The organism is Mycobacterium sp. 050128 (genome assembly GCF_036409155.1).
Classification (GTDB): domain Bacteria; phylum Actinomycetota; class Actinomycetes; order Mycobacteriales; family Mycobacteriaceae; genus Mycobacterium.
The window spans coordinates 1,428,695-1,484,237 of the sequence record NZ_JAZGLW010000001.1 but is presented as its reverse complement, the minus strand read 5'-3'; the positions used below and the strand labels follow the sequence as shown (position 1 = coordinate 1,484,237).

Sequence of the window (55,543 nt, the reverse complement as noted above, 5' to 3'; positions counted from 1 at the left end):
TCGATACCTCGATGAAGCACCCTCGGCCCGTCTCGTCGCGTTGCCGAAGCCCTGTGAGCATGGCGAACGCGGCGTGCATGCCCGCCAGCGGGTCACACGGACCGCGGGGGATCCGCGGTTGGTCGTACTCGTGGCCGGTCACCCACGCCATTCCCGTCATCTGCTCCATCGTTTGCGCGAAACCCACGTTGTTGCGCCACGGCCCGTCGAGCCCGAACGCTGGCATGCGGACCATGACTATTCGAGGATTCCGCTCGCTGACGGCCTCCCACGTGATCGCGAAGTTATCGAAGACGCGCGGCGAGAAATTCTCGACCAGGATGTCCGACCGCTCGACGAGTTCGAACAGCAGCTCCCGCCCCGCCGATGAGGACAGGTCAAGGGTGAGGCCTTGCTTGTTGGTGTTCGTTGCCAGGTACATGCCCGACCGCTCCCACCACTGCGGTTGATGGGCGAACGCGGCGGCCACCATTCGCGCTCCGTCAGGGCGCTGCGTCGACTCGAGGTGAATGACCTCGGCGCCCAGTGCGGCGAGAACGTGGGTCGAGGAGGGACCCGCCCACCACGCCGTCGCGTCGAGAATTCGTAGGCCCTCCAGCGGCAGGCGCGGTGCCAGGTCGGTGCCGGTGGCAATCCTGTTGTGCGCGAGCACTTTTGTCATTTCGCCGAGCGAGGGCGCAACGTCGGTCGGGGCGGGTCGTCGGCCATCGATCCGGTAGGGCGCCAACGGGTGGGTGAAGCTGCCGTCGGCATACGTGCCCCATACGCCGCGCGCCGCGAACTGAGGGTGGTTCAGCACCGTCCGGCCGTTGTTGACCGGCGAGACGGGGATCCGCAGATCGGAGGCCAACGCTACGATCTCGTCCGTGGAACGTCCCGTCGTCCATTCCCGCACGATCTGATTCCACTCCTCTCGGCGTTCCCAGCGCGTCGTGGCGAGTGCCCACGCTGGGTCGTCGTCGAGCAGGTCCAGCCGGCCGATCATCGCGAGGAACGACTCGAATTGCTGGCGGGTATTCGTGTTGAAGCCGACCCAGCCGTCCGCGGTCGGTTCGATGGAAGGGATTTCGACCTGGCGGGCAGGCACGCTCAACGGGGGGCGCCCGGCCAGCTCGTGGTAGAGGTCGGCGAATCCGCCGGCGCTGAGGTGGCAGGCCTCCAACAACGAGCAGTCAATGATCTCCCCTGGCCCGCGGAGTTGAGCCCGACGCAACGCGCTAAGCGCCCCGACGGCGGCATAACTGGCCAACACCCATTCGAAGACTCGACCGCCCGCTTGAATGGGCGGTTGGTCCGGGCGACCTCGCAACGCCAGCGTCCCACTCTCCGCCTGGATGGTGAACTCCGTTGCGGGCCGGTCGCGGTACGGTCCCGTCATTCCGTACGCAGACAGCGCCACGATCACCAGGTGTGGTGCACGCCGCAGGAGGGCCTCTCGGTCGAGCGCCCCGGGGCCAAGAGAATCGACGAACACATCGGCGGAAACGATTAGGTCCTCCACGTCGGGCCGCAAAGTGCCGACGACCGAACGCTTACCGGCGTTCAAAAATCTGAACAATGCCTCGGTGCCGCTTCGCTCGCCAAAACTTCTGTGGCGGAACGGATCACCTGCTGGGGCCTCTATTTTGATGACCTCTGCTCCGAGGTCGGCGAACATCTTGGTGCAGTACGGGCCGGCGATTTCGGTCGCCCACTCGACAACTCGCACCCCCCGAAGCGGGTTCATTGACTCGCAATTTCTCGCGTCAAGGTCGGTGCAAGTGCGTTACTCGCACCGATGAGCACACACGCCAATGTGAAGTCCTCACGCTCGTGCCGATCGAGCAGGGCGCTCTGCGTCCGCATGGCTGCGGCCTGGCTGGCAACGACGCTAGTGACGAAAAAGCAGGCGTGTCAAGTGCGACTCGATAACTGTGGCGTTGGGTTGCGTCCGGCGGACACCGCTAGTCGGCCGCGCGCACCCTGGTGGCCCGCTGGGCCCGCCCGGTCCGCTTGGCGGGCGACGGCGCGGTCGATGTGCTGACGCCTTTGGCGAAGATCTTCGAACCCAGTTCGATCTGCGCCCGGATATCCGACTCCTCCGTACCAAACCAGCGCGGTCCCAGGCTCGTTGTGAAGATGATGAAGTTGGCCAGCAGCTCGGCCAACAGGTCGGCGTCGACGTCGGTCTTGATCTGCCCGGCGGCTTGATAGTGGCGAACACCCTCTGCAATAACAGCCGTACGGCGCGCGTGATTGGGTTGCAGTACCCGTACCGAGAAGTCCGGATCCGACAACGCCCGACTGGAAATGTCCCAGCCGGGAACACCGCTGTTGCGGTCGTCGATCCTCAGCCGCGCAAAGAACAGCTGCTCCACGTACTGCTCGAAACGCGCCGGCAGGGCCGCCACGACTTGCTCCTCGGCCTCACCGACGAGGTCCGCGATCTGTCGGGCGACAACCTGCTCGAAGATGCCGCGCTTGTCTGCGAAGTAGTGGAACAGCATCGCCTCGGAGCAGTCGGCGCGACGAGCGATCTCCTTCGTCGCCGCGGCCGCGTATCCCGCCTCGGCAAAGACCTCCGCAGCAGCCTCAAGGAGAGCTCGTTGCTTGCCGTCCTTGTCGCGAACTCGTCGCCGCGCGCCTGTAGTCATCACTCATAGCTTAGGAGCACGCGCCTTCCGAGCGGAAGCGTGCAAGCGTGCCGGTTATCGAGTGCGACTTGACTCCGTGCAGGCGACGACTTACTGTGCTGCCAAAGCAAATTTCGGCGTGTGCGAGATGACCGCCGGCGTTGTCCCGATCTCGGCCGGTTCGCGCGCGGGCGCGGGAAGGACTACCCATGGTGAGTAAATCGCCGGAGGAGCACGCCCGGAACCTCGACCTTCGCCACGACGATTTCAACGACCAAGAATTCCTCTACGAGGTCTACGCGGTGATGCGGGAGAACGGACCGTTCAGCCACCAGGACGTGCCTTTCCTGGGCCCTACGCCCGGGGGCGCGTGGGTGGCCACCCGCTACGACGACTGTTACGAGATCTTGCGCGACTGGCGCAGCTTTTCCAGTAAACCCGTTGGCCTGGAAGGCAATCCGATGTCGTTTGGCGACATCGTCATCACCCTGGACCCGCCGCGGCAGCAGCAACTGCGCAAAGTTCTCAACCCGTATTTTTCTCCGGGACGGATGAAAGATCTGGAGCCCCAGGTACGCGCGGTCACCGACGGGTTGATCGACAACTTCATCGAGTTGGGACGCGGCGACCTCGCCGATGTCGCTTGGCAACAACCCGGGATTGTGTTCTTCCGGTACCTACTCGGTATGCCCGTGGAGGACGTGCCGCTTTACATCGAGACGGCTGACCTCGCGATCAACGGTGAGAGCGAAGAGGTCAGAAACGGCTCGATGACAAATCTCTACCTGCGCGTGCGCGATGAGATCGACAAGCGTCGTGCCGAACCGCCGCGCGACGACCTGATCGACGTCCTGCTCGCCGCCGAGATCGACGGCGAAAAATTGAGTTTCGACGACGTTGTCGCGAACGTGATGCTACTGGTGCAGGCGGGTCTCGAAACAACCTCTAGTGCAATGTCGTTCGCATTCTTCCACCTGGGTACCCATGCATCCGAGCGGGACCGACTGGTCCGTGATGCCGAGCTGATGCCGACGGCGATCGAGGAATTCATCCGGTTCGCCGGGTCGGTCCACGGACTGCATCGTTCCGTCGCCGAAGACGTCGAGCTGAGCGGACAGAAGTTCTGTCCCGGTGAGACGGTCGTGGTGAATTATGCGGCCGCCAACCGCGACGCGCGCGAGTTCGACGAACCGAACAAGTGCATCCTCGACCGGCAGACCAACAGGCACCTCGGATTCGGCGCCGGCGTCCACCGCTGTCTGGGCTCCAATCTCGCCCGACTCGAGTTCCGGGTGGGCGTCGAGCAGACGCTCCATCGGATACCCGACTACGCCATTCCGCCCGGGGCAAAAGTCGATTTTCACGGGAACTCGGTCACTCGGGGCTACCGCGCGCTGCCCGTCGTGTTCACCCCCGGCACCCGCGTTGGCCAATAACGGTGGCGAAGGACCGCCCATATCGGCTGCGGGACAGCACAATACCGCGATCCGACCAGACCGCGGCAAGTTATCAAGTGACACTTGACAGCGCACCGGAGGCGCTCTTAGCATCAGGTCATCCGGTAATCGGTGTCCGTCGTGGGTGAAGCCGGCCGCTGCTCGCGCCCCGCGCCCGACACGAACCGGTCCTCGAAACCAAGGAGCAACCCGTGGACAAGCAAGATCTTCAATGGATGATCTCCGTCGACGACCACATCATCGAGCCCCCGAACCTGTGGGTGGACCGCGCGTCGGCCGCCGACCGCGACCGAGTGCCACACGTCGAACGTATCGACGGCATCGATACCTGGATCTACGACCAGGCGCGCGCTTCGGTGTTAGGCATCCTGGTAGCGGCCCACCAAAAGCCGGCCGAGTACTCCCCGCTACCAGTGAATTACGACGAGATGCCCCGCGCCTACTTCGACCCGGTGGCCCGCATCCCCGACATGGACCAGGACCATGTGATCGCGGGATTGAACTTCCCGTTCTTCCCCCGTTTCTGCGGTCAGATGTTCGCCCACCTCGGTGACCGCGACCTCGGTCTCAAGTGCGTGCGGGCGTACAACGACTTCGTCATCGACGAGTGGTGCGCGGCAGCGCCCGGCCGCTACATCCCGATGATCATCATCCCGTTGTGGGATACCCGGCTCGCCGTGGAGGAGACGCTGCGGTGTGCCGGCAAGGGCGCCAAAGCCATTGCCTTCTCGGAGAATCTGCATCCGTTGGGGTTTCCGTCCATCCACTCGGGCGCGTGGGACGACTTCTTCGCGGTGGTCAATGAGACGAAGATGCCGCTGTGCACGCATATCGGATCGTCGTCGGTGAGTCCCACCACGGCGCCCGACGCACCGTTCGGGGTCCAGGCAGTCAACATCAACCTCAATCTGGCGAACTCGACCACGGATTGGCTGTTCTCGGGCAAGCTGCAGAAGTTTCCCGACCTGAAGATTGTGTTGGCCGAGGGCGGCATCGGCTGGATCCCCTACCTCATCGAGCGTGCCGAACACGTCGCCGCCGACTACCAATACCTACGCGCCAACAACTGGGCGGTTGATCCGGCAACGATGCGCTTGAACCCGGTGCCCACCAACCCCGAGATTTTCCCGGAGTCCCCGCGCCAACTCTTCCGCGACCACATGTACGGCTGCTTCATCGAGGACGACTTCGGGGCGGCGAATCTCGACGCCATCGGCATCGACAATGTGATGATCGAGACGGATTATCCGCACACCGACAGCCTCTGGCCCAGCTCCCTACAGGCCGCTCATAAGGCGCTCGACGGGCGATCCGACCTCGACAAGTACAAAGTGCTGCAGGGTAATGCGCGCCGTGTCTTCGACTTCGAGCCCGCCCCATACCCGGCGCTGACGTAGCCAACGGCACACCGATTCACGTGATGCGGGAGTACCAGAGCTTCATTGGCGGCCAATGGTTGAGTGACAACGCCCTTGGCACAATCGATGTCATCGATCCGGCCACCGAGGAGCTGATCGGACGAGTTGTCGATGGTGGACCAAAGCAGGCCGCTATGGCGATCGAGGCCGCCAGGCGAGCTTTCGACGACGGGCCATGGCCCTGGATGTCCGTTCGGGAACGAGCACGAATCATCAAACGGTTCGCTGAAATACTCGACGAGCGCAAAGCGGAACTTCGAGAACTCATCGTCGCCGAGATCGGCTCGACCTGCTTCATCACCGACCTGATTCAGGTCGGCGGTGCTATCGAGGCGGCCCATTACTACGGCGAATTCGTCGAACACGATGTGACGTGGGTGGAGACACCCGGCGGGCCGGTAGTCTCGCCGACCGGTCTGGGCGGCGTCACGGTGGTCCGCGAACCGGTCGGCGTGGTCGGAGTCATCACGCCGTTCAACTTCCCTTTCTCGATCAACATTCAAAAGTGCCTGGCCGCCTTGGCCGTTGGCTGCACCGTAGTACTCAAGCCCCACCCGTGGACGCCCATGAACGCCTTGGAGCTGGCCAAGGTTGGCGAGGAGGCGGGCCTGCCACCCGGGGTGTTCAACGTGGTCGTGGGAGGCGCGGGCGTCGGCGAGGAGCTGTGTACTCACCCCGGCGTCGACATGATCGGGTTCACCGGTTCGACGGCGACAGGTCGACGCATCCGCGAAGTATCGGCGGCAACGATGAAGCGCGCACAACTCGAACTAGGAGGCAAGAGCGCGCACATCGTCCTCGACGACGTCACCGAAAGCGACGTTGCGGGAATAGGATTCGGACAGGTGCTGATGCACGCTGGGCAAGCATGCACCGTAACGTCGCGACTTCTATTGCCTGAGCATCTGCTCGACGCGTATGTCGAGGGACTCAAAAACATGGCTCCGATGATCACCGTCGGGGACCCGCGCGATCCCGCCACTGTCGTCGGCCCGCTGATCAGGGAGCAACAACGTCAACGAGTGGAGTCCTTCGTCGAGGCCGGGCTGCAGGAAGGCGCGCGGCTGGTGGTCGGCGGCAAACGTCCCGAGCATCTCGCACGCGGCTTCTACTACGAACCGACGGCATTCGTCGACTGCCGCAACGACATGCGGCTGTGCCAGGACGAGGTGTTCGGGCCCGTACTGGCGGTGATCACCTATCGCTCCGAAGACGAAGCCATCCGCATCGCGAACGACTCCGTCTACGGTCTGGCGGGTCTGGTGATGACCCGCAACGCCGCAAAGGGTTTCAACGTCGCGAGGCGGGTCAGAACGGGCACCATCATGGTGCAGACCGTGGCACCCGGTGTCGACCTGGGAACCAACCCCGGTGGCGGGCAGGGACCCGGCTGGTCGCTGCCGGCACGCGGCATGTTCAACGGCGGCGGCCCATTCGGCGGCTTCAAACAAAGCGGACTCGGCCGGGAGCAAGGGCGTTGGGGCTTCGAGGAATACACCGAGCTGAAATCAATCACGATGATGTAGCGCACCCGGTTGCGTGCGGTGTTCCGGCTGGAAAGGTCGCATAGTGGAACTTCTCAGGGATGTCCGAGTCCTCGAGGTGTCACTGTTCTCCACCGATGCACTGGGCGGCCATCTGGCCGACCTGGGCGCAGAGGTGATCAAGGTCGAGCCGCCCGGCGGCGGTGGTTTCCGCGGCTCGGCGGTGTCCGGCGGCGAGCTGCAGGATTCGCACTGGAATCGCGGCAAGAAGAGCGTGGCAATAAACCTCAAAACGTCGGAGGGCCAAGAGGCCTTTCGCCGCCTGGCCGCATCGTCGTCGGTCGTAATCGACGGTCTCCGTTATGGAACCGCGCATCGCCTCGGTTTCAGCTACGACGACGTCGTCGCAGTCAACTCCAGGGTGGTCTACTGCGTGCTCAATGGTATGGGCAGCTACGGGCCCTACACCCGCCTTGCCACTCACGGGCTGTCCTTTGACTGTTTTGCCGGCTTGAGCCCGCCGATCATCGACGCGGATGGCACGCCACGGCTTTCGGGGTCGGCCACCGGGACGACGGGTGTTCTGGCAGGGCCGCTGTACGCAGCCATGGGCGTCCTCGCCGCGCTGCACGCCGCCGGGCGCGACGGCAAGCCGCAGTACATCGAGGTGGCGCAAGTTGACGCGGCGATCAATTGGAATTTTCAGCAACTTGGGGCTTTAGCGAACGGCCAACCCACCTACGGTGAAGGAATCCGCGCATCACTCCGCTACCAGTACTACCGAACTCGCGATCGTAACTACGTGGTGTTCAACGCCCTGGAGGACAAGTTCTGGCTGAGATTCTGCGAGTCACTCGACAGGATGGATCTTTACGAACCGGGGCGCCAGCAGCCGGGGAAAGACCACGAGGCAGAAGCGTTGCTGCGCAACGAGTTAACGTTGATTTTCCAGAGTCGCACACGCAAGGAGTGGACGGACTTCTTCATTGCGACCGATATCGCAGGCGCCCCCGCGTTTTTAGGAGCAGACCTGTTCGACGACGACCACGCGAAGGATCGCCGACTCCTCTACGAGCAGGTGCAGGCGGACGGAACGCGACAACGATTGATCGCACCGTGCATCAAGACCAAACCCGACGAACGATTTACCCCACCGGCAGCGCCGCACGTGGGGCAGCACACGGAGGAGTTACTCGGCTCCCTGGCGGGCTACGACGCGGCCGGAATCAAGCGACTTCGTTCGACGGGTGCAATCTGATTATGGGTGCGCGTCCATCCGCGCCTGGCGGACAAGGGTTACCTTCGACACTGCGATAGGCCAGTTGGAGGGGGAAGCGAATCAGGCGCGATGGTCGGACACGGGGCGCGCAAGCGAGTCGGTCCCGACGATGTTGCCGAACTGCTGGCATTCTGTGCCGGCGACAAAACGAGTTACCTTACCGGCGTCGAAATCCGCTGCGACGGTGCGGTTCTGGCAGTCATCCGACTCCAGGACATGATGGCGGTGGCATGTGGCGCCTGACCGCAGGAAGCCGTACCTACCGCTGGCTGTGATCGCGGTCGGCCTCGCGCATCCGTGTTTCCCGGAGCCTCGACCCGATCAACCGACTGGCCTTTCCCGAGCGGCCACGCACATTCACCTACATCAACGGCGCGATCGAAACCCCGATTTCGGTCGCGGCTGCCGTTCGCCAGTTCCGCAGGGCTGCGATCGTCCTGACCACCGGTTACGGAATTCATTTCTCCAGCAACATCATTCGAACCCAGGTCCGAACGCATCGCCGTGCGGGCGGGTAAGGCCCGTTACGTAGGGGTGTCGCACTTCCTGGCCTACCGGCTGGCCCGCACCATCGGTCGGGCGGAAACGCTCGGACTCACCCGCGTGGCGTCCGTGCAACCCCGCTACAACCTGCTGTTCCGCCAAATCGAACGTGAACTCTTGCCGCTGGCCGAGGAGGAGGGCATCACGGTCATTCCGTTCAACCCGCTCGCCGGTGGGTTGCTCACCGGGAAGTACCGCGCCGCCGGTCAGCCGGAGAAGGGCAGATTCTCCGCCGAAGTCGGGAGCCTAGGCGGTTCCCGTCGTGGCGAAGGAGGCGATGTGATCGATGGTGGTGTTCAGTGCGGTTCGTAGGGGCTCGCCGTCGCGCATGGTCTTGGCCATCAGCAGGCCGCCCTGCAGGGCAGTCAGCAGTGCCAGGGCTAGTTGGTCAACGTCGGCGCTGTCGACGAGTGCGCCGCGGGCCCTCATCGCTCCCAGTCCGTCACGGATGGCGCCCTGCCATCGCCGGTAGCCGGCCACGACGTCGTCTCGTGCGACGTCGTCTGTGTCGGCGAGCTCGCTAGCCAACGAACCCAACGGGCATCCTCCCCGAAAGTCGTTGGCCCGCGCGCTGTCCACGACCGCCTGGGCCCAGTCACGCAATCCGTCGATGTCGTCGAGGTGGGCGAGCAGGGGTTTGTGAAACCCGAGGTTCGTGTCGCTCCAAAACCCGATAACGGCGCACGTGAGGGAGTGTTTGTCGCCGAAGTAGTGGTAGATCTGTGACGCGCTGACCCCGGCGGCGACCTGGATATCCTCGAAGCTGGTGCCGGCTACTCCTTGCTGGTACATCAGGGCCGCGGCGGCGGCCAGGATGCGGTCGCGGGTGGCTTGGCCCTTGCGCGTGATCATCCCCCCAGGATAGCCGACTTTGGTGTTGGAATTCCAAAGACAGCGCATTTTTATGGAGTGATCAAACCAGCATTTCGGGCCGCGATCGCACGACGACGCACATCCACCATCGCGACGCAGGCGATGGCGACAAGTGTCATCATCCGAGATCATGCCTCCAAGAGCCGCGCTGCAGGCGGCCAGGGTGTGTCGTGGGTGGGTTGACCGTTGCCACGGACGATCGCGGGGACCCATGGTTATTTTGATGTTGACATTCCAAAGACAAGGGCGTTTTGTAGAGTAGCCAATCCAAATATTGAAAGGTGGTCGCTTGACGACACAGACGCCCACGCAACCCGCGGTCGTCACTGGTGACGTCGTGGTGATCCTGGGCCAACTAGCGACACCGTTCGCCCAGCGGGTGGACAACCAGCTCCATCCCTTCAGCAACGACTAGCCCAAGCTCCCTGCAGAGAAGGAACACGAATGAAATTTAGTGGCAAAAACGTGCTCGTCACCGGCGCGACATCCGGTGTCGGGAGAGAAGCCGCGAAACTGTTCGCCCAGCATGGCGCCGCGGTGATCGTCACCGGCCGCGACGAAACGCGCGGCAAAGAGGTCGTCAAGGAGGTCGAGGAGCTGGAGATCGCCAACGCCATCGCCTACCTGTGCAGCGAGGAGTCGAGCTTCATCACCGGTGCCGTCGTCCCGGTCGACGGTGGCCGTGTATCCGTGCTGTGAACAGCTGCCCACACCCATCTGATCCTGGGCGCAACGCCCCCCATCGCACGCAAAAACCTCACACGATTAGGAGACTTCCATGAGCAAGCAGCCTTCCCCAAACGGCAGGATGCGGGGCCAGACCGTCCTGGTCACCGGCACCACTAAAGGTGGCATCGGCTACGAGACCGCCCGCCTTCTTGGTGACGAGGGAGCCACCATCCTGACCCACGGCCGCACTCAAAAAGCAGCGGGCGCCAGCGTCGGCAGCCTCACGGTTGACGGCAACGGGGCGGGCACGTTCATCCCGGTCGCCGCGGATCTGAGCTCGATCGCCGGCGCCTGGCAGCTAGCAGACGCCGTCCGAGCCGCTGCCCCCGAGGGCATCCATGGTCTGGTCAACAACGCCGGTGCCGGGTTCAACGAGCGGCGGCTGTCCTCAGATGGCTTCGAGATGACCATGGCGATCAACCACGTAGCGGTGGCCGCCCTGACCGACGCGCTCCTGGACTCGCTGCATGCGGGTGCGGATTCTCTGGGAAGACCGTCGCGGGTAGTGAGCATGACCGCATTGATCGAGGGGCGCGGGAAAGTCGAGACCGACTGGTCCTTCCCGGGCAAGTACTCCCAGACTCAGGCCTACTTCAACGCCAAGTTGACCAACCTGCTCTGGGTCTATGCGATGGCGCGCCGACTCGACGGGCACGGGGTCACAGTCAACGCGGTCAGCCCCGGCAGCGTGAACTCGGGTTTCGGCGCCAAGGCCGGCGGGGTCTTCGGGCTGATGATGAAGCTGGGTTCGCCCTTCTACGGCCACGCCAGTAAGGGCTCCCAAGGGGTCATTCGGATCATGACCGACCGCGACCTGGCCACCGTCACCGGCGGCTACCACACGCCGTCCAAGCAAAAGAAGTCCTCGAAGAAGTCGCGAACGCCGGAACTGCAGGAGCAGGTCTACCTGCAGACCGAACGCGTCCTGCGCGCCCACCGCGACAACCACACCCAGAAGCGTCGGTGATGACCGCGCTCGCCGCACGCCGCAGCGTTGGAGTAGGGAGTCACGGCGGCGGACGGATCGGGTGCGATACCAGCAGACGGTGATCATGGCGTGGCCCGAAGGACGTCGACCCTGAACTGGCCGCTACGCCTGGGCGCTGGGGCGTAGCGGTCAGCTCTCCATCAGCCGCAGACCGGCCTGGCGAAGGACGCGTACAACGACAAGTTGGTCGCCAGGTCCAGGCGGGATGACGGTTTGGGGGCTGCCAGTGATGGAACCGTCATTGTTTGTCAGCCAGGTTGGCTCTAAGCCAACATCGTTGGTTACCAGAGCGTTTCATGCCGAAGGTGGCGGCCCTCGTGCTGGCCGCTACTCGCTGGTGCGCGTGGCCGCGATTGGAATCAGCATCAGCGTGCAGTTCGATCCCGATCGATTGTGCCAACGGTGGAACGTCCCGTTGTGGGTGAGGAAATCCCCGGCCTTGATCGTGATCTCGTACACGTTGCCGTCCTCGCCGGGGTAGGCGACATTGGTCTCGCCTTCGAGGACCACGACGAAGTCGACGGTATCGGTGCGGTGCATGCCGCCCCGGTCCTTGCCCGGCGTCATCCCTCCACCGGTGCCGAGGTTGAGCCTTCCCACAGTCTCCGAGAGGTCCGGCGGTTCGTCTCCGATGACCGGGGGAATGATCTGAATGTCAACGCGGATTCCGCCACGCGGCCCGAAGAGGCCCAGTTGCTCGTACTCACCGAGCACGTGCTCGGGGCGTAGCGGCAGTTCGGGAACCTGGTCGAATCCCCAGATATCGAAAGCGTAGGTGGCGTCCTTAACGGTCGAGGAGTCAAAGACCTCGTCGGTCTGCGTCACCACGCCCGTGGGGGCCTCGGCCGTGGTCAATCGCCTGATCTTCATTCTGTTTCATCTCCTCGTAGGTGGTGGGCCGCCCCAACGCAGGGCTGCCCGACAGTCGAAGCAGGTTGCCGGCCTCGTCGATAGTGGATTTCTGGATATATTTTGAAAGCGCATAAAATATATCTCTAGATACATAATGTTGCCTGAGTGTGTTAGTGTCAACCGTGAGGTAGTTCAGGCGCCGACGACTGAGGTTCATCCTTATTCGGCTATCTGAGGGCATTTTCGATGTGATCGTCGATCGCGTAGACACACCTCGACGAGGAACTTCCTCGAAGCAAACCCTCCAAGCAGTTCCACACATTTTGTATCGAAAGATTCAAAATATGGCAATAGTAGCGCTACACTGGTTGAAGCGGCGATGACCACTCGGACATCTGGCGAACAGCCGCTGGCGACCCTGCCCACAGGCAGGTGAAGGAGACAAACGGCGATGAACATCCCGACTACCTACGCGGCGACGGTGACAGTGCCGCTGCCCGATGACGACGTCATCAAGGAGGTCGTCGAGGCCTACTTCGGTGGCACCTATCAGCCCGACGCGACGCTGAACGTCGTCAAGATGTTCGCCGGAACGGGAGCGCACTTCCCGGGCGTGATCGATACGGTCCAGGCGATCTTCGGCCCCGAGGGCATCAACCCTAAGCACCGGCAGATGTGCATGATGCGCGTCGCCAAGGCTTTCGACGCACCCTACGAGTGGCAGATCCACTCGGCGATCGGTCGCAACGTGGGACTCGGCGACGACGACATCGCCGCCATCGCCTCCGACGGGCCCGTCACCGGCATCGACTCGGACTACGTTCTGCTGGGCCGGGCGGTCGACGAGTTCGCCAGCGCGAAGACGCTGACCGACGAGACGCTCAGCGAACTCCTGGCCACCTTTGGTGAGGACTCGACACGCAAGTACATTTTCTCGATCTCCTACTTCGTCTTCATGGGCCTGTGGCTCAACGGCTGCCGTGTCCCGCTGGAGACCACCGACAAGATCGGCGGGAGGGACACCAACCCGGCCGGGACATCTGTGGAGACCGTCTCCACTAGCTCCTAACCAAGCCGCCGGCGGCGGGCTTTCCGGCTAGTACACCGGAACAGGATCAGACGAAATCGGAAGGGGGATCAGGACAGCGGGCCCGCAGCGACGGACTCGCCCAACCTGGGCAAAAGTGATGGCAGCGAACGAATCGGTCACCGGCACCCACCGGCTCACCCCCAAGGGACGGGCCACCCGGGACCGGATCGTGGCCACGGCAGCGCAACTGATGTACGACCAGGGTGTCGCCGCCACCAGCCCCGCCGACGTTCAGAAGGCCGCTGGCGTTGGCGCTTCGCAGATGTACCACTACTTCGAGGACAAGGAAGCCTTGATCAGGGCCGTCATCGCCCACCGCGTCCAGGCTCTGCTGGCAACGCTGGGCGGGCTGGACAGCATGGAGGGTCTGCGCGCCTGGCGAGACTTCGTCGTCGACACCCAACGCCAGCGGAACTGCGCAGGCGGCTGCCCGCTCGGGTCGCTGGTCGGTGAGCTGGCCGAACCCTTCCCGGACTGTCGAGGCGACCTGGTCGGGGGATTCGACCAGTGGGAAGCGGCGATCCGCGAGGGCCTGCAAGCCATGTGGGATCGGGGCGAGTTGCGCCGCACGGCCAACCCCGACCGCCTGGCGACCGTGCTGCTGGCCGCGGTCGAAGGCGGGATGCTGCTCGCGCAGGTTCGCCGCGACTCCGCCCCTTTGGAAACCGCGCTCGATGACGTCCTCGACCGCATCGAGGAGCTTAGGCCCCGACGCGCGCCGGCCCGTCGATAAGCCTGCCGCACCCCCTGCCCGCTGGCCAGCTGTGCGTGAAGCTCTACGTCGACGGAGGGGTGGCGGTGTCCTGAACACCGCCTCCACTGCAGCTCTCCAGCAAGTCGAAATTCGTTTCAGCGCAAGAACAGCCAGTTCCTAGGAGGTCGGAAGTGCCTGCAGAGAACGTTCCCATCATGGTCTTCGATGGAGTGGCAAAGCTTCCCCCGGAAGCAAATGGCGCCGTCGCCGTCGGAGGTTCCAATGCTGCCATCCCGGCGGCGTACGTCTCGGCCAAGGCCGGCGTTCGTGCCGCCATTCACCATGACTGCGGAATCGGTCGAGACGAAGCAGGGGTCAGCGGTCTGCTCTGGGCCGAACAACACGGCATGGCCATGGCGGCCGTGGCCACCGACAGTGCCCGCGTCGGCGACGGCGCCGACATGCTCCAACGCGGCATCATCAGCCGCGTCAACGAGCTTGCCGCCCAGTGCGGTGTCGAGCACGGTCACACCGTCGTACAAGCCGTGGTGCTCTTGAAATCCGCGCCGTGGCCCCACGCCGCCGCGGACGCGCCCGAAGAGAGACGCACCGTCATCGACGGCGTCCTCTGCATCGACTCCATCTCCTTCGGCACGCCAGAAGACGAAGGCCTGGTCGTGGCGACCGGTAGCCATGGCGGAGTGACCGCCGCCCCGATGACGCGCTCATTCAGGCCACGCCTGGTGTTCTTCAACGACGCCGGCTTCGGCGCCGACGATGCCGGCGCCGCTAGCCTTCCCCTTCTCGATTTCGACGGTATCGCCGCCGCGACGGTCGCCGCAGATTCGGCGTGTATCGGTGACGGCCAGTCGACGCTGAAACACGGCTTTATCTCAGCCGTCAACGACACGGCACACCGACTCGGCGCCAGGGTCGGAGATACGGCCCTCGAAGTGGCGCGCAACGTCGCGAAGAGCGCTTGACACAGGCCCATGAGCGGGGAGGCCGGTCACGGGGTGTCCTCAAGGGCATGCCGTGACTCCGACGCCAACGCGTCGAGGTAGCGAGTGTTATCGGCAGTCACAAGCGGCCCACAGTGGCGTTGGCGCCATTCTCTCGTCCGAGAAGGTCACAGCGTCGTTGCAGGCGTCAGAGATTACGCCGACGCGTGGCCCGTGGCGGCGTGGGAAACTTCGCCTCCTCCCTGGGTGTCAACCTCGGCTGAGGCTGCCGTCGGGATGGCGTTGTCGATGAGGATGGCGGCGATGTCGGCCGCGGTGGCAAATGTGTCGCTGCCCAGGACACGGTTGCGGGCCGAAGCGCCGTCCAGGAGCAGCGCCAGTTGATCGCCGAGCTGTGCGGGGTTGCGCGCACCCGCTTCGCGCGCGGCCTCGGTGAGTCGCGCAGCGAAGGCCAACTTGTAGTCACGGGCGTGCACGCGTGCCGGGTGGGCCGGGTCGTGGATTTCGACCGCCGCCGCGATGAACGGGCACAGCGGCGCGTGAATGTCGAAGGCGGCCAGCAGCCGTTGGCGGGGCGTGAGGTCGGGGCGGTCGAACACCTCGGGCAGGACGTCGGGATCGAATCGGCGCAAGTGTTCGGCGATGAGCGCATCTTTGCCGGTGAAGTGCTGGTAGAACGTGCGCTTGGACACCTGGGCCACGGAGCAAAGCTGATCGAGGCCAGTGCTGTTGATGCCTTGATCGCGGAATAGTTGTCGGGACGCCCCGAGGATGCGTTCTCGCGCGCCCCTGCCGCGGCGCAGCCCTCGAGGGCCCTTCTCCAACTCCGTCATACGTCCAGCTTAGCCCAGTTGGGTACCGATCGGTGTGCATAGCTTGTGCTCGAGGGAACGGTCCGATAGCCTGAGGGCACCAACTAAGTACGCTAATCGGTGTACATAACTTGAGAGTAAAGGGGTGGAGTGATCGTGGGAAAACTCGATGGCAAGGTTGCCGTGATTACCGGGGCGACCAGCGGTATGGCGCTGGCGGGGGCCAAGTTGTTCGTTGAGGAGGGAGCGCACGTCTTCATTTCGGGCCGGCGGAAGGAGGCGCTGGACCAGGCCGTCGAGCAGATCGGCCGGAACGTGACCGGCGTGCAGGGCGATGCGGCCAACCTCGACGATCTGGACCGGTTATTCGACGCGGTCAAGCAGGAAAAGGGCGTGATCGACGTGTTGTGGGCCAGCGCCGGGGTGGGCGCACAGGCCAAGCTCGGCGAGATCACCGAGGAGGACTTCCACGACGCCTTCTGGCTGAACGCGCGCGGCACGCTGTTCACGGTCCAAAAGGCGTTGCCGCTGTTCAACGATGGCGGCTCAATCTTCATGACCGGATCGAACGCCTCGCTGCGGGGCTATCCCAATTGGAGTGTGTACGCCGGAAGCAAGGCGGTGCTGCCCGCTTACGCGCGGGTGTGGGTGGCCGAGTTACGGGACCGCAAGATCCGGGTGAACGTGCTCACCCCCGGCCAGGTCGCTTCGCCGATGTTGGACGAGGTGATGGACGAGGAGGCGAAGGCGCAGTTCGAGTCGGTGATCCCGCGGCGCGAGATGGGCCGCCCCGAGGAGATCGCGTCGGCCGCGTTGTTCCTGGCCTCCGCCGATTCGAGTTATGTCAATGGCCGGGAGCTGGTCGTCGACGGCGGCACCACCGTGATCTAGTGAGCGTCAACGGCTTTCGTGCCGATGCCATGTCGTCTGGCCGCTTCGTCGGGCGGGCGCACCGATCAAGTCTCACAAGCTAAAGCAACAACAGACACAAGGAGTAGCCATGACCACCTTCGCCACGCACCGCGACACCGTGGAGTCGTTCGTCGACTCGATGCACCGCGGCGCCGACAAAGACGCCCTCGCCGGCATCCTCGCCGAGGACATCGTGATGTACAGCCCACTCGGCGACGAGCCAACCGTCGGCCGCGACGCAGTCCTGGAAGCCATGCGAGGGGTCGGCACGGCCGCGGCCGACCTCACCTACAAGGAAGTCCTCAGCGGCGAGACCCACCACGCCGCATACTTCCAGCTGCAGATCGACGAGACAGTAGTCGACGGGATGGACTACATCCTGCTCGACGCGGACGGCAAGATCGCCGAGGTGACCATCTGGTGGCGCCCGATTCCGTCGGGCGTCCAGATGCAGCGGCGCCTTGCGGGCCAGCTCGGCATGAAGCCCTGGGACCTGTCCACCCACGACGCGTAAAGGTGCACCGCGACGACGCCGAAGTCGTTGTCCCCCAGTGAGTTTAGGCCCGGCAGGCAATCGGACGATTCGTGGGTGTGGTGTGCCGGAAACCCAGCGTGCGTGTCCCTAGCACCGGGGAGCAACCGCGATGACAGTTCAGGGCGACCACGGTCAGTAGCGACACGCAGCGATCACGCGGTCGAAACACCCTCCATCACATAGAAGTTCGACTTCGAATTCTTCTGCCGGTAGGGAAGAATGGCTTGGTATTCCGCCGAGTTGTACCAGGTCTTAAACGCTTCCACGGACGGGAATTCGAGAACGACCTTCACCGGGTATTGGCCCGGACCACCCTCGATGACTTCAGGGCTCTGACCTGCCACGAGGTATCTGCCACCGTGGGAGGTGATCGTCTCCGCAATCCCGTCGAGGTACGGCTGCATCGCTTGTAGATTGCCGACCTCCAATTCGCAGAGAGCGTAGGCAGTCATGGAGTACCTCCTTGGATCACGCGGTTCAGCGGACCTTCAGCTCTTCCGCCGGTTCGTTCCCGCCGGGTAGGCCGCCAGCTAGTGGAGAACGCATTCGATCACAGTAGCTTTCATCGGGGGTCGTGTTCAGGAGACCAGCAGCAGGGCGGTCGTGATAAGCATGACGGCCGCGGTGCCGCCGTGCACTCCGTAGGCGATCGACTTGGCTGCGCTGTTGCGCAGCACGATGGTGGCGTCAACGATCGGGATTATGGTGGCGGCCAGCATGATCCAGCCGACGAGGTGCGTCGCGTGCGCGAGCATCAGGATGATCACAAATAGCCCGGTGGTGATGTCGCGGATGCCCTTGACGCCGAGGTAGGCGCGTATTGCGGGTTGGTCAGGATCGGCAGGCACGCCGTAGCCGGCGGCCGCGACGCGCGGCGCGATCAGGAACCGGGCGCCGATGAAGATGATGGCCGCGGCGAGGACGCCGGCCAGGACGTAGCCGATGGTGGCGGTGGTGGTCATGTCAAACGCTCCTGAAGTGTCAGTGGATGGGCGAAAAAGGGGTCGAATCAAGCAGTGTCATCTGGACGTCGAGGATGTCGGCGATGTCGAAACCGGCCATGTCGCCGGCGAATTCCGGGCTGGTCATCACCCGGCGGGTGAGCTGGTCGGGGTCCGCACCCGGCGGGTAGCTGATCAGCGCGACCAACCGGTTCGTCTTCCCGCCCTGATCGGTCCACACCCCGTGGGTGGTGACCCCGAATGCGGCAAAGGTCGCCAGGTGCCTGGCCCAATGCACCGTCGCGTACTGGTGCAGCGCTTCGCGTGACCGCAGGGTGTAAACCCTGAGCTCAAACATGTGCGGTGTCCTCCTTGTGTCAGGCGGGATCGGATGAGCGGCGATCGGCGGGGTCAGATCATCAGCACGACACACAACGCGGCCACGGCCACGCCCTGCAGTGTTGCGCGGGCGTTGATAACCGCGTCCCATCCCGCTTGCAGGGCACGCCCGTCCGGCAACGTCTCGCCGCTGTCGGTGGCGGCAGTGAGCCTCCGGTTGATGGGCGCGCTGATGCGCAGGTAGACCAGCAGCCAGATCAGCAGCGCACCCAGCGCGACGGTCGCGGCGATCGCTTGCAGCCAGTGCGCGCCGACTGCTGCGGTTGCCGAGCTGATCGCTGCGGCGACGATGCCGAGCACGCCCGGCACGGGCATACGCCGGTCGCCGTAGCGGTGCACGTGACCCATCACGATGACCAGGGTGTTGTCGTCGACCCGGTCCAGTGCGGGGCGCATGACCATGGCGCAGAACACGTCGGTGCCGTACACCACGCCGGTACCCAATACCGCGACCATCGCGGCACTACGGCTGAGCAGTTCTAATACCACTTTTCGCTCCCTTCCTTCGGAGGTGCTAGCAACGCTAACCTTTCGGCCGATCCAACGTCAATATCAGCGCTAGCATTTCTAGCTGTGATATGTTTCACCTATGGGTATCGAGGATCGCCGTGAGCGCGAGCGGTCTGCCCGCCGGCGGCTGATCGTGTCAACGGCCCGCAAGTTGGCCGAGGCGGAAGGATGGGACGCGGTGACCACGCGTCGGTTGTCCACCGAGATCGAGTACAGCCAGCCGGTGTTGTACAAGCACTTCACCGGCATGGAACAGATCGCCGATGCGGTCGCCATCGAGGGATTCGGCGAGCTCGCCCAGGTGATCCGTGGCGCCTGCGCGGACGACGACGTCACGGCCGGCGTGGTTCTTAACCGAGTTGCGCAGGCATATCTGGATTTTGCTCACGCCAACCCGGCGGTGTACGAGGCGATGTTCACCCGTGCGACGGCGCTGCACTTCGGCGCCGACGACACACCGGCCGAGTTGTTGTCGGCTTTCGCCGCGCTGCATCAGGCACTCGCTCGAGTCGGCCCTGGGCACGACGTCGACACGCTCACCGAGGTGTTCTGGGCCGCATTGCACGGGCTGGTCACCCTGGGCGCCACCAAACGATTACGGCCCGACCATGTCTCACAACGTGTTCGCCTGTTGGTCGAGCACTTCACCGGCATGCGAGAGCCAACGCGTCACGCCGAAGGCGGGTCGGCGTGAGCCGATCGCCCACTCAAGCGTCGCCTCGGAAGTAACGCGTTAATCCTCGCCCGTTGAATCCACGGCGGGACGTGCTTGCGGCGCAACGCCCGCCGGGGCCCGGCCCCAGACCGAACATGTGACGGCACTCACACACCGCTTGGGGATTGCTTCGACACCGAAGCAAGTTGCACCCACCGTAACTGTACTGCTTCGACATCGAAGCAAACGATCTCAGGAGGGCATCATGAAGGCTGTTCGGTACCACGAATACGGCGACAGCAACGTTCTGCGGTACGAGGAGGCCCCGCGCCCAGTACCCGGACCGCAACAGGTGCTGGTCAAAGTGGCGGCGACTGCGTTCAACCCGGTGGACGCCGGCATCCGTGGCGGTTATCTGGCCGAGGTGTACGAGGTCAACTTCCCCCACATTCCGGGCGTCGACGTCGCGGGCACCATCACCGAAATCGGTGAGGGAGTGCAGGATTGGAAGGTCGGCGACGCGGTCGTCGCGTTCCTGCCGCTTGATGCCGACGGCGCCGCCGCCGAATACAGCTTGGTGCCCGCCGAATCGCTGGCCACGGCGCCGACGTCGGTGCCGCTGGCCGACGCCGCAGCACTGCCCGAACCCGCGCTAACGGCTTGGCAGGCCCTGTTCGAGATCGCCGGGCTTACGAGCGGGCAGTCGGTGCTGATCAACGGGGCCTCCGGCGCGGTCGGTGGCTACGCCGTTCAGCTGGCCAAGCAGGCCGGCGCCGCGGTCACCGCCACGGCCAAGGACCGCGACGCCGAGCGGCTGCGTGGCCTGGGAGCCGACCGAATTGTCGACTACATCGACTACGGGCGGTCGCCGATCGACATCAATGGCGCCCCGTTCGACGTGGTGCTCAACCTGGTCAGCACCACCGACGAGCAGACCGACGCCCTCATCAGCGTCGTCACCGACGGCGGCTTCCACGTCGGCACCATGGTCTTCGGCCCGCAGGATCCGCCCCGAGGAGTCCGCACCCAGCGGGTATTCGTCCGCAGCGACGCTGCCCAACTGGCCGAACTGGTCGACCGCGTTGACGACGGCCGCCTGCGCATCGAGATCGCCGACCGCCGTCCGCTGGCAGATGCCGCGGCCGTGCACGACGACTCCGATGCCGGCCGACTGCACGGCAAGACCCTGCTCATCCCCACCGAGCGCTAACACCGAGTGCCCCAGGCATTTTCACCGGGAAGGAAGACTTGACATGACCAACGCATTCGATCCCGTTCTGCTGGGCGGGAGATTCAGCTGGCCAACCGCATCGCGATGTCACCGATGACACGTGGCCGGGCCTACGGGCCCGGGGCCAGCCCGACCGACCTGATGGCTACTTCTACTCCCAACGCGGCAGTGCGGAACTGATCAACACCGAGGGCGCCCACCCTCGGTGCTCGGCCAGGGTTACCCGGACACCCCGGTGCTGCACTCGACACAGCGGCTTGGCGGACGTCAGCTTAACGGAATGCGATGTGGCACCGCTATTTAACGGCCCCGGCGCGTCCGCGCGGGGCGGCAGATCGGGGCGGGCGGGCACGCATGTGGTCGCGGGCCTTGCTCATCATATCGCCGAGCCTGCGGACCTCGTTATCGGACAGCGAATCGAACAACAGCTCGCGCACCACCTCGACGTGCCCGGGCATCACCTGGGCGACGCGGGCGCGCCCCGCGTCGGTGATTTCGACAACCGTGGCACGCTGGTCCTCAGACGAGCCCGCGCGAGTGATCAACCCCTGCTTCTCGAGGAGTCCGGCCTGATGGGTCAGACCCGAGCGGCTGTACACGACGCCGTCGGCGAGGCTGGTCATGGTGAGCGGTTGGTCGGCGTCGGCCAGCTTGGCCAGGATCTCGAACTGCACGTAGCTGAGGTCTCCGGCGTCCTGCAACTGTCGGCGCACCGCATACTGAAGCAAGCTCACCGACTCCATCAGCGCGAAGTACGCCCGGAGTTGGACAGGATTCAACGAGTAGCCCATACCCTTGAGCGTAATGCTTCGACATCGAAGTGTGTTGTGAGTCGGCGCCCTCGTGTCAGGGGTTCAGCAGGGCGTCCGGGGTGTCCCAGCGCACGCCATCGAAGCGTCCGAAGTCGTTGTCGTAGCTGACGATTCCCGCTCGGTGTTCGAGCGCCAACGCAGCCAAGTGCGCGTCGTTGACGAGGTTTCCGCCGGTGCCGATGTGGGACAGCAGGCCGCCGAGCTGCTGCGGATGGCGCTCGGTGGGGCCGATCACCACCGCCCCCGGAGCGCTGCACCATTGTTCAACCTGACGCATCGCGTCGGCCGGGTGTAGGGGTGCGGGGAAGAGCCCGATCTTTGTGGTCAGCCGAACGAAGGCAAGTAGCGGCACCCACGCCAAGCCGACTGTGTCGGCGCCAGAGAGCGCGTTGTCGAGCCAGCGCCTACTGGCTCTGTGGTGCTCGGCGGCCGAATTTACCGCATAGAGAAGCACATTGGCGTCGACGATCTTCATGCGCCGCGCCGTTGCCGGCGCAGCAACTCCTCGTCTTCGAGTTCAGCGGCCAGCTGTAACGCGCGGTCGAGGTTGACTGCGGGAACCCCGAGGTCGGCCACCGTGGTCTCGAACGGCGTCGGGGCCGGTCGGCCGTGGGCGCCGTCGCGAATGGCGTCGTTGAGCGCCTGTTTGAACGAGACGCCGCGCTCGCGCATGCGTCGGCGAACCAGCGCGAGTGTGTCGTCGTCAAGCGTCACGGTCGTGCGCACTGTGACAGCATAGCATCATTTATTCTGATGCTCTGCTGTCAAAGTGCGGCGTCCAGCCACCCCGAATCTGAGACAGATCGGGGAGGACACTTCGCCAGACATCCGTGAACCGGATGACAAGATGCCCGGATGAGCTACCGCTGGCCGACGCTGGCCGATGTCATCGACACCCTCCACGTTGTCCGCGTTGACGACCACCAATTCATCGCCACCCAGCTGGACAACCCGGGCCATCACATCGTGGGCGGCCACATCGCCGGCCAAGCGCTGATGGCGGCAAGCCTCACTGCGCCGGGCCGCGCAGCGCACAGCGTGCATGTCTACTACGTGCGAGCCGGCGATGCCCGCCACCCGGTCGACCTCCACGTCGACGTGGCACGCGACGGCGGCACGTTGTCCACCCGCAAGATCACCGCCCGCCAGGACGGGCAGATCCTGCTCGAGGCACTCGCCTCATTCAACGTGCCATTCGAGTCGCTCGACTACCAGCAACCGATGCCCGAGGTCGCCGACCCCGAATCGCTGCCCCCGATACAGGAGCAGTTGGCGGCACATGCGGACGAACTGGACGGTCACTGGGTTGCGCCTCGGCCCTTCGAGCTGCGCTACGTCGACCCCCCGCCGCGGCTTGCCATCGACCTGGCCGAGCCGGCGCCGCGGCTGCGAATGTGGTGGCGCGCCAACGGATCTGTGCCGGACGATGAGGTGCTGCACAGCTGCCTGCTGACCTACCTTTCCGGAACGACAATGGTCGAGCCCGCGCTCGTCATGCGGCGGGCCACGCCGGTCAGCACCTTCAACGCCCTCATCGACCACGCACTGTGGTTTCATCGGCCGGTCGACCTGGCGGACTGGGTCCTCTCGGATCAGGTGTCGGCCAGCGGTGTCGCGGGCCGGGGGCTGACGACGTCGACGATGTACAACCGCGAGGGGCAAATGGTCTGCGTCGCAACCCAAGAGCTCTACTTTGGTCGCGGCGGCTGAACACCGTTACGGAGTGCCCAGCAGATCGATACGGTGTCTGGGCAGATCGCCCTGCAGCGGTACGACCCGGGCCGCCATATCGGGATACTTCTCGAAGAACGCCACGAGCCCCTGCTTGTCAGGTGACCAGTCAGGTAGGGGATTGCGGGTTCGGCTCGCCCGTTTCTGCTTGATCTCCCAGTCCGCCTGGCGGAGCTTGTCGATGTCGGCGATCTCGTAGGTCAGGTAGATCTGGTAGTTCTCTTCCGGCCGGACGGTGTTGCGGGCCTGGCGCAGCATATCCAGAGTTGCCCGCTCAGGGTTTCCGTGCTGTCCGTTTCCGGAGAACACGTAGCGGTCGGCGGTGATGCGCTCGAAATAGTCTTGGGTGTAATTGTTTTCACTGCCGTGGTGCTGTCCCTTCAGCACATCGACGTGCAAACTGTCGCCGAGTCCGACGAGTTTCATTCCCTCGAGGATCTTGTCGCCGCGGGCGTCACCGGTGAACAGGATCGTCTTCCCGCCGAATTCGGCGAGCACCACAATGCTGGACAGATTGGGCACCGACTTGTCGACGTAGGCCGCCAGTGCGGCGGCCGGCGGCTTCGGATGCTTTTTCTGCTCCTCCAACCACTTTCGGTGTGCTTCTTGTAGCGCCTCGACTTCGGGCAGCATCGGCCCAATGACGTTCAACGTCAGGCCGTCTCCGATGGTGATCGCCGTGCCGCCATCCTCGGCGACGATCAACCCGCCCGCTCCATCGTTTACCTGGATCTTGAGCACCTCCGCGTTGCCGGCCAGGTCGACGCCCTGCTCGATGCCCGCGAGCACCATCAGCGCGTCATTGAACGTGTCGGCGTCGACCTTCGCGTCGTCGGGCACCATGTCGACCGGGATGTCCCCGGTCAGCGATGCCGTTCCGTACCCGTTCGAGGTGGCCTTCTTCAGCTCGGCGGCGTCATTGCCAATGATCTTGTCAAATGTGTTGTGGAACAGCCTTCGTGGCTTCACGAACCTGTTGACCGGCAGCGCCCTGAGGTCCTCGGTCAGCCGCACCAGTCCGTTGGCGTGGTCATCGTCCACGTGGCTGAGCATCACCCAGTCCAGCGCCATCGGCTCGCCGGCGGGTACCCCCTTTTCGTCCCGCAACTGCTTCAGCCGAGGTTCGAGGTGGTTGGTGTAGACGCCGCTGGGACCCCCGTCGATCAGCGCCAGCTTCTGCTTCTTGTCTGCCTTTGGCCCGTATCGAAGCAGTAGGCAATCGCCTTTCTTGGCGGGCAGGATTTCGAGACTGAAAACGTTGCTGGACATGTGAATTCACCTCATTGGCTCTGTAAGGCGCGAAGAACATCGAGTAAGCCGTGACCCTGAAAGTTGCGCTCTCGTCCGAGATCGGTCGCTGTCTCGCAGAGAATATTCTTGACCTTGTCGGGACGTCCGACGAGTTCTGGATAGCGTGCCATCAGTAGTGCTGCGGCGCCGCTGACGTGAGGTGCGGCCATGCTGGTGCCGTCCAGATAGCCCCAATCATTTTCCAGCACTGGGGAATAGATGCGCTCGCCGGGTGCGACAAGGTCCGGCTTCGGTCGTCCGTCACCGGTAGGGCCGCGGCTGGAGAAGTAGCTCACGCCGTAGGTGAAAGGCTTGTAGTGGTGCGTGGATCCGACCGTGATGACGCGCTCTGCATTGCCAGGGTCGGTGATGCTGAAGGCGAGGTAGTTATTGAACGGCTGGTCGTTGACCATGATGTTCTGGTAGCCGAAGTTGCCGGCGGCGGCGACGACGACCACCCCACTGTCGATGAGTCGCTCGGCCTCCATGCAGACCGGGGTCGCCCCGCATGCGTAATTGCGCACGTCGTGCTCGATCGACAGGCTCATGTTCACACCCTGGATCTGCATGTCGCCCGCCAACTCATTGGTGTGCCGGACAAACTGTAGCGCCGCGATAACCGCCAACTCGGTGTCCTCTTTATCGGATCCGATGATGCGCAAGTCGTAAAGATTGATACCCGGGCACATGCCGGTGACGAGATTTCCGCCCGCTTCGTCGACTGCGGCCGCGATGATGCCGGCGACATGAGTGCCGTGTTCGCTGGACGGTGGTGGTGGGGGCGGGCCTTCGACGCCGAGTTCGAGGAACTCCGCGATGAGGTCATACCGCATCGGCTGACCGTGATACGCGGCGGTCGCGATCTGTTTCAGCTTGCGGTCTGCGCTCGGCGGGAGTGGGTTGTCCTTGCGAGCGGTCTCGATCGCCTTGAGATTGGATTTGCGAACGACGTCGTCGACATTGCTGAGGTTGACGACCTCGCGGTAATAGGTGAAGTCGTATGTCTTGCGGACCGGGTGCTTCCCAAACGCGATGTGGTGCGTGTCGATCCCGGAATCGATGACCGCCCAGGTGATCGGGGTGCAGTCGAGGTCGAACAGGCGGCGGGCCGCGTCGGCCTTCACGGCCGGCACCGACTTCATGATCGCGGTGGACGCCGGACGGTTCCGCGAGATCTGCCAGACCTTCGCGGCCTCTGCCGGGGCCATATCGGTGGAGATCAGATCGACGACGAGCTCGCGCAAGTCGTCGTTGCTGGTGTCGACCAACAGGCCCTGCGTTTTCCTCTGAACTTTGGTCAACACCCGTGGCGTCAGCGGCTCGCGGTCCGTCTCCTCCGGGGGGCGTTGCACCATCAAGACCAGGGCGCATAACGCGACGAAGCGCTCGAATGCCGTGCGCCGACTGCGGATCCCGACCGTGGGATCCTTGAACAATTCGTCGAGGTCCTGGGGACCCTTGTTCCATGCGGCGACCAGGACCCGCACATCGTCGACCGTCTGAGCGATCTTGTCGGGTCCGCATTCGCCGTCGGAGTTATCTGAACTCATCCACGCGTCGATCTCGTTGCGGGTCTTCGGATCCAGCCACCACTTCGTCATCGGGATCAGCACCCGGATCACTTCATCGAAGTACAACCGGGCGGCTACATAGTTCTGCACCGGCGCGACCCTCGGATCGTCGCCATGAACGACACCGCGACGGATTCCTTGCAGTTGTTTGAAGATCTCCGCGGCCAGGGCGTTGGCCGAGCTGCCCTTGTACGACGTGATCAGCAGGTCGACCGGCTTGCTCAGGTCTTGCACGTACGCGGTCCACACATCACCCAAGATCGGTGAGCCCTGCAGGTATCGTCGGCTCGAGCCGGCGCCAACCAGGATGTAATCGACCAACTTTCGGGAGATTGAAGTTTCCCCGTTCATGTCAACGCCTCGTTCGGATAGGGGAGTTCGGTCTTCGTGGGATCGGTGAGTTCACCGGACATGTGGGTCCGCAGGCCGGCATCGCAGATGACGTAGCCCCAGTTGATAAGTCGCTCTTGCTCGGCGTCGGAGAGCGGCGCAAGCCGCGTTTTCACCTCGGCCAGTTCGCGGGTTCGATCGGGGTTCGCCGGCAGCACTGCCCCGCCGTATTTCGCGACCTGACTGCGGATGCCGATGTACATGCCCTGTCGCAGACCGGATTTGAACGAGCCGATCACTTGGCGCTTGCGCATCGCAAGGGCTTGATTGTGGATGAGGTCGAGAACCCGAGCCGTCTGCCGCAGCGGATCGGTCGGGGGATCGTCGTCGGCGGCGACTTCGCCGCCGGCGTCACTGACGATGATCGACGTGTATCTCTTCCACGCGGTTTCCAGCCCGAGGTTGTCGTATACGCCGCCGTCGGTCACCTTGATCTCGTCGCGGAAGCCGGGCCCGGTAAGTGTGTTGCCTTGTTCGTCGATCCAGGTCTGGCCCTTGAGGTGCAGCGTGCAGGGCGACAGCGCGGGCGGAAAGGCCGACGACGCGGCGACCGCGACCGCCAGCGATACGTCGGGATTCATGATTCTCCCGACGCGATAGTCGGCCAGATAGGGCTTGCTGAACCGCAGCAGCACCCCGGACTCCAGGTTGGTCGAATTGAAGATGAACCGCGGCTTGTCGGGCAGTTGTTGCAGGCTGGTGGCACCGAAGAGGTGCTTGCGATAGGCAGCCGCGACGCGGCCGGCGGCGGAATCACCGAAAGGCAGCATTCCTTCGAGAACCGCTTTGACGTCGACCGCGGTTGCGCTCATCTTTCGCACGGGTTTGACGAACTGTTCGTCAAAGTTGCTGGCGACCTGCTTGGTGTCCCATGTCAGCTGCTGCCAATTCTTCGCGAGAACGCCGGCGGTGATCGAACCGCCCGAGACGCTGGAGACGCGGTCGAGCTTCGCCAGCAGGCCGACCTCGTTGAGCCGCCAGAGCACTCCAACATGGAAGACCATCGCCCGGTAGCCGCCGCCGGATAGGCAAAGCGCCCGGCCCTTCTCCGGCTGCCGATCTCCGTCGTCCTGTGCTTGCCGGACCGGAGTGATCAACTCGTCCAAGTTGGCACTGGTCATTTCGAGTCCCATTCGTCGACTGATAACGAGGTGTCGCGGAACGCACGATCGCGCGACACCAGAAGTCCGCGGCGGCCCCACTTTCCAGAAGTGAAGTGACGCAATTGGTGTGGTTCGTAGTGGCACTGACGACGCTAGGGCGGATGACCGAGCTTGCGCACGAGTAGTCGGCTACTCGACTTGCTGTCGGAGACAACTTTAGGAAGTGAGGGGGTGTTCGTTCGCTTGCGCGTTGATCTCGTCCGTTACCGACCACTGGTCAGTGAGCGCGTTGGCGGCGACACTTTTGTTCGGACGGTGCCAAAACATGACCAAACGGGCCGACCTTAGCCCAATCCCGCTTGAGCCGCTGATACAAGATCACGAGGGGTAGGCGCCCGAGCAGGGTCCTCGAAGATGGCCATCGCGGCACAGTCGCCCAACTGAATATCGCGATGCTCGACGGGTCCGAACCAGTGGGTGCTGTCGACGGTATAGACGATTTGCAGATTGTGAGTGACATTGTGCTGGAAGGCGATGTGCAGCTTGCCATCGAAAACGGCCATCGCAAGGCTATTCCCCGCATTCTGCGTTTGGTACACCCCCGTGAAGGTGATGCCGTCTCTCGACGAAGCGATATTCAGATTCAAATTGGAATCCCGTGCGGCGACGTAAAGCACGCTATTGAAAACGGCCATCGCGATGCAGCGATCCACAGGGATACGGATTTCGTTTGCCGACCAAGTGCTGCCGTCGCTGCTGGAGGCGACCATCAGATTTTGATTGCTGTTGTTCTGATAGGCCAAGTACAGCTTGTCATTGATGAAGGGCACCATCGCGGCATTACTTCCCAGCTGGATGGTGGTCACCTCGGTCGTCGACCACTGCGCGCCGTCACCCGACGCAGCGACAATTAGGTTGCGGTTGTGGCCGGCGGCGACCGACGGGGCGGCGAGGTAGAGCCGGTTCTTGAAGACGGCCATCGCGGCACCGCTGCCCAACTGGCCAGTGGGAATGCGGGTTTGCTGGCCGAAGTTGAGGCCGTCGGCGGCGGAGGCGACGTACATGTCGGTGGAATTCGGTGTCTGGAAGGCCATATACAGGCTGTCATTGAACTGTGCGACTCCGACGGTCTGGCCGATCTGGATTTCGGGATGCTGGGCCTGGGTAAATGTCTCGCCGTCGCGGGAGGAGGCCAAAACCATGTCGTCGCCGATGCTGGCTTGGAAGATGAGTTTCAGCTGTGCAAGGTATGGGCTTCTGAAGACGGCCATTGCGGCAGAGTTGCCCAACTGAATACTGCTAAATTCCATCACCGGTGACCAGTTGTCGCCGTTGGGGGAGTAGACGACCAGCAGATCGCCGTTGAGGTTCTTGTAAGCGACGTAGAGGTTGTGGTTGAAAACGGCCGCCGCGACGGTGTTTCCCATGGGAATTGATGAGGGACCGCCTGTTACGGGCTGGAAGGTACTGAAGTCGCTTGAGGACAAGATGGCCAGGTGGCCGCTCGAGTCCTGCGCGGCGACATAAAGCTTTTGGTTGAAACCGGTTATCGCGACGCAGCTTCCCAACTGAATGTTGCCGGAACTGCGGGCTGGTTGCCAGGTGTTGCCATCGCTGCTGGAGGTGAGGTACATCTTTTTGCTGCTGTCATTGGCCTGATAGACCAAGTACAACGTGTTGTTCAGGGTCGCCATCGCGGCACAGTTCCCCAGGTTGAAATTGGGACGCACAATGCCCTGGTATTGCTCGCCGTCGCTGGACGTGAAGACCACCAGACTGCGGTTCTCGCTGGCAACGATCGATGGGGTAGCGAGGTAGAGCTTCTCATTGAAGCTCGCCATCGCGACACAGTTGCCCAGCTTGGCAGTCGGAATAGCGAGGGGCTGGACATAGGATTTGCCATCGGTGGTGTATGCGACGACCAGGTTATTAGTACCGTCAGCTGCCTGGAAAGCGACGTACAGATTGTCACCGAATTGTGCGAATGCGGTGCACTGGCCGACCTGATGCGCGGAATACCTGTCCTGGCGAAATATCTTGCCATCGCTCGAGGAGGCCACAAACATAGTCGGGCTGTTGCTGGCTTGGAAGGCGAATTTCAGCTGTGGCAGACATCCCCATGCGTCGACGAGTCCATATCCGTAGTTCTGGTTGGGAATGGGGCCGCCCAGGGGCCGCGCACCGGCGAGGAGTTGCCGCTTGATGTCGAAAGCGGTCGCCGTTGGGCGAGCGGCGCGAATGAGGCCGGCGACGCCGCTGACGAAAGCGGTTGATAGCGAGGTGCCGGAGACCTCCGTTGAGCCACCGTCGCCAAGGTGCAACGTCCAGATCCCGTCCCCAGGAGCGACCAGAGTCAGCCAGGACCCGTAGTTCGAGTACGTAGAGCGTTTATTGTTTGAGTCGGTCGCGCCCACGCAAACAACATGGTCCATGGTTTCGGCGTACTTGCCGGGATATGGGGTGTAGGCCGAAACCCCAGAGGGCAGGTCGGCGCTCGCGGTGACGACAAGTGCCCCCGCGGTACCCGCGGTGACGACGGCGTTCTTCAGGGAGACGTCTTCGGCGCGAGCGGCGTAGGAGCAGTTGATGATTGCGGCAGACTGCGGGGATTGAGCGGCCCACACAATCCCCTGCGCGTAAGTAGAGGCAGCGACACTTCCCCCGGCGGGGACTGCCTTGACCGGCAGTAGTTTGCACGCCCACATCACACCCGCGACTGCGTAGGTGTTGTTGGTAAGCGCGCCGATGACCCCTGCCATCTCGGTGCCGTGACCATCATCGTCCTGGGGGCTTTGGCCGGGGGTAATGAAGTTTCTGCCGGGCAACAGATGATCGGCTATGTCGCGATGGTTGAAGTCACAGCCGGTATCGATGACGGCAATCACCACTGCGGGGTCACCTGTCGTGACACCCCAGGCCTGCGGGCAGTTAATCTCTGGCAGGCCCCACTGGTCCCCGTATCGGAGGTCGTCGGGTACGACGCAGGCTGTGAGGCACGCGTGCATCGATGATTCGATGACAGACGGCAATTCATTGAGGGCCGCGAGGACCATTTCTACCTTGTTCCGTTCGTCGAATCGGACGACGACGATGCCAGCGAGCTGCGGGAACTCCGGCGCATCAAATACGCGAAACAACGCCCGTACACCGAACGGCTTCAACGCAGCATCGAAATCATCAAGTCCGACGCGCGTCGGAGGTGGCTCGTTGGATTTCAGCGGCGCGGCGCCGTAGACGGGCAACTGGCGTACCAGGTCGCCGGCTTTCAGGTGGACAACTGCCTCACCGGGCACGAAAGAGTTGACGTCAAGATCGGTCATCGGTGACCTCCTCGTGCGCTCAAGTGGATATGGCTTAGCGCGCGATGGTGTTATGTGCCCATGGATTAGGCAACATTTAATTGAACCCCTGAGGAATAGCTGGCGATTCAAGATCGCCGCAGCTCTCGCGCGATCGGGTTGATCTGATGAAACTAAACAGGCAGACCCGAAAGCGCAAACTTTCGAATGTTGTTGCAGGACAGACGGTCTACCGCAAAGACGGCCTTACGTCAATCCGAGCAAGATTGTATTGCCCTACGCACATCATGTTTGTCGACGTGGCAAGGATCGGAAGAGTTAACCATTGGTGTGCAGCATGTTTCGGCGCTCTGTCTCTTAACAGGCCTTGTCGCCACCGAATTGCGATATCGGACAGGTCATCTCAAGTTAACAGCAGTTATTGGTGGGCGGCGGGCGAGCAACAGGCTCAATTGGGCGTGACGTTGTGCGCTGTTGTTGCTCATGCCAACTAGCTTGACGGTCTTGCCTTTTGACGCACGCTTGTCGGGGATCGCCTCCAAGGTGGCCGCGCTCGAGGCGTCCATCGGAACCAGAGGTCGCCATGCCGTCACGTACCGGGAATCGGCGCTGTCCCCGGCGCCGGGGCACCTGACCTTGTCGCGCGAAAGCGCCCGGCCAGAAGTAGCCGAGCAACCGCCGCCGGTACGAGCGATTCCAATGATCGATGCGAGCGCTCGCGGTGACATCCACACCCCTCGACGAGGACTTCAGGGGATCAGCTGACGCAGTCCCTATTGTCCGATCGGGCCGACGGGCAAAGCCCGGGCAGTGCGTCATCAAGCTGCCCGGCCGCAACTGCCACCCGCGATTCGCCCTCGATGTCATGGCACGCTAATTTCCCTGGAGTGATGTTCTTTGCTGCTCGTGTGCTCGCAGGGTGGATTCCGCCCTTTCTGGCTGTCGCGGCCGTCGCCTGGCTAGGTGTTGCGCTGCAGGCCGGTCCGGCGCCGTCGGTACGCCTGACCAGCGATGGCAACCCGCTGGCCGGGGCGCCGTTCTACGTCAACCCCACGTCGGCGGCGATGCGCGCCGCGCAGAGCGCCGACCCGCCGAGTCCCCAGTTGACTGCGATCGCCAACACGCCGCAGGCCTACTGGATCGTGCCGGGGGGTTCGGCGGGCACCGTCGGAAAGTACGTCGGCGACGCGAATGCCGCCGGCGCCATCCCGGTGCTGTCGCTGTATGGAATCCCGCATCGCGACTGTGGCAGTTTCGCCGCCGGTGGCCTCGGGTCGGGCGCCGACTACCGAGGCTGGATCGACGGCATCGCTTCCGGCATCGGCGCCTCGCGAGTGGCGATCATCGTCGAGCCCGATGCGCTCGCCATGGCCGACTGCCTGTCGGGTGATGCGCGCCAGGAACGCTTCGACTTGATTCGCTATGCCGTCGACACGCTGACCCGGGATCCGAACGCGGCGGTCTACGTCGATGCGGGTCACCTGCGCTGGCATAGCCCGGAGGACATGGCCGGCCGGCTCAACCAGGCCGGTGTCGGCCACGCCCGGGGTTTCAGCGTCAACACCGCCAACTTCTTCACCACCGAGGACGAAATCGGTTATGGCGAAGCGATTTCGGGGCTGACCAATGGTTCGCACTACGTGATCGACACCTCGCGCAACGGCGCCGGGCCGGCGCCCGACGCCGAGCTCAATTGGTGCAACCCCAGCGGCCGGGCTTTGGGCGTTGCCCCTACCGCGTCGACCGCGGGCGCGCACGCCGACGCCTACTTGTGGATCAAACGCCCGGGTGAATCCGACGGGTCGTGCGGTAAAGGCGATCCGCCCGCGGGCACCTTCGTGAACCAGTACGCCATCGATATGGCCAGCAAGGCTGGCATGTAGCCGGCCCCTGGTTCACAGGGTCATCACCGCTGTTGACGTCGATGGGGTTTACCGCGACGGCACGGAGCCCGCACTATTGGAGCTGATGTTCGCAGCCAAGGTGAACGACCCATCCGATGCCGCCCGCAACGCGGGCGTCCAGGGCATCGGCGGCCTGGTCACCTCGGGCCGGATCACCGAACCGCAGAGCGAGGCCCTTGTCGGCGATGCGATCGCGCTGATTCTCGCGGGCGCGTCGACCGACGGCTGGAGGGCGTTCGCCGACGAACATCGCTGGCATTTCTGGACGCACCGGGAAACACGATGCCAGACGAGCTGATTCGAGATGTGCCGACGCTTGGACGCTCGGCGCGAATGCGACTCGTCGATCGCGCGATGAACCGCATGCTCGGCTTGCCCCCGGCCACGACCGACTACTCGGTGCGCAAAGGCGTACCCGTGCCGATGCGTGACGGCGTCGTCCTTCGCGCCGACCACTACCTGCCGCGGACCGCGACACCGGCCGGCACATTACTGCTGCGCTGCCCGTACGGCCGCGGCGCTCCGGTGTCGTGGATATACGCCCAGCTATATGCCCAACGCGGCTATCACGTCGTATTACAAAGTGTGCGAGGCACATTCGGCTCCGATGGCGAATTCGAACCGGCCACGCACGAGGTCGAAGACGGGGCCGACACTGTGGCGTGGCTGCGGGACCAACCCTGGTTCACCGGCACCTTCGCCACGATCGGCCAGTCGTATCTGGGCTTCACCCAATGGGCGCTGCTCGTCGACCCGCCCCCCGAACTTGTCACCGCGGTCATCATCGTCGGACCCCACGAGTCCAAGTCGCTCATTGCACGCAACGGCGGGCTCGCCTTGAACAACGTGTTGTGGTGGTGTGCTCAGGTCGCGAATCAAGAGATCGGCGGCCCCGCGCGAAGGACGCTGCGGCAGTTCACTTCCGAGCGTGGTGTGCGGGCGGCGGCAAACCGGCTGCCGTTGGGCCGCAGCGGACGGGACCTGCTGGGGGCGGGAGCATCGTGGTACGAAGACGCGCTGGAACACAGCGGCGTCAGCGACGAGTACTGGCGGCGCGCCGACGTCGAGGCGGCCCCGGACCGCACGAGGATTCCGGTGTTGCTGATCGGTGGGTGGCAGGACCTGTTCCTTGGCCAGACGCTCGAGCAGTATCGGCGGCTGAAGGCCAACGGGTCAAATCCCGCGCTGCACATCGGTGCGTGGACACACCTCGAGATGTTGGGTAAGTCGGCCGGACTGATCACACGCGAGACACTGCCATGGCTGGCAAGGCATCTCGCCGGCGAGAGTTCGGTGGCGCGGAGTCCGGTGCGCATCTTCGTCACGGGCGGACCGGGCTGGCGCGACCTACCCGACTGGCCACCCGCGAGCCGAACCCGCACGCTGTATCTCAATCCGGGTGCCGCGCTGTCGCGAGCTGCGGTCACCGACGAGTCGGCGTCACGATTCACCTACGACCCCGCCGATCCCACTCCGACGATCGGCGGGCCGCTGCTGTCCGCTTCCAATGTCGGGTATCGGGACGACACCGCACTGAGCCTCCGACGCGACGTGATCACCTTCACTACAGCGCCGTTGACGCACGACTGGGAGGTCATCGGAACGCCATCGGTGGAACTGCAACATTCCACCGACAATCCTCACGCCGATGTCTTCGTCCGGCTCAGCGAGGTCGATTCGCGCGGTCGCTCGCGCAATGTTTCCGAGGGCTTCGTACGCCGTGTCGACCAAGACCCAACCGTGCGAATCACTTTGGATGCCATCGCCCACCGCTTCCGAGCCGGGACAAGGATCAGGCTGATGATTGCCGGCGGCTCGCACCCGCACTACGCCCGCAATCTCGGCACGGGCGAACCGCCACTGACCGCCCTCGCGATGAAGCAGTCACGCCACACCGTCGCGCACGCGGCGTCGCGTCTGGACCTGCCCGTCGTGCAGACGGGGCCGCACGAGTGACGCGCCCCGACGCGAACCGTACTGGCTGCCGACGAGCGGCCGGAGGCGTTGTGCGGTAGAAAGTGCGTAAACGAAAGCCCTGCCAAGCAGCGCGCGGGATTCGGCTCGCTTTGACGAGAGGCTTGATCGTATGCCTGCATGGAGACGTCGCACCGCGACGAACGACGGCAGCACGTCCGACGTCAGCCGCAGCGTTGGCGCGGAGATGGAAGTCGAGGTGACCGAACCCGCGGTGCTGGATTTCCAGATCGCGGTCAGCCGTCAACCCGGCATCGAGGTGAGCGAGTCGCTGACCATCAAGCACAACGGCAAGGCCGTCGAACCGCGCGAGATCATCGGCGCGCACCAGACCCGAATTCATCTCGTGCCGGCCGACAAGGGAACGGTGACCCTGTCATACGAAGCGACGGTTCTCGGCCACGCGGACCCCGACCCCGTCACCGATATCGACGCCATCACCTATTTGCGCCCGAGCAGGTACGCCGAAGCCGACAAGTTCTTCGGGTTCGCCGCAACCGAATTCCAGCAGTACGGCACCTCGGTGACTCTGCTCGAGAAGGTCTCGTCGTGGGTCGGCACCCGGCTGAATTATGTTCCCGGTTCTAGTGATCCGATCGACGGGGCCGCCGACACCTTGCTCGCGGGCGCCGGCGTGTGCCGCGACTATGCCCATCTGGTGATCGCGCTGCTGCGGGCGGTCCATGTCCCGGCCCGACTGGTTGCGGTGTATGCGCCGGGCTGCCAGCCGATGGATTTTCACGCCGTGGCCGAGGCACTGATCGACGGTGTCTGGCAGGTCGTCGACGCCACCTGCCTGGCCCCTCGCCAGTCCATGGTCCGTATTGCCACGGGCCGGGATGCCGCCGACACCGCTTTCCTGGACAACCATGGCGGCGCCATCAACCTGCAAAACATGACCGTCACCGCGGTTGTCGACGGTGAGCTACCCAAGGACTCGGTCGAGCAACTCGTCAGCCTGGGGTAGGGGCGAGGAGCGGTCGCGATCTCGCGTCGCCGGGCATTAAGGTTGGTCCATGCCGGACGCCGCCACGCCCGTACTGGTCCGGTCCGACCGAATCCTGTTGCTCCTCTCGGCGGTGTTCGTGCTGGGTGCGGGGTTCGCCCATTTCGGCGACTGGAACTCGGTGCTGACCTTCCTGGTCGCCGCCGCCGCGGTGGGTATGCTCGCGGCGCTGGTCGGCCACAGTGTGGATCAGCTCGGCGACCGCTTTGGAGCCGGCGCCACCGGGGTGCTCCAGTCGGCGCTTGGCAACCTTCCCGAGCTCTTCATCTGCCTGTTCAGCCTCCGGCATGGCCTGGTCGACGTGGTCCGCGCGGCTCTGGTCGGGTCCGTCTTGGCCAATCTGCTGCTCGTATTGGGTCTCGCATTCGTGGCCGGAGGACTTCGTCACGGCACTCAGCAACTCGGATCGCACCGTGCCCGCACCGTGACGGTGTTGATGTTGCTGTCGGTTACGGCGCTGTCGATCCCGTCGGTGGCTTACTGGGTCCACACCCCGGCCTCCCACCACGAGGACGCACTGTCGATCGTCGTTTCGGTGCTGCTGCTCGCTTTGTTCGCGTTGTCCCTACCGGCATCGTTGCGACGGCACGACGACGAGGCCGAGCCCGCTGTATCTCATGAACACCCGCGCTGGCCGGTCTGGCTCGCGATCGGCATGCTCGCCGGCGCCGGGGTTCTGGCGGCCTTCGTGTCGGAGTGGTTCGTCGACGCGCTGCAACCGGCCATGCACGCACTCAACATCTCCGAGGTGTTCGCAGGCCTGGTCGTGGTCGCGATCGCCGGCAACGCGGTAGAGAACTTCGTCGGCATCCAGCTTGCCGCCAAAGGACAATCCGCGTACGCATTCTCGGTCGTTCTCAATTCGCCACTGCAGATCTCGCTGGTGCTGGGACCGGCGCTGGTGCTCATCTCGCAGGTCACCGGCATGGCCGGGCTGACCCTGGTCTTCAGCCCGATGTTGGTGGTGGCGTTGCTGCTCGCCGTCATCCTCACCGCGTTCATCTCGTTCGACGGCGAATCGACGTGGCTCGAAGGCGCCACTCTCGTCGTGCTCTACGGGATCATCGCCGCAGCGTTCTGGTGGGGTTGACCCGCATCTGCAGGGCCGGCCCTCAAGAGCGGCGAATCGCAGGAACACGTAACGTCTTTGACATGAGCGTCTATGCCTTGAACCTCTTCGACATCGCCGACGCCGACGAGTACCGCGCCTACTCGCGGCGGTCGCCCACCGAGGTAGCCAAGCACGGTGGTCGCGTTGTCGCGCTGGGCCAGTTCCAGCATGCGGTTCTCGGCGACATCGAACCGCGTCAGGTGCTGATCCTGGTGGAGTGGGAATCGCGAGAAGCCTTCGACAACTACTGCACCGACCCGGAACTCGCCGATCTGCATCCGCACCGTGAGGACGGATCGTCGAAATACATCTGGCACCTCTTCGACCGCCTTGACGACCTCAGGCCACTCCTAAGTCGATAATCCGCTTATTGAGGGTCGCCGTATCCGGGGAGTCCTCTTCGCGCGCCATTGGCAGGCCGACGGTTCAGATCTTGAGATAGCCTTTGTCAGCTGGGATTTGGGCGGCGGTGACGAGCGAGGACGCATCACTGGCGAGCCAGACGACGATGTCGGAAATCAGGTCGGGGGCAGCCAGCGAATCGGTCGGCAGTGCGCCCGGCGAGAAGCTGTGGATGTAGTGCGGGTGGTCCTGAAAGACCTTGTACATCGACAGGTCGTTGCCCATCGGGGTGTCGGTGCCGTAGGGGTGCACCGAGTTGACGCGGATGCCGAATTCGCCGAGTTCGACCGCCAGCGAGTTGGTGAGGCCGACGACGCCGAATTTGGTTGCGCAGTAATGCCCGCAGCCCGGGACGGCCTTGATCCCGGCCGCGGAGCTGATGTTGATGATCGATCCGCCATTGCCGGCGTCGATCATTGCCGGCACCACGGACTTCATGGTGTTCCACAGCCCGGTGAGGTTGGTATCGAGCGTCTCCTGCCACTGCTGGGCCGAAATCTCCCACACCCGGCCCCAATTCAGCACCCCGGCATTGGCCACCACGATGTCGAGCCGTCCGAACTGTTCGATCGCATTCGACACGACGCGCTGCTGGCCGGCCAGGTCGCGGACGTCGACCTCCTCGGCGAGGATCTTGCGGCCTGCACCCTCGACCAGATTGACCGTCTCGGTGAGGTCTTCGGGTGTCGCCGGGGGATAGCCGTTGTGCTCGGCGACCGGCGCGCACGCGTCGATCGCGACGATGTCGGCTCCGGCCCGGGCCAGCCGGATGCAGTGTGAGCGGCCCTGTCCTCGGGCGGCTCCCGTCACGAAGGCGACCTTCCCGACCAACGGGGTGGCGGTTTCGCTCATGCCGATAGCTCCTCCACTGACGGTGCCGGCTCGGGCTGGACGGCGGGCTGGGTACGAAACTCGTAGTCCGTCAACGGCGATCGCCGGCTGAACCGCCGCGACGCGGTGATGGTCTGCGGGCGGTGGTAGACGGTGTCGCGCTGCGAGTTCACAAAGTAGGTGGACAGGCCGGGGTTGCAGGCCGTCAGGTAGAGGCGAACGGCCTTGCCTTGCCGGTGCATCCGATCGTTCCAGCGGTCGAACGCGGATTGGCGGACCGCGACGGATGTCGCGCCGCGCTGTCGTACCTCGTCGATCATGCGCACGGCGTGCGCGGCCATCGTCTCGACGAAGTCGGGCCAGGCGAATCCGACGAAGCCCAGCGGTCCGACGATCTCCCACCGGTTGGGCAGCCGCGGATGCGCGGTCCCGGAATAGCTGCGCAACCCCTCGGCGCGGTAATACCGCGCAAGATCAAAGCCGTTATCGCCCAGAATCGTTCCGGGACGGTACGTCTCAGGATCGGTCCACAGCTCGTAGCCCGTGGCCAACACGATCAGATCGGCGGGACGATCGGTGCCGTCGGCGGTGCGGATGCCGGTGCGGGTGATGCGCTCGATCGGGGTGGTGATCAGCTGCGTGCCCACGTGGTTGAACACGGGCAGGAAGCTGCTGGAGATGACCGGACGCTTGGCGAGCAGGCCATAGCGGGGAACCAGCGCTCGGCGCGTCTGCGGATCCTCGACCACTGCGCGCAGCAGCAATCGGTACAGCAGCCGGCACCAGGCGTCGTAAAGCGGCATGACGCGCGTGAGTACCCGGTCGGGCAGCAGCGGCAGCAGATGCATCAGCGGCGCAAGCATGAAGGCGTCCATGCTGGCCCGCCCCAGGGCATTGACGGCACCGGCCATGCCGGGCAACCGCAACAGCCGGCGCATCCAGGGCGCGATGTCGAAGTCGACCTTGGGCAGTACCCACGCCGGAGTGCGCTGATAGACAACCAGACTGGCGGCCTGGCTCGATAAAGCTCCGGCAATCTGGACCCCACTGGAACCGGTGCCGATGATGGCGATGTGTTTACCCGCGGTGTCGTAGTCGTCGTCCCAGGCATTTGGCCGCAGGATGGTGCCGACGAAGTCGTCGACGCCGTCGATGTCGATCACGTTCTTGGCGTTGACATAGCCGCCTACCGAGTTGATCACGAAGCGCGCCGACACCGGCGGCTGATCCTTGATCGAAAGGTGCCACCGACTGCCCGCTGCGTCCCATTGTTGTTGTACGACTTCGGCATTGGCGCGCAGGTGCTTGTAGAGCTTGAAGCGGGCCGCGGTGTCGCGCAGATACTGGTAGATCTCCGGTCCCGGCGCGAAGAACCGAGTCCAGTTGGGGTTCGGCGCGAAGGACAACTGGTACCAGAGCACCGGGATGTCGACGGCCAGGCCGGGGTAGTGATTATCCCGCCAGGTGCCGCCGAAGTCGGGTCCGCGGTCTAAAATGATGAAGTCATTGATGCCCTTGTCGCGCAACAACTTCGCCGCGGCGATCCCGCCCGGCCCGGCACCGATGATCGCCACTTCGTAGTCGGGTTCAGACACGGTCGGCCCCGGTCAGGCCGGCGACGATGTGATCGCAGACGTACCGGCGCACGGCACGGGGATTGTCGAGGTTGACCGCGATCGGGGGGATTAGCTCGAAACTGAATAGCATTCGCACGATCCATTCGCTAGCACGTGCCGCGTCGACCGTCGGACCGACTTCTCCGTTCCGCTGGGCGGCTTTGACCAAGGGCTTCCACAATTCGATCGCACGGCGCATCAACTCGTCGCCGCCGTGGTCCAACAGCAGGACCAGGATGCCGCGATCCAGGCCGCGCGGCATCGATTGCGAGCGTTGACGATGCGCACAGATCAGCACCGCGACCGCCGCCGCCTGCTCGGCCAGGGTGGCTTCCTTGGCGATCTCGACGGCCATGGTGTCGATGAAACCGGCGGCCAGCTGGTTGAGTGCGGTGGCAATTGCGTTGTCGCGGGTGCCCAACACATTGTGGACGGTGCCACGCGAAACGCCGGCGGCTTCGGCCACGGCCGTGAGGCTGAAGCGCCTGGGCCCCAGCTGGCGCAACGTGTCGGAGGCGGCGGTCAACAACGCGTTCGGCACCGCCCGGGTGTCGCGCGCGGCATCGAGGGGCACTTGAACACATTAACGATATGTGTTCAACGCGGTCAATGGGCCACCAGACCCGAAGAGCTCGAAAAGCGATGGTTTGACCAGGCCTCCAGCGGGTATTTTCTCGGAGTCACACTCGAGAAGGGGGCCGGAGATGACGACGGTTGAGCACGGTCGCACGCGGTGTCCGCGATGCGCGGCGTTCGCTGAGTACCGGTTCCTCGAAATCGGCGACAACAAGCTGGAGTACGAGGTGCGCTGCGGTAGCTGTGGCCATGTCCACTCCGAGGTAACCCCCGTTTCGACTGCTCCCGCCACTGCTGCGTAGGGGCTTCATAACCGGCTTGTATCGGGTCATAGCAACCCGATCTTGGACAAGCTCCGCACTGTTGAACGACGCTAAAGTCACAGGGTGAGTCGAGCTATCGCCCACTTAGCGTCGGGAGCGAGAGCATGACCACGTCGTCGCCCAGAGTGCACTATCAGGCCCGCGGATACGCGCGGCGGTTGTGGATGCTCGCCATCGCCGGTGTCGTGGCCGCGGCAGTCGTCATGATTGCTACCGGCAGCCGGCAGTCGGTGCGGCTGGATTCGGCCGACTCGATCGCCATCGCCGGTGGCGTATCGATCACCCCGGCTCCGGGGTGGGCGATTGCGGACCGCGGCCCCAACTGGGTGGCGCTGTCCAACAACGACTCCAGCGCGCAGTTGCAGGTGGCGGTCAAACCCGCCGGCGGAACCGATCTCGTCGGCATGCTGCAGGCCGATATCCATCAGTTGACCGGCACCCCGGCGGCCGGCTTGATCAACGTCAAGAACTTGAGCGCGCCCATCCCGAGAACGTTGCAGGGCACCAACTTTCAGCAGGAGGTGTTCATCAACTACACCGCGGACGTGTCAGGTCCGCAGGGGCCGATTCCCGTGATCGGCACGTTCAACGAGCTGCTGAACACCTCGACTCGCCAGTCGGCCTTCATCGACTTCCGGCAGAACGACAATGCCACTACTCAGGTCGACGACGATGGCGGATCAATGATCAATTCGATGCTTTGACAGCCTATTTCACGCGCCGTTGAGCGATGATGCGGGCGCCGTGGGAAGGGATGTAGACGACGTGACGGGCGCGGGCCGTCTCGGGCCGGCTGCGGCCGGGCGTGAGACGGTAATTGAGCAGGACCTCACGAAGGATCGCGGTGGATTCCATCATCCCGAATCCCGCCCCCAGACAACGGCGTACCCCCGCGCCGAAAGGCAACCAGTTCGAGGCCGTGGCCGAGCCGTCGAGAAAGCGTTCGGGCCGGAACACGTGCGGATCGGCATGCTGGTCGGGATCGGACTGCACCGGGCCGATGCCGGCAAATACGATGTGGCCGGCGGGAATTCGATAGCCGCCCAGTTCAATATCGTGGGTCAGTCGTCGTGCGACTGAGTGGACCACGGGATGTAGCCGCATCGACTCTTTGATCACGGCTTCGAAGTATTTGTCGTCGCCGGTGTCGACCGCGGCAATGGCCTTGTCCTGCAATGCGGGATTATGCGCCAGGTCGTGCAACGCCCAGGACAGCGTGATCGCGGTGGTTTCGTGGCCGGTCAGCAGCAGGGTGACCATCTGGTCGCGCAGCTCGGCATCCGAGAGCCGGTCTCCTTCCACGTCCGTAGTGATCAACCGAGACAACACGTCACGGCGCTGCGCAGTCTGCACCGCGTTGCGGCGCTCGCGGATCTCGGCGTAGAGCAGGTCGTCGATGTGCGTTAGGAGTTGACGGAATCGCTTCCAGGGCCCGAACCGCTGCAACTGGGGTACCACCTCGTCGGCGTACACCGCCATGGATGCGGAGACGAGTCTCAAGAGCGGGACACGAAGCACGTCGAGCCGTGGCCCCTCGTGCAGACCCAACACAACTCGCAACATTATTTCCAGAGTCGCGGCATTCATTCGCGGCTGGGCGGCGAACGGGGTGCCGAGCGGCCACCGGTCGATTTCTTTGGCGGCGAGTTCGTTAGTGATGTCCCGGTAGCCGCGCAGTGCAGCGCCGTTAAAGGGAGCGACCAGCAGTTTGCGAAGCCGTTGGTGCTCAGCTTCGTCAGTGGTCACCACGGAGTGCTCGCCCATCACGTTGCGTAGGCCCTGGAATCTTCCCTCGCCCGCGTGGAAGGTGGTCGGGTCGCCGCCGAGCACGGACCGAGTGAGTTCGGGACTGCACACCAGGACAGAAGGCCGGCCCAGTACGGAGACCGCGATGACATCGCCGTAGTGCTTGCGCAGCCAGGGCGTGATGCGGGCCCGATGGGAGAACAGTGCGGTCTGCACCAGGCCGGGCACTCGTGGGCCGGGCGGTAGCGGCAGCCGCGCGAGTGGATCGGTCGCCGCTGGCGTCGTCTGGCTCATGTCAACTCGCCCAAACGGTGCGGAACATAGGCGCCTCCTCGGGGCTTTCGACGCCCACTCAGCCTACCGAGCATCCGCCGGTGCCGAAGCTCGAGACGACGGCGCCGCGGGCTCAGTGCGGTTCGGCCAGCCTGGCCATCTCGGCGAACATCGATTCGCGCAACTCCTCGCGAGACAGATCGTGGAGTCCGGTCGCCGCGCGCACGAACGGTTCGAACAATTGCCAGCCCAACAGCAGAGCGATCGCGTGCGCGGCGCCGAGCTGGGCGCTCTCTTCGCTCTCGTGTTCGGGCCGAATGCCTTCGAGCAGCCGGGCGGCAGCGGGGAAGCTGGACTGCAGTTTGCCCGCCGGAAACCCGTCGAGCAGGGCACGCGCGATGACCCGCAGGTGGATGGAGGTGGCCGCCTCCGTCTCCTCCGGGGACGCCTCGCCGCCGGTCATCGTGGCCAGCTTCGTGGCCAGGTGATCAAGCACGGCAGCGACGAGTTTCTCCTTCGTCCCGAAATGGCGAAACACCAAGCCGTGGTTGACGTGGGCCCTGGCTGCGATGTCGCGAATCGACGCAGCCCCGGGCCCCCGTTCGGCGAACATCTCCGCCGCGCTGTCCAGGATCGCGGCAGTCACCTCTTCACGGCCGGTCGGAACGGGAGCTGCATCGGGGCTTGCGCCGCGTGTAGTCATATGTCTACACTATCACCGTAGTCACTTGACTACAGCCGAACGAAACTCCAAGGGGACGATCTGCCATGACACAGCCGCAAACGCTGAGCGTGGAGTACGAGGAGCTGATGGCCCGAGCCGATGAGCTGGAGGCCCCGATCCCAGGCTTGCCGACCGAAAACCCCCAGGCCCCGTGCGTCCTACCGATGGTGATCACGGCCGCCGATCAACTCGCGCTGTCCGCCGACAACATGCGGATCTACCTGGAAGCCGGCGAACGGGAGTGGGAAGCACTGGCCGAGTCCCTGCGCAATGCCGCGAAGGCCTATGAAGAGGTCGACACGGGCGCCGCGGCCGCCCTCGACAGCGGCGACGAGTCCGTGTCGGGCGCGGCGACCGGGACCCAGATGAAAAGCATCGCCCCGCCACCGCTCACCGACACACAGATCGCGGCAGCAGGCGAGGCAGCGCCCTACCGTGACGTCAAAGAGGCGGCGCAGGACATCAGCGAACCCGATCAGGGCGTGGCGTTCACCGGCTTCGCCGATGCGTGGACCGCGTATCAGCGGGCGTTGTTGGAGGCCGCGTATCGGTTCCGGCCCTTCGAATCCTGGGAAGGCGATGCGCGCTATGCGGTAGAGGCGAACTTCGACCAGCAACGAGCGTGGCTGTATCAAATGGCGGATCTGTGCGGATTGATGGCGACGCAGGCCCGCAGCATCGTGTCGACGCAGGACTGGGCCCTCCCGGAGCATCCCACGGTGCAACAGGTCGAGGACCTCGACTACCTCTGGTACCAGTGGCAGACCACCTATCCCTGGAAGATGCAGTGGTCTGACCTCAAGCCCGTGCTGGAAGAGGAGTACGTGGCACTGCAGGAGAAGTCGGAACAGGTACTGGCCGAATACGAGCAGCGGGCCGCTTTGCCGCTGCCGCCGATCAGTCCGCCGCTGGCTCCCGCCGCGTATGCCGTCGTACCGCCGATCGACCCCGGCGCCTACGACTTCGGGCCCGGCACCGAAACGCCCTATCCCGAATCGCCCTACGGGGATCTCCCGCAGGTAGAGCCGCTTCCGGAGATGGGTGGCATGCCGTCCGCCCAGACGGCCGCGACGCCGACCGACGCGACCCTGGGCAGTGCACCGACCGCGGTGCCGGACCCGTCGAAACCGGCCGGCATGAAGCCCGCGTCATCCGGTGGCGCCGGCATACCGCCGTTGCGATCGGTCCCCTCGATGCCACTGCAGGCGCCGGCCGAAGGAGGAGGGGGCCTCCGGCCGGCGCCGGCAGCACTCCCGCCCACCGCGTTGGGCCGCGGGATCCCCGGTGCGGCAGGCGCGATGGGCGCAGGCGGCATGGGCGTACCGCCGATGGGTGCGCATGGCGGTCACGGACAACAGCCCGGCAAGGGCAAACGCCGCCAGGCCGACGCATCGATCTACTCCGAGAACCGCGCCTGGACCGAGGCCATCCTCGGCCGGCGCAGACCGAAGGATGCCGCAGACCACTGAGGGAAAGAGAGAGCGGGCCTTCTTCAGAGGTTGTTGGTCGCGGGGTGCCAACAACCTCCGGCGGAGGCCCGCTCTCGTATGCTCACCCGGCTCCCAGCGAGCCGACGTAACCTCGCGCACTACCTGGTGAATCCGGCACCATGATCTGATGCATCCCTTCCGGAAAGCGGTCGAGGACCGCGACGAGGCAGCCATCCAGGCATTGCTGGCCGACAACGTGGTCTTCACCAGCCCGGTGGCATTCAAGCCCTATATCGGCAAGCCGATCACCGCGGCGATTCTGCGCGGTGTGCTGCGGATCTTCGAGGACTTCCGCTACGTCCGCGAGATCGCGGGCGCCGACGGCCGCGACCATGCACTGATCTTCGAGACCGGCCTTTCTGGCGCCCCGGGCGTCAAGATCACCGGATGCGACTTCCTGCATTTCGACGAGAACGGCCTGATCGACGACTTCATGGTGATGGTGCGTCCGCTGTCCGGGGCGACGGCACTGTCCGAGGCGATGGCCGCCCAGTTCGGCCGGATCCAGCAGGAGGCCTTGGAACTGGATTAGCGCTGGCCGAGCAGCCCGACAGTGCGTTAGTTCAGCACCGCACCGAGGATTCCGACGCGCCCGGCGTCGGCTTCGCGGCGCAGCACCGTGGTGGCCAGGTCGAACGTCACGCCGGGAATCGTTTCGTTGACGAACGGATTTCCGGTCCACCAGGTGATGCGGCAGACCCGGCGAGTGATCCGCCAGCCGGCCGGAGTGCGCACCAGCGCATCGTCGTACCAGCCACTGCCGTCCCAGAGGGGGTTGCCGTCGACCGCCTTGCGCACCAGCCGCCAGCCGCCGTTGCAGAAGCTGTGCGCGCGGTCTTGATCGACGTGGACGACGTGGGTGGACATGGTGTGCTGGGTGGAATCGAAGGGGTCATGGAACGTGGCGAACTCGGACTTGAACCGCTCACGATCCGTCCAGCGTGACGTCGGACCGTAGTCGGCATCCACATCGTCGGCGAAGATCCGGTCGAACAGGTCCCAGCGCTGGGAGTCGACGGCCAGCCCGTACAGGTTCACCAATTGCGTTATCGCCACGACGTCGCTGTCGGTCATGGTTCTGGATAGTAAAGGGCACAAACCGCGGCGCCGCCGCGTTGCGATACGCATGTGGGCCAAGAGCGGAGGGAGACGCGGGTGAAGATTCGCTTCGGGGTCGGACTGGGTGCGGACAGCACGCCCGATCAACTCGCCGGCATTGTCGATCATTTGGAGAGCAGCGGCGTCGACTCGCTGTGGTTCTCCGAACTTGTCTACGCCCCCACGGTGGATCCGATGGTCGGGATGGCCTATGCGCTCGCCCGCACCACTCAGTTGAAGGTGGGCACCTCGGTGGCAGTACTGCCGGGACGCCATCCGGTGCTGGTGGCCAAACAACTGGCGTCGTTGGCGGCCATCGCACCTAAGCGTGTTCTTCCGGTCTTCGGTTTGCGGTCCGCGATTCCGGCCGAGCGCGAGCTGTTCGCGGTCCCGGATGGAGCGCGCGCGGCGGTGTTCGATGAGTCGCTGCAGGTGCTGCGCTGCGCGCTGTCCGACGATCCGGCCAGCTATCACGGCCAGTACTTCACCGTCAGCGGGGCGGTGATCACTCCGAAACCTGCTCCACCACTTGACATTTGGCTGGGCGGTTCGGCACCGGCGGCATACCGTCGCATCGGTACCTTGGCGGATGGCTGGTTGGGCAGCTTTCTTACCCCAGCCGAGGCGCGGGCGGGCCGCGAGGCGATCGAGCGGGCCGCCGAGCAGGCAGGCCGCCAGATTGAGCCGGATCACTTCGGCATTTCATTGGGTGTCGCCGATGGCGAGTTGTCGCCCGAGTTGGTCGCGGCGGCCCGCCGGCGTCGTCCCGACGTCGATCCCGCCGACCTGATCGCCGCGGACTGGGATCAGTTGCATCGCCAACTCGACGGCTATCTGGATGCGGGGCTGACGAAATTCGTGATTCGCCCGGCGGGTCAAGTGTCGGTGGCCGGCTTCGTCGATCGTTTCGTCGCGGAGCTGGCGGGTCGGCAGAACTAAGCGCCACCCTCGGGGCTGATGGCCGCCATGCTTAGGCTCGACAAGTGACCATCCCCTACGACGTGGCACTGCGTGACCGGATTCGCGCCCATCTCGCCAACTACGAACGGCGGGCGGTGACCGATCCGACCAAGCGGCACGCCGCCGTCGCGGTGGTGCTCGTTGATTCGGAGGTCGGCGAGGACCGGGTCGATCCGGTGTCGGTAGAGGACTGGAATGCCGGTCGTCCGATGCCGGCAGACGACCTGGACGGCCGCATGGTCGACGTGTCGGGCGGCGCGGCATTTCTGCTGTGCCGCAGGGCTTCTCGCCTCACCTCGCACGCCGCGCAGTGGGCCCTTCCCGGTGGCCGGCTGGATGCGGGCGAGACGGCCGTGGACGCGGCGTTGCGGGAACTGCGCGAAGAGGTGCGGATCGCACTGCCCGCCTCGGCGGTGTTGGGTCTGCTCGACGACTACCCGACCCGATCGGGTTACGTCATCACACCGGTGGTGATCTGGGGCGGCGGACGGCTCGATCCCGATCCCGCTCCCGACGAGGTCGTGGCCGTGTATCGGGTGGGGCTGCACCAACTGCAACGCGATGACTCGCCGCGATTCATCACCATCAAAGAGAGCCCGCGACCGGTCGTCCAGATCCCGCTCGGAAACGACCTCATCCACGCACCGACCGGGGCGGTGTTGTTGCAGCTGCGGTGGTTGTGCTTGGAAGGACGCCACGATTCGGTGGACCACCTCGAGCAACCCGTGTTCGCGTGGAAGTAGTTATCCGACAACTTCATTGGTAGCCGACTGGGCAATCAGCGGCCGGCTGGGAATGCGCTCGCGGAGAACCGGAGCGACGTCGGACTGAAACAGTTCCAGGCTGCGACGCTGCTGGCTAGCCGTCACCCCGTCGGTGTCGGCGGACAGGTGCATCACTTCGTGGCCGAGGTGCTCGTGGTAGCGGCCCACCTTGTCGATCACCTGCTCGGGACTGCCCACCAATGCGGAGCTTCGTTCGACGAAATCCTCGATCGAATCGAACACCACCGGGACCCCGGCGCGGCGCGCGAATGCCAGGCGCGCCTCGAACATCGGCCGGTAGGCCGCCACCGCTTCCTGCGACCTTCGGGTGACGTAAAACCCCGCGGTTCCGGCACCCACCAAGGCATCCTCGGGGCGATGTCCATAGAACTCCCACCGCTGCCGGTAATGGCGCACCAGCTCGGCGTAGGGCTCAACGGAGTTGACGACATTGGCGGAGAAGATTGGATCACCGTGGCGGGCCGCGAGGTCAACGGAGTCCTTGCTGGTGGCGCTGCCGTGCCAGATCCGTATCCGGCGCTGCAGCGGCCGGGGAAGTGCCTTGGCGTTGACGAGGGGTGGCCGGAACCTGCCCGCCCACGTCACGTTCTCGCTCTCCCACAGCCGGCGAAACAGCTCGTAGCCTTCGCGGTTGCGGTCCCACTGGTCCTCGGCCGTTACGTGAAACAACTGGGCCTGTGCCGCCCCGTTGCCCTTGCCGATGATCAACTCCAGACGCCCGCCGGACAGGTTGTCGAGTGTTGAGTAGTCCTCGAACGCGCGCACCGGATCCAGCAGGCTCAACGTCGTAACCCCGGTGAACAGACCGATTTTCGAGGTCCGCGCCGCGATGTTACTCAGCACCACCGGCGGCGATGAGGAGATGAACGGATCTTCGTGGCGCTCACCGACCGCAAAGCCGTCGAAACCCAGCTCCTCAGCGAGCGCCGCCTTATCCACGACATCGCGAAACCGATCGGCGGGGCTACGCTGCTTGCCCGAGACCGGATCCCCAACATGCGTGATCAGCGTTATCAGCAGAAACTTCATTGATATATACGAACCGATCGGTTCTCGACTTCATTCCATTCGGGCGGCGGTGTAAACCACGCCGATATATACAGTTCGCGCACGAACGCGCAATCGATCTAGCCAGATGCCGATCGCCGGGGGCAAACTTACGAACGACATTGCCGCTGATCGATTCAGGAGTGCCCATGACGACGTATGCGTTCGACCCGGAAATTGCTGCGTTGCTTCCATATCTGCCCGACCTGCCGGGTGAAGATCCGGTGGCGATTCGGTCGGCGTTGTCGGAGATGGTGGCTCAGCTTCCGGTGCCGGACACCACCGGAGTTCGGATCGAGAATCGTGAAATCCCCGGCCGCGCCGGCGATCCCGCGGTTCCGATCCGTATCTACTGGCCCGATCAGCGCAGCGGCCCGGCCGGGGTGTACAGCGTGCACGGGGGCGGGTTCGTCGCCGGAGACCTGGAAACCGAACACGGCACGAACGTCGTCCTTGCCCGCGAACTCGGCGTCGTCGTGGTGTCCGTCGACTACCGGCTCGCACCCGAAACGCCGTTCCCCGGCGGCCTGGAGGACGTGTACGCCGGGCTGGTCTGGACGGCCGCGAACGCGGACGAATTGGGCATCGACCCGCAACGCATCGCCATCCACGGGATGAGTGCCGGAGGCGGCCTCTGTGCGGCGCTGGCGCTGCTGGCTCGCGACCGCGGCGGGCCGCACATCGCGTTTCAGTTTCTTTCGGTGCCCGAACTCGATGACCGACTCGCCACCGCGAGCATGACCGACTTCACCGATACCCCGCTGTGGAGCCGCCCCCGAGCGATCGTTAGCTGGGACTGTTATTTGGGCGCCGGTCGCCCCGGAACCGACGATGTGCCGATCTATGCTGCGCCGGCTCGTGCCACCGATTTGGCAGGTCTGCCGCCGGCGTACGTCTCGGTTATGCACTTCGACCCACTTCGTGACGAAGGCGTCGCCTACGCGTTGGCCATGCTGGCCGCTGGCGTGAGCGTTGAATTACATCTGTTTCCAGGAACTTTCCACGGCTCGATGTTGATCCAGGACGCGGCGATCTCGAAACGCGAAGCGGCCGAGAAGATCGCAGTGCTGCGCCAAGCGCTCGCACTGTAGCGATCACCCAGGACGAAATCCGCTCTGCCGGTGGCTGTTTCGGCGCAGCCTCAGCGCCCGGGCTACGGCGGTCGTCAACGCCAGCACCGCCATGACCGTAAGGATCGTCGCAGCGGCTTTCGCGGACCCGATGGTGCTCAGCAGCATCGGCAGGCCGAAACCGATGTAACTGACCGTGTAGAACGTGCCGGTGAGGGCACCGCGCAAGTGTTGCGGCGCAGCGGCTTCCAAGTCGATCAGGCCCTCACGGAGCAGCAGGCCGGACGCGCAGCCGAGAACCACCAGCAGCGACAACGCCACGGCCAGCGGCATGGTCGACGGCGCCGCCGCGGTCACCGCGTAGCCGAGTGCGGCCAGCACGGCGCCGACGGTGCCGGCCTGCGGACCCCACTGACGCGCGCGGGCGATCAATTGAGTGGTGCCGCTGACGCCGTTGGCAATCAGCGCTGCGGTTCCCGCGGCCAGCGGGGCGGCGAGCCCGGTGTGCACGTGGATGGGGATCGTGACGAAGGCAAGAGTCGCCGAGGAGTACACCCATGGCGACAGGGGCAGCGCCCAACTCAACGCCCGCCTGATGTCGGGGCGTGCCGACGCGGCCTGCGGTTGGCTGGACGCGGCTACCGGTGCGGTCACGTCCACGCGCTGGGCTGCCACCATCGCGGCGACCGTGGCGAGCACGACGAGTGCGGCGGCGATTGCGAACGACTCCCAAAGCCCGGATTGCCCCACCGAGGCAATCACGCCGGATGCGAACGGGCCCACCGCGAAACCGGCCGTCAGGACGGCTCCGGCAACCGCGGCGCCGGCCGGCCCTTTCATGTCCGAAGCCCACGCGGTGCACGAGCTGACCACCAGCCCGACACCGGCGCCGACCACCAGTCGACCCCCGAGCAAGACCGGGGAATGCAGGGACAGCAACATCGCGACCGTGCCGGCCAGCGCGGTGATCGACCCCGCCCACGCCACCGACTGGCGGCCCAGCACATCCGATAGCCGGCCGCCGATGAGCAGGCCGGGCAGCAGTCCCACCGCGTAGATCCCGAAGATCGCGTCGAGTGTGGTCCTATTGAGGTGCTGGTGATCGCTTAGCGCGGGGATCAACCCGGCGAAGTGGTTAGCCGCCCAGCCTGTTGCCAGCAGGACGACCAGCACCGAGGCGAATAACTGTGCGGATCCCCCAGATTCACCGCGTGCGTCTTTTCCATCCGTTTCCACCGGTGCCGGTTGCGCCCGGCGGGGCACAGCCACATTCGGCCTGCACACGAATTCCTCCCCAGTCTCTGGCACGCGGTCGATCGACGAACGGTGTATCGCGGTGATATCGGCCACAGCGTTGTGCCTTTGCGGCGCGCCGCGAAAATTAGCGCTGCACCTTGTCCACAGACGGCGCCGCTCGAGCGGTTATTCCGACTCGCGATACAACGACAGTTGCCAACCCGGAGACTGCCCAGCGGGCGGGGTTTGAATCATGCCCGAAGCAAACCTGGTGGTCTGTCACGGTCGTTCCTAGGCTGCGCGGGTGATGTCGACCAATCCGGCGCCGGCCCGGGTGTCTCTTCGTGGTGTCGACCGGACGTTCGGAACGCATACCGTGCTGCACGAGGTCGATATCGAAATCGAGCCGGGCAAGGTCGTTGCGTTACTCGGCTCCTCAGGTAGCGGCAAGTCGACACTGTTGCGGCTCATCGCCGGTCTCGACAGTCCGACCGGGGGACGCATCGAGATCGACGGCGATGCGGTGCGCGGAATCGACCCGCGCTGCGCGGTGGTGTTTCAGGAGCCCCGTCTGCTGCCCTGGCGATCCCTGGCCGCAAACGTGGAGTTTGGCCTGCCGCCCGGCACGCCGCGCGCGAAAGGCTCGGGCGCAGTGACACACTGGCTCGAGGTCGTGGGGTTGCGCGAGTTCGGCAAACATTACCCGCGGCAAGTCTCCGGCGGTATGGCGCAACGCGCCGGCCTCGCGCGGGCCCTGGCGCGACGCCCACGCGTCCTCTTGCTGGACGAACCGCTGGCCGCGCTTGACGCGCTGACCCGACTGCGGATGCAGGACTTACTCGATGCCGTGCAGCAAGAGGCGGGCACGACAACGGTGTTGGTGACACATGATGTGGACGAGGCCGCGATCCTCGCCGACCGAGTGCTGATACTGCGCGCGGATGAATCGGGCGGCGCCCGTATTGCCGCGACACATGAAGTGGAAATACCCAAACCACGCGACCGCGGGGATCCGCGAATCGCCGCGTTGCGGGAGCAATTGTTGGACGAGCTCGGTGTACCCCGACGGAGCAGTGAGGCAAAAGCATGGTGAAAGGTCGTTACCTGACTTCGATTTCGGTGATAGTCGGGGTTGTCGCGGTATCGGGCTGCGGTTCGAATGGGGGCCCTACGGCGTCGAAAGACATCCACTTGGATTACGCCTACTACAACCCGTTGAGTCTGGTGGTGCGTGACCAACACCTGTTGGAAAACCGTGGTTACAACGTCACGTGGGTGCTTTCCGCAGGCAGCAACAAGGCCAACGAGGGGCTGCGATCTAAAGCGCTGGACATCGGATCCACCGCCGGTTCCGCCGCATTGGTCGCTCGGGCCAACGGATCGCCGATCAAGGTCGTCGACCTCTACGCCGGTGGTGAGTGGACGGGCCTGCTGGTCACCAAGGACTCGCCGATCACTTCGGTGGCCGATCTAAAGGGCAAGAAGGTAGCCGTGACCAAGGGCACCGACCCGTACTACTTCCTGTTGCAATCGCTTGCCACAGCAGGACTTTCACCGAGCGATATCGAGATCGTCAACCTACAGCATGCCGACGGCAAGACCGCGTTGGAACGCGGCAACGTCGATGCGTGGTCCGGGTTGGAGCCGTTCATCGCGCAGACCATCCAGCAGCAGGGTTCGCGCTTCATTTACCGCAACCCGAGTTTCAACAGTTACGGCGTCTTGGACGCCCGCGAGGATTTCATCGCCGATCACCCCGACGCTCTGCAGGCGGTGGTCAACAGCTATCAGGAGGCCCGAAAGTGGGCGAAAGCACATCCCGATCAACTGGCGGCATTGCTGGCCTCGCAGGCGAACATAGCGCTGAGCGTGGCGCAGGAGGAGCTGACCCGGACACTGGTGGATATCGACTCGGTGCCGGGGGATCCGGTGCGCACGGTCTTGACGCGGGTGGAGCCGCTCGCGGTGGCCGATTCCGATATCAAGTCCGACGACGCGGGTCGCAACGCGCTGAGCACGCTGATCGAGCCGAAATACGCTCAGCAGGCGCACTGACGTCGCCGTCCGGCCGGCTGGCGAAGCTGCCGCTGGCGTTGGTGGGCCTGATTGTCCCGGTGCTGCTGCTGGTGACCTGGCAGTTCGCCACCGCGGTTACTGGGTACTTCTCGCCCAGCCAGCTCCCTGCGCCCGGTGACGTGGTGTCGGCGCTGGGCGGACTCCTCCGGCGTGGTGAACTCTGGACTCACTTGCAGGCCAGCGGTTCTCGAGTGCTGGTTGGCTATTTCGCGGGTGCCATCGCGGGGCTCACGCTGGGTTCACTGGTCGGGCTGGCGGTGATCGTGCGCCGATTGCTCGCGCCGACCGTCGCGGCGTTTCGCACAGTGCCGTCTCTGGCTTGGGTTCCGTTGCTGCTCTTATGGTTTGGCATCGACGAGACACCGAAGATTCTGATGGTCGCCATTGGCGCATTCTTTCCCGTCTACACAACGACGGCATCTGCGCTCTCACACGTTGACTCGCAGCTGGTGGAGGTGGGACGGGCGTACGGTCGGCGTGGCGCGTCATTGCTCGCGACGGTGATGTTGCCCGCCGCGGCACCGGAATTGGTGAATGGGCTGCGATTAGGGCTGGCCAACGCGTGGTTGTTCGTGGTCGCCGCCGAACTCATCGCGTCCTCGAAGGGCCTCGGGTTCCTGCTGCTGGACAGCCAAAACACCGGTCGCACGGACGTGATGTTGTTGGCCATCGTCCTGCTGGCCGGGCTGGGCAAATTGACCGACAGTGCCTTGGCCGCGGTGGAGAAGCGGCTGGTGCGGCGCCGCTAGTGGGTTATCCGCGGCGGCGCAACACCGGTGTCACCAGTTCGCCCGTGTTCAGGTAGGTCTCGAGGTTGCGGATCGTCAGCAGCGCCATCGCCCGTCGGGTGCGCGCTGTCGCACTACCGATATGCGGGAACAACACCACGTTGTCCAGATCATAAAGCGCCGCAGGCACATTGGGCTCATCGGCGAAGACGTCCAGACCCGCTCCGCCCAGTGCGCCGGCGGCGACCAACTCCACCAGCGCGTCCTGGTCCACGACGCTTCCGCGGGCAATGTTGATCAGATAGCCCTCGGGACCCAGCGCCTCGAGGACGGAGCGGTCGACGAGATGACGAGTCCGCTCGTCGCCCGTGGTTGCGACGACCAGCACGTCGACCGATTCGGCCAACTCCAGCGGCGAGTCCGCGTAACGATACGGCGATCCGTCAATTCGGTGCCGGTTGTGATAGGCGATGGCACAGTCGAATCCGAGCAACCGTGTAGCGATGGCCGATCCGATGCGGCCCAATCCCAGGATGCCGACCTGAAGGCCACTGACGTCTCTGGCGTACGGGAATTGTCCCTCGCTTGCCCACCGCCCCGCTCGCACGTAGCGGTCGGCCGCGCCGAAGCGGCGCAGCGTCATCAGGATCAGCCCCAGTGCGGTATCGGCAACGGTGTCCGACAGCACATCCGGAGTATTGCTTACGCCGATACCCCGTTGCCTGGCCGCGGCCAGGTCGATCAAATCCACTCCGGCGCCGTTGTTGACTATCACTTCCAGCTTGGGCAGGGCCGCGATGGTTTCGGCGTCGACACCGTAGCGGCCGGAGGTCACCACCACGCGGATCTGCGCCGCATGCTGCGTCAGGAACTGGGTCCGCTGCGGACCGCTTGGGAGTAAGGGAATTTCGTAGCGATCCGCCAGCTCTCGTTCGAAGGTGGGCTCGAAGCTGTCGCCGATCCGGAGCACGTCGCTCCTCTTCTCGACCGTCACCTTTGCATCATCTCCCAAGTCATCCGGGTTGGCATCGCCGAATGGTCGGCACCCAAGCTACGAAACGCCGTGCACGATCTTGCCCCGAATTCCGCTATGCACGGCTGGCTTAGCTGCACAATGACGCGATGCAGATCGCAGATAGCGCCCTTCGATCACTGTTGGCCGTCGCAGTGCTGGTCGCATCGGTGGGATGCGGCGCCAACCACCGCGCTGCATCGGGGTCGGGTGGCGGCGGCGACTTTGCCGGTCCCATCGAGATCGGCAATGGTCGCCACCTCTATCTCGAATGCCACGGAAGGGGCAGTCCGACAATCATTTTGGAATCCGGGTATCACAACTCGTCGGATCCGTGGAATCAGTCCGAGGTGGTGGCCCCAGCGGTCGGTCCGGGTGTGCTG

Annotated in this window: 59 protein-coding genes (2 of these 59 cut by a window edge); 34 read left to right on the top strand and 25 right to left on the bottom strand. The window is 64.4% G+C overall.

Going from position 1 to position 55,543, the window contains the following annotated elements:
* A protein-coding gene (locus SKC41_RS07200; protein WP_330977002.1) for a CaiB/BaiF CoA transferase family protein crosses the window boundary here: on the bottom strand, nt 1–1,726 show its 5' portion. The gene continues 623 nt to the left of window position 1, outside the view; 1,726 of the gene's 2,349 nt are visible here — the first part of the coding sequence; it begins with the start codon at nt 1,724–1,726; its stop codon lies beyond the left edge, outside the window.
* Between the two features lie 217 nt (nt 1,727–1,943).
* Nucleotides 1,944–2,633, bottom strand: a complete 690-nt coding sequence (locus SKC41_RS07195; protein WP_330977001.1) for a TetR/AcrR family transcriptional regulator — start codon at nt 2,631–2,633, stop codon at nt 1,944–1,946.
* Between the two features lie 188 nt (nt 2,634–2,821).
* Between SKC41_RS07195 and SKC41_RS07190 the strand changes: the two genes are divergently transcribed.
* The 6 genes from SKC41_RS07190 (at nt 2,822) to SKC41_RS07165 (ending at nt 9,105) form a co-directional block, all read left to right on the top strand.
* Nucleotides 2,822–4,048: a cytochrome P450 gene (locus SKC41_RS07190; RefSeq protein WP_330977000.1), complete on the top strand. Its 1,227-nt coding sequence runs from the start codon at nt 2,822–2,824 to the stop codon at nt 4,046–4,048.
* Nucleotides 4,049–4,260: 212 nt separating this feature from the next.
* Nucleotides 4,261–5,466, top strand: a complete 1,206-nt coding sequence (locus SKC41_RS07185) for an amidohydrolase family protein (protein WP_330976999.1) — start codon at nt 4,261–4,263, stop codon at nt 5,464–5,466.
* A 59-nt stretch (nt 5,467–5,525) separates the two neighbouring features.
* Nucleotides 5,526–7,013, top strand: a complete 1,488-nt coding sequence (locus SKC41_RS07180) for an aldehyde dehydrogenase family protein (RefSeq protein WP_330976998.1) — start codon at nt 5,526–5,528, stop codon at nt 7,011–7,013.
* Nucleotides 7,014–7,026: 13 nt separating this feature from the next.
* Nucleotides 7,027–8,229: a CaiB/BaiF CoA transferase family protein gene (locus SKC41_RS07175; protein WP_330976997.1), complete on the top strand. Its 1,203-nt coding sequence runs from the start codon at nt 7,027–7,029 to the stop codon at nt 8,227–8,229.
* Between the two features lie 90 nt (nt 8,230–8,319).
* The gene (locus SKC41_RS07170; RefSeq protein ID WP_330976996.1) at nt 8,320–8,493 is read left to right on the top strand and encodes a hypothetical protein; all 174 of its coding nucleotides are present in this window, start codon (nt 8,320–8,322) and stop codon (nt 8,491–8,493) included.
* 261 nt (nt 8,494–8,754) lie between these two features.
* Nucleotides 8,755–9,105 carry an aldo/keto reductase gene (locus tag SKC41_RS07165; protein ID WP_330976995.1) on the top strand — a complete coding sequence of 117 codons (351 nt, stop codon included), beginning with the start codon at nt 8,755–8,757 and terminating at the stop codon, nt 9,103–9,105.
* Here the strand turns inward: SKC41_RS07165 and SKC41_RS07160 are convergent.
* Nucleotides 9,040–9,645 (bottom strand): TetR/AcrR family transcriptional regulator, encoded by a 606-nt coding sequence (locus SKC41_RS07160; protein ID WP_330976994.1) that lies wholly within the window; start codon nt 9,643–9,645, stop codon nt 9,040–9,042. The two genes, SKC41_RS07165 and SKC41_RS07160, sit on opposite strands and share 66 nt — an antisense overlap.
* Nucleotides 9,646–9,955: 310 nt before the next feature.
* On the opposite strand from SKC41_RS07160, the gene SKC41_RS07155 reads away from it, so the two are divergent.
* The 3 genes from SKC41_RS07155 to SKC41_RS07140 all read left to right on the top strand — a co-directional run bounded on the left by SKC41_RS07155 (nt 9,956) and on the right by SKC41_RS07140 (nt 11,362).
* On the top strand, nt 9,956–10,081 hold the full coding sequence (locus SKC41_RS07155) for a hypothetical protein (protein WP_330976993.1): 126 nt from the start codon (nt 9,956–9,958) through the stop codon (nt 10,079–10,081).
* A gap of 29 nt (nt 10,082–10,110) precedes the next feature.
* Nucleotides 10,111–10,365 carry an SDR family oxidoreductase gene (locus SKC41_RS31840; RefSeq protein ID WP_442931567.1) on the top strand — a complete coding sequence of 85 codons (255 nt, stop codon included), beginning with the start codon at nt 10,111–10,113 and terminating at the stop codon, nt 10,363–10,365.
* A gap of 79 nt (nt 10,366–10,444) precedes the next feature.
* Nucleotides 10,445–11,362 (top strand): SDR family NAD(P)-dependent oxidoreductase, encoded by a 918-nt coding sequence (locus tag SKC41_RS07140; protein WP_330976992.1) that lies wholly within the window; start codon nt 10,445–10,447, stop codon nt 11,360–11,362.
* A 348-nt stretch (nt 11,363–11,710) separates the two neighbouring features.
* Here the strand turns inward: SKC41_RS07140 and SKC41_RS07135 are convergent, their stop codons facing one another.
* Nucleotides 11,711–12,253 carry a hypothetical protein gene (locus tag SKC41_RS07135; protein ID WP_330976991.1) on the bottom strand — a complete coding sequence of 181 codons (543 nt, stop codon included), beginning with the start codon at nt 12,251–12,253 and terminating at the stop codon, nt 11,711–11,713.
* 433 nt (nt 12,254–12,686) lie between these two features.
* On the opposite strand from SKC41_RS07135, the gene SKC41_RS07130 reads away from it, so the two are divergent.
* From SKC41_RS07130 to SKC41_RS07120, 3 genes are all read left to right on the top strand, one after another.
* Nucleotides 12,687–13,304 carry a carboxymuconolactone decarboxylase family protein gene (locus tag SKC41_RS07130; protein ID WP_330976990.1) on the top strand — a complete coding sequence of 206 codons (618 nt, stop codon included), beginning with the start codon at nt 12,687–12,689 and terminating at the stop codon, nt 13,302–13,304.
* A gap of 118 nt (nt 13,305–13,422) precedes the next feature.
* The gene (locus SKC41_RS07125) at nt 13,423–14,058 is read left to right on the top strand and encodes a TetR/AcrR family transcriptional regulator (protein ID WP_330976989.1); all 636 of its coding nucleotides are present in this window, start codon (nt 13,423–13,425) and stop codon (nt 14,056–14,058) included.
* 152 nt (nt 14,059–14,210) lie between these two features.
* Nucleotides 14,211–15,002, top strand: a complete 792-nt coding sequence (locus SKC41_RS07120; RefSeq protein WP_330976988.1) for a hypothetical protein — start codon at nt 14,211–14,213, stop codon at nt 15,000–15,002.
* Nucleotides 15,003–15,175: 173 nt separating this feature from the next.
* Here SKC41_RS07120 and SKC41_RS07115 read toward each other — a convergent pair whose 3' ends face one another.
* Nucleotides 15,176–15,814, bottom strand: a complete 639-nt coding sequence (locus SKC41_RS07115) for a TetR/AcrR family transcriptional regulator (RefSeq protein ID WP_330976987.1) — start codon at nt 15,812–15,814, stop codon at nt 15,176–15,178.
* Between the two features lie 135 nt (nt 15,815–15,949).
* On the opposite strand from SKC41_RS07115, the gene SKC41_RS07110 reads away from it, so the two are divergent.
* Nucleotides 15,950–16,684: an SDR family NAD(P)-dependent oxidoreductase gene (locus SKC41_RS07110; RefSeq protein ID WP_330976986.1), complete on the top strand. Its 735-nt coding sequence runs from the start codon at nt 15,950–15,952 to the stop codon at nt 16,682–16,684.
* A 109-nt stretch (nt 16,685–16,793) separates the two neighbouring features.
* The gene (locus SKC41_RS07105) at nt 16,794–17,219 is read left to right on the top strand and encodes a nuclear transport factor 2 family protein (protein WP_330976985.1); all 426 of its coding nucleotides are present in this window, start codon (nt 16,794–16,796) and stop codon (nt 17,217–17,219) included.
* A gap of 173 nt (nt 17,220–17,392) precedes the next feature.
* Here the strand turns inward: SKC41_RS07105 and SKC41_RS07100 are convergent, their stop codons facing one another.
* The 4 genes from SKC41_RS07100 to SKC41_RS07085 all read right to left on the bottom strand — a co-directional run bounded on the left by SKC41_RS07100 (nt 17,393) and on the right by SKC41_RS07085 (nt 19,069).
* Complete coding sequence (locus SKC41_RS07100) at nt 17,393–17,692, bottom strand: DUF1330 domain-containing protein (protein ID WP_330976984.1); 300 nt, start codon at nt 17,690–17,692, stop codon at nt 17,393–17,395.
* 126 nt (nt 17,693–17,818) lie between these two features.
* A complete protein-coding gene (locus SKC41_RS07095) occupies nt 17,819–18,202 on the bottom strand; it encodes a DUF4267 domain-containing protein (protein ID WP_330976983.1) in 384 nt (127 codons plus the stop codon).
* Nucleotides 18,203–18,221: 19 nt separating this feature from the next.
* On the bottom strand, nt 18,222–18,539 hold the full coding sequence (locus SKC41_RS07090) for an NIPSNAP family protein (RefSeq protein ID WP_330976982.1): 318 nt from the start codon (nt 18,537–18,539) through the stop codon (nt 18,222–18,224).
* Nucleotides 18,540–18,592: 53 nt separating this feature from the next.
* Nucleotides 18,593–19,069 (bottom strand): DUF1772 domain-containing protein, encoded by a 477-nt coding sequence (locus tag SKC41_RS07085; protein ID WP_330976981.1) that lies wholly within the window; start codon nt 19,067–19,069, stop codon nt 18,593–18,595.
* 100 nt (nt 19,070–19,169) lie between these two features.
* Between SKC41_RS07085 and SKC41_RS07080 the strand changes: the two genes are divergently transcribed.
* The gene (locus SKC41_RS07080) at nt 19,170–19,784 is read left to right on the top strand and encodes a TetR/AcrR family transcriptional regulator (protein ID WP_330976980.1); all 615 of its coding nucleotides are present in this window, start codon (nt 19,170–19,172) and stop codon (nt 19,782–19,784) included.
* A gap of 226 nt (nt 19,785–20,010) precedes the next feature.
* On the top strand, nt 20,011–20,955 hold the full coding sequence (locus tag SKC41_RS07075) for an NADP-dependent oxidoreductase (protein WP_330976979.1): 945 nt from the start codon (nt 20,011–20,013) through the stop codon (nt 20,953–20,955).
* Nucleotides 20,956–21,272: 317 nt separating this feature from the next.
* Here the strand turns inward: SKC41_RS07075 and SKC41_RS07070 are convergent, their stop codons facing one another.
* The 3 genes from SKC41_RS07070 to SKC41_RS07060 are packed head-to-tail and all read right to left on the bottom strand — an operon-like array spanning nt 21,273 to nt 22,514.
* Nucleotides 21,273–21,767 (bottom strand): MarR family winged helix-turn-helix transcriptional regulator, encoded by a 495-nt coding sequence (locus SKC41_RS07070; protein WP_330976978.1) that lies wholly within the window; start codon nt 21,765–21,767, stop codon nt 21,273–21,275.
* A 55-nt stretch (nt 21,768–21,822) separates the two neighbouring features.
* Nucleotides 21,823–22,263, bottom strand: a complete 441-nt coding sequence (locus tag SKC41_RS07065) for a type II toxin-antitoxin system VapC family toxin (RefSeq protein WP_330976977.1) — start codon at nt 22,261–22,263, stop codon at nt 21,823–21,825.
* Complete coding sequence (locus SKC41_RS07060; RefSeq protein WP_239721679.1) at nt 22,260–22,514, bottom strand: antitoxin; 255 nt, start codon at nt 22,512–22,514, stop codon at nt 22,260–22,262. The genes SKC41_RS07065 and SKC41_RS07060 overlap by 4 nt, the downstream gene beginning before the upstream one ends.
* Before the next feature lie 129 nt (nt 22,515–22,643).
* Here SKC41_RS07060 and SKC41_RS07055 point away from each other — a divergent pair, with 129 nt between their 5' ends.
* Nucleotides 22,644–23,498 (top strand): acyl-CoA thioesterase, encoded by an 855-nt coding sequence (locus tag SKC41_RS07055; RefSeq protein ID WP_330976976.1) that lies wholly within the window; start codon nt 22,644–22,646, stop codon nt 23,496–23,498.
* A 6-nt stretch (nt 23,499–23,504) separates the two neighbouring features.
* Here the strand turns inward: SKC41_RS07055 and SKC41_RS07050 are convergent, their stop codons facing one another.
* The 4 genes from SKC41_RS07050 to SKC41_RS07035 form a co-directional block, all read right to left on the bottom strand.
* Entirely contained in the window at nt 23,505–24,788 is a 1,284-nt protein-coding gene (locus SKC41_RS07050) for a hypothetical protein (RefSeq protein ID WP_330976975.1), read from the bottom strand.
* Between the two features lie 11 nt (nt 24,789–24,799).
* Complete coding sequence (locus SKC41_RS07045; protein ID WP_330976974.1) at nt 24,800–26,731, bottom strand: S8 family peptidase; 1,932 nt, start codon at nt 26,729–26,731, stop codon at nt 24,800–24,802.
* Nucleotides 26,728–27,891 carry a patatin-like phospholipase family protein gene (locus tag SKC41_RS07040; protein ID WP_330976973.1) on the bottom strand — a complete coding sequence of 388 codons (1,164 nt, stop codon included), beginning with the start codon at nt 27,889–27,891 and terminating at the stop codon, nt 26,728–26,730. The genes SKC41_RS07045 and SKC41_RS07040 overlap by 4 nt, the downstream gene beginning before the upstream one ends.
* 326 nt (nt 27,892–28,217) lie before the next feature.
* Entirely contained in the window at nt 28,218–31,193 is a 2,976-nt protein-coding gene (locus tag SKC41_RS07035) for a S8 family peptidase (RefSeq protein ID WP_330976972.1), read from the bottom strand.
* Nucleotides 31,194–31,676: 483 nt separating this feature from the next.
* Here SKC41_RS07035 and SKC41_RS07030 point away from each other — a divergent pair, with 483 nt between their 5' ends.
* From SKC41_RS07030 to SKC41_RS07000, 7 genes are all read left to right on the top strand, one after another.
* The gene (locus SKC41_RS07030; protein ID WP_330976971.1) at nt 31,677–31,937 is read left to right on the top strand and encodes a hypothetical protein; all 261 of its coding nucleotides are present in this window, start codon (nt 31,677–31,679) and stop codon (nt 31,935–31,937) included.
* A 122-nt stretch (nt 31,938–32,059) separates the two neighbouring features.
* Nucleotides 32,060–33,055 carry a glycoside hydrolase family 6 protein gene (locus SKC41_RS07025; protein ID WP_330976970.1) on the top strand — a complete coding sequence of 332 codons (996 nt, stop codon included), beginning with the start codon at nt 32,060–32,062 and terminating at the stop codon, nt 33,053–33,055.
* 76 nt (nt 33,056–33,131) lie between these two features.
* Complete coding sequence (locus tag SKC41_RS07020) at nt 33,132–33,374, top strand: hypothetical protein (RefSeq protein ID WP_330976969.1); 243 nt, start codon at nt 33,132–33,134, stop codon at nt 33,372–33,374.
* 35 nt (nt 33,375–33,409) lie between these two features.
* The gene (locus SKC41_RS07015; RefSeq protein ID WP_330976968.1) at nt 33,410–35,032 is read left to right on the top strand and encodes a CocE/NonD family hydrolase; all 1,623 of its coding nucleotides are present in this window, start codon (nt 33,410–33,412) and stop codon (nt 35,030–35,032) included.
* Between the two features lie 130 nt (nt 35,033–35,162).
* Nucleotides 35,163–36,017, top strand: coding sequence for a transglutaminase-like domain-containing protein (locus SKC41_RS07010; protein ID WP_330976967.1), 855 nt, complete (start codon nt 35,163–35,165; stop codon nt 36,015–36,017).
* Between the two features lie 49 nt (nt 36,018–36,066).
* Entirely contained in the window at nt 36,067–37,146 is a 1,080-nt protein-coding gene (gene cax / locus SKC41_RS07005; RefSeq protein WP_330976966.1) for a calcium/proton exchanger, read from the top strand.
* 62 nt (nt 37,147–37,208) lie between these two features.
* Nucleotides 37,209–37,529 (top strand): DUF1330 domain-containing protein, encoded by a 321-nt coding sequence (locus tag SKC41_RS07000; RefSeq protein WP_330976965.1) that lies wholly within the window; start codon nt 37,209–37,211, stop codon nt 37,527–37,529.
* 64 nt (nt 37,530–37,593) lie between these two features.
* On the opposite strand, the gene SKC41_RS06995 is transcribed toward SKC41_RS07000, so the two are convergent.
* From SKC41_RS06995 to SKC41_RS06985, 3 genes are read right to left on the bottom strand one after another with little or no spacing between them, the layout of a single operon-like run.
* Nucleotides 37,594–38,421, bottom strand: coding sequence for a mycofactocin-coupled SDR family oxidoreductase (locus SKC41_RS06995; RefSeq protein WP_330976964.1), 828 nt, complete (start codon nt 38,419–38,421; stop codon nt 37,594–37,596).
* Entirely contained in the window at nt 38,418–39,995 is a 1,578-nt protein-coding gene (locus SKC41_RS06990) for a flavin-containing monooxygenase (RefSeq protein ID WP_330976963.1), read from the bottom strand. The genes SKC41_RS06995 and SKC41_RS06990 overlap by 4 nt, the downstream gene beginning before the upstream one ends.
* Nucleotides 39,988–40,590, bottom strand: coding sequence for a TetR/AcrR family transcriptional regulator (locus tag SKC41_RS06985; RefSeq protein ID WP_330976962.1), 603 nt, complete (start codon nt 40,588–40,590; stop codon nt 39,988–39,990). The genes SKC41_RS06990 and SKC41_RS06985 overlap by 8 nt, the downstream gene beginning before the upstream one ends.
* A gap of 528 nt (nt 40,591–41,118) precedes the next feature.
* On the opposite strand from SKC41_RS06985, the gene SKC41_RS06980 reads away from it, so the two are divergent.
* Nucleotides 41,119–41,619 (top strand): hypothetical protein, encoded by a 501-nt coding sequence (locus SKC41_RS06980; RefSeq protein ID WP_330978782.1) that lies wholly within the window; start codon nt 41,119–41,121, stop codon nt 41,617–41,619.
* A 4-nt stretch (nt 41,620–41,623) separates the two neighbouring features.
* Here SKC41_RS06980 and SKC41_RS06975 read toward each other — a convergent pair whose 3' ends face one another.
* A complete protein-coding gene (locus SKC41_RS06975; protein WP_330976961.1) occupies nt 41,624–42,955 on the bottom strand; it encodes a cytochrome P450 in 1,332 nt (443 codons plus the stop codon).
* 112 nt (nt 42,956–43,067) lie between these two features.
* Nucleotides 43,068–43,637: a TetR/AcrR family transcriptional regulator gene (locus SKC41_RS06970; RefSeq protein ID WP_330976960.1), complete on the bottom strand. Its 570-nt coding sequence runs from the start codon at nt 43,635–43,637 to the stop codon at nt 43,068–43,070.
* Between the two features lie 65 nt (nt 43,638–43,702).
* Here SKC41_RS06970 and SKC41_RS06965 point away from each other — a divergent pair, with 65 nt between their 5' ends.
* Nucleotides 43,703–45,127 carry a PPE domain-containing protein gene (locus SKC41_RS06965; RefSeq protein ID WP_330976959.1) on the top strand — a complete coding sequence of 475 codons (1,425 nt, stop codon included), beginning with the start codon at nt 43,703–43,705 and terminating at the stop codon, nt 45,125–45,127.
* A gap of 148 nt (nt 45,128–45,275) precedes the next feature.
* Nucleotides 45,276–45,680 (top strand): nuclear transport factor 2 family protein, encoded by a 405-nt coding sequence (locus SKC41_RS06960; RefSeq protein ID WP_330976958.1) that lies wholly within the window; start codon nt 45,276–45,278, stop codon nt 45,678–45,680.
* A gap of 26 nt (nt 45,681–45,706) precedes the next feature.
* Here SKC41_RS06960 and SKC41_RS06955 read toward each other — a convergent pair whose 3' ends face one another.
* Nucleotides 45,707–46,222, bottom strand: a complete 516-nt coding sequence (locus SKC41_RS06955) for a nuclear transport factor 2 family protein (protein WP_330976957.1) — start codon at nt 46,220–46,222, stop codon at nt 45,707–45,709.
* Nucleotides 46,223–46,303: 81 nt separating this feature from the next.
* Between SKC41_RS06955 and SKC41_RS06950 the strand changes: the two genes are divergently transcribed.
* Together SKC41_RS06950 and SKC41_RS06945 are read left to right on the top strand one after the other, a co-directional pair.
* Complete coding sequence (locus tag SKC41_RS06950; protein ID WP_330976956.1) at nt 46,304–47,185, top strand: TIGR03854 family LLM class F420-dependent oxidoreductase; 882 nt, start codon at nt 46,304–46,306, stop codon at nt 47,183–47,185.
* Between the two features lie 44 nt (nt 47,186–47,229).
* Complete coding sequence (locus SKC41_RS06945) at nt 47,230–47,949, top strand: NUDIX hydrolase (RefSeq protein WP_330976955.1); 720 nt, start codon at nt 47,230–47,232, stop codon at nt 47,947–47,949.
* On the opposite strand, the gene SKC41_RS06940 is transcribed toward SKC41_RS06945, so the two are convergent.
* On the bottom strand, nt 47,950–49,020 hold the full coding sequence (locus SKC41_RS06940; RefSeq protein ID WP_330976954.1) for an LLM class flavin-dependent oxidoreductase: 1,071 nt from the start codon (nt 49,018–49,020) through the stop codon (nt 47,950–47,952).
* Nucleotides 49,021–49,187: 167 nt separating this feature from the next.
* On the opposite strand from SKC41_RS06940, the gene SKC41_RS06935 reads away from it, so the two are divergent.
* Nucleotides 49,188–50,129 (top strand): alpha/beta hydrolase, encoded by a 942-nt coding sequence (locus SKC41_RS06935; RefSeq protein WP_330976953.1) that lies wholly within the window; start codon nt 49,188–49,190, stop codon nt 50,127–50,129.
* A 3-nt stretch (nt 50,130–50,132) separates the two neighbouring features.
* Here SKC41_RS06935 and SKC41_RS06930 read toward each other — a convergent pair whose 3' ends face one another.
* A complete protein-coding gene (locus SKC41_RS06930; RefSeq protein ID WP_330976952.1) occupies nt 50,133–51,344 on the bottom strand; it encodes an MFS transporter in 1,212 nt (403 codons plus the stop codon).
* Between the two features lie 334 nt (nt 51,345–51,678).
* On the opposite strand from SKC41_RS06930, the gene SKC41_RS06925 reads away from it, so the two are divergent.
* The 3 genes from SKC41_RS06925 to SKC41_RS06915 all read left to right on the top strand — a co-directional run bounded on the left by SKC41_RS06925 (nt 51,679) and on the right by SKC41_RS06915 (nt 54,169).
* The gene (locus tag SKC41_RS06925) at nt 51,679–52,437 is read left to right on the top strand and encodes an ABC transporter ATP-binding protein (protein WP_330978781.1); all 759 of its coding nucleotides are present in this window, start codon (nt 51,679–51,681) and stop codon (nt 52,435–52,437) included.
* Nucleotides 52,434–53,399: an aliphatic sulfonate ABC transporter substrate-binding protein gene (locus SKC41_RS06920; protein WP_330978780.1), complete on the top strand. Its 966-nt coding sequence runs from the start codon at nt 52,434–52,436 to the stop codon at nt 53,397–53,399. The genes SKC41_RS06925 and SKC41_RS06920 overlap by 4 nt, the downstream gene beginning before the upstream one ends.
* A 71-nt stretch (nt 53,400–53,470) precedes the next feature.
* A complete protein-coding gene (locus SKC41_RS06915; RefSeq protein WP_330978779.1) occupies nt 53,471–54,169 on the top strand; it encodes an ABC transporter permease in 699 nt (232 codons plus the stop codon).
* Nucleotides 54,170–54,173: 4 nt separating this feature from the next.
* Here the strand turns inward: SKC41_RS06915 and SKC41_RS06910 are convergent, their stop codons facing one another.
* Nucleotides 54,174–55,142: a 2-hydroxyacid dehydrogenase gene (locus tag SKC41_RS06910; protein ID WP_330976951.1), complete on the bottom strand. Its 969-nt coding sequence runs from the start codon at nt 55,140–55,142 to the stop codon at nt 54,174–54,176.
* Nucleotides 55,143–55,270: 128 nt separating this feature from the next.
* Between SKC41_RS06910 and SKC41_RS06905 the strand changes: the two genes are divergently transcribed.
* A protein-coding gene (locus SKC41_RS06905) for an alpha/beta fold hydrolase (RefSeq protein WP_330976950.1) crosses the window boundary here: on the top strand, nt 55,271–55,543 show its start. 669 nt of this gene lie beyond the right edge of the window; 273 of the gene's 942 nt are visible here — the first part of the coding sequence; the start codon lies at nt 55,271–55,273; its stop codon lies off the right edge, out of view.

What these genes read in the sequence shown, in the direction of transcription:
- SKC41_RS06935 (WP_330976953.1), top strand. Translation starts at nt 49,188, where the DNA reads ATGACGACGTATGCGTTCGACCCGGAAATTGCTGCGTTGCTTCCATAT.
- SKC41_RS07125 (WP_330976989.1), top strand. Translation starts at nt 13,423, where the DNA reads ATGGCAGCGAACGAATCGGTCACCGGCACCCACCGGCTCACCCCCAAG.
- SKC41_RS07050 (WP_330976975.1), bottom strand. Translation starts at nt 24,788, where the DNA reads ATGTCCAGCAACGTTTTCAGTCTCGAAATCCTGCCCGCCAAGAAAGGC.
- SKC41_RS07135 (WP_330976991.1), bottom strand. Translation starts at nt 12,253, where the DNA reads ATGAAGATCAGGCGATTGACCACGGCCGAGGCCCCCACGGGCGTGGTG.
- SKC41_RS07130 (WP_330976990.1), top strand. Translation starts at nt 12,687, where the DNA reads ATGAACATCCCGACTACCTACGCGGCGACGGTGACAGTGCCGCTGCCC.
- SKC41_RS07065 (WP_330976977.1), bottom strand. Translation starts at nt 22,263, where the DNA reads ATGAAGATCGTCGACGCCAATGTGCTTCTCTATGCGGTAAATTCGGCC.
- cax (WP_330976966.1), top strand. Translation starts at nt 36,067, where the DNA reads ATGCCGGACGCCGCCACGCCCGTACTGGTCCGGTCCGACCGAATCCTG.
- SKC41_RS07105 (WP_330976985.1), top strand. Translation starts at nt 16,794, where the DNA reads ATGACCACCTTCGCCACGCACCGCGACACCGTGGAGTCGTTCGTCGAC.
- SKC41_RS06960 (WP_330976958.1), top strand. Translation starts at nt 45,276, where the DNA reads ATGCATCCCTTCCGGAAAGCGGTCGAGGACCGCGACGAGGCAGCCATC.
- SKC41_RS07170 (WP_330976996.1), top strand. Translation starts at nt 8,320, where the DNA reads ATGGTCGGACACGGGGCGCGCAAGCGAGTCGGTCCCGACGATGTTGCC.
- SKC41_RS07090 (WP_330976982.1), bottom strand. Translation starts at nt 18,539, where the DNA reads ATGTTTGAGCTCAGGGTTTACACCCTGCGGTCACGCGAAGCGCTGCAC.
- SKC41_RS07195 (WP_330977001.1), bottom strand. Translation starts at nt 2,633, where the DNA reads ATGACTACAGGCGCGCGGCGACGAGTTCGCGACAAGGACGGCAAGCAA.
- SKC41_RS07040 (WP_330976973.1), bottom strand. Translation starts at nt 27,891, where the DNA reads ATGACCAGTGCCAACTTGGACGAGTTGATCACTCCGGTCCGGCAAGCA.
- SKC41_RS07190 (WP_330977000.1), top strand. Translation starts at nt 2,822, where the DNA reads ATGGTGAGTAAATCGCCGGAGGAGCACGCCCGGAACCTCGACCTTCGC.
- SKC41_RS07140 (WP_330976992.1), top strand. Translation starts at nt 10,445, where the DNA reads ATGAGCAAGCAGCCTTCCCCAAACGGCAGGATGCGGGGCCAGACCGTC.
- SKC41_RS07100 (WP_330976984.1), bottom strand. Translation starts at nt 17,692, where the DNA reads ATGACTGCCTACGCTCTCTGCGAATTGGAGGTCGGCAATCTACAAGCG.
- SKC41_RS07095 (WP_330976983.1), bottom strand. Translation starts at nt 18,202, where the DNA reads ATGACCACCACCGCCACCATCGGCTACGTCCTGGCCGGCGTCCTCGCC.
- SKC41_RS06980 (WP_330978782.1), top strand. Translation starts at nt 41,119, where the DNA reads ATGATTGCTACCGGCAGCCGGCAGTCGGTGCGGCTGGATTCGGCCGAC.
- SKC41_RS07045 (WP_330976974.1), bottom strand. Translation starts at nt 26,731, where the DNA reads ATGAACGGGGAAACTTCAATCTCCCGAAAGTTGGTCGATTACATCCTG.
- SKC41_RS07075 (WP_330976979.1), top strand. Translation starts at nt 20,011, where the DNA reads ATGAAGGCTGTTCGGTACCACGAATACGGCGACAGCAACGTTCTGCGG.
- SKC41_RS07115 (WP_330976987.1), bottom strand. Translation starts at nt 15,814, where the DNA reads ATGACGGAGTTGGAGAAGGGCCCTCGAGGGCTGCGCCGCGGCAGGGGC.
- SKC41_RS06970 (WP_330976960.1), bottom strand. Translation starts at nt 43,637, where the DNA reads ATGACTACACGCGGCGCAAGCCCCGATGCAGCTCCCGTTCCGACCGGC.
- SKC41_RS07080 (WP_330976980.1), top strand. Translation starts at nt 19,170, where the DNA reads ATGGGTATCGAGGATCGCCGTGAGCGCGAGCGGTCTGCCCGCCGGCGG.
- SKC41_RS07055 (WP_330976976.1), top strand. Translation starts at nt 22,644, where the DNA reads ATGAGCTACCGCTGGCCGACGCTGGCCGATGTCATCGACACCCTCCAC.
- SKC41_RS06995 (WP_330976964.1), bottom strand. Translation starts at nt 38,421, where the DNA reads ATGAGCGAAACCGCCACCCCGTTGGTCGGGAAGGTCGCCTTCGTGACG.
- SKC41_RS06940 (WP_330976954.1), bottom strand. Translation starts at nt 49,020, where the DNA reads ATGAAGTTTCTGCTGATAACGCTGATCACGCATGTTGGGGATCCGGTC.
- SKC41_RS06955 (WP_330976957.1), bottom strand. Translation starts at nt 46,222, where the DNA reads ATGACCGACAGCGACGTCGTGGCGATAACGCAATTGGTGAACCTGTAC.
- SKC41_RS06965 (WP_330976959.1), top strand. Translation starts at nt 43,703, where the DNA reads ATGACACAGCCGCAAACGCTGAGCGTGGAGTACGAGGAGCTGATGGCC.
- SKC41_RS07015 (WP_330976968.1), top strand. Translation starts at nt 33,410, where the DNA reads ATGCGACTCGTCGATCGCGCGATGAACCGCATGCTCGGCTTGCCCCCG.
- SKC41_RS07010 (WP_330976967.1), top strand. Translation starts at nt 35,163, where the DNA reads ATGCCTGCATGGAGACGTCGCACCGCGACGAACGACGGCAGCACGTCC.
- SKC41_RS31840 (WP_442931567.1), top strand. Translation starts at nt 10,111, where the DNA reads ATGAAATTTAGTGGCAAAAACGTGCTCGTCACCGGCGCGACATCCGGT.
- SKC41_RS06975 (WP_330976961.1), bottom strand. Translation starts at nt 42,955, where the DNA reads ATGAGCCAGACGACGCCAGCGGCGACCGATCCACTCGCGCGGCTGCCG.
- SKC41_RS07000 (WP_330976965.1), top strand. Translation starts at nt 37,209, where the DNA reads ATGAGCGTCTATGCCTTGAACCTCTTCGACATCGCCGACGCCGACGAG.
- SKC41_RS07035 (WP_330976972.1), bottom strand. Translation starts at nt 31,193, where the DNA reads ATGACCGATCTTGACGTCAACTCTTTCGTGCCCGGTGAGGCAGTTGTC.
- SKC41_RS07160 (WP_330976994.1), bottom strand. Translation starts at nt 9,645, where the DNA reads ATGATCACGCGCAAGGGCCAAGCCACCCGCGACCGCATCCTGGCCGCC.
- SKC41_RS07070 (WP_330976978.1), bottom strand. Translation starts at nt 21,767, where the DNA reads ATGGGCTACTCGTTGAATCCTGTCCAACTCCGGGCGTACTTCGCGCTG.